The sequence below is a fragment of the Pseudoalteromonas holothuriae genome, from assembly GCF_945859825.1.
Classification (GTDB): Bacteria; Pseudomonadota; Gammaproteobacteria; order Enterobacterales; family Alteromonadaceae; genus Pseudoalteromonas; species Pseudoalteromonas holothuriae.
Genome location: NZ_CAMAPC010000026.1, coordinates 1 through 42,900, shown reverse-complemented (window position 1 = coordinate 42,900; position 42,900 = coordinate 1). Strand labels below are relative to the sequence as shown.

22 protein-coding genes, 2 tRNA genes and 1 pseudogene are annotated in these 42,900 nt (G+C 44.8%); 23 read left to right on the top strand and 2 right to left on the bottom strand.

Annotated features, from left to right (window positions below; genetic code table 11):
* The first annotated feature begins 53 nt into the window (after positions 1-53).
* Together OCI93_RS19815 and OCI93_RS19810 are read left to right on the top strand one after the other, a co-directional pair.
* Positions 54-130: transfer RNA gene (locus tag OCI93_RS19815), tRNA-Asp, on the top strand.
* 198 nt (positions 131-328) lie between these two features.
* Positions 329-405, top strand: a tRNA-Asp gene (locus OCI93_RS19810).
* Between the two features lie 185 nt (positions 406-590).
* Here the strand turns inward: OCI93_RS19810 and OCI93_RS19805 are convergent.
* A pseudogene (locus OCI93_RS19805) lies at positions 591-735 on the bottom strand (DDE-type integrase/transposase/recombinase); the annotation flags it as partial.
* Positions 736-954: 219 nt separating this feature from the next.
* Here OCI93_RS19805 and OCI93_RS19800 point away from each other — a divergent pair.
* From OCI93_RS19800 to OCI93_RS19720, 17 genes are all read left to right on the top strand, one after another.
* A complete protein-coding gene (locus tag OCI93_RS19800) occupies positions 955-10,323 on the top strand; it encodes a DUF6603 domain-containing protein (protein WP_261627126.1) in 9,369 nt (3,122 codons plus the stop codon).
* A 3-nt stretch (positions 10,324-10,326) separates the two neighbouring features.
* Positions 10,327-11,838, top strand: coding sequence for a hypothetical protein (locus OCI93_RS19795; RefSeq protein ID WP_261627125.1), 1,512 nt, complete (start codon positions 10,327-10,329; stop codon positions 11,836-11,838).
* A 3-nt stretch (positions 11,839-11,841) separates the two neighbouring features.
* The gene (locus OCI93_RS19790; protein ID WP_261594309.1) at positions 11,842-12,735 is read left to right on the top strand and encodes a hypothetical protein; all 894 of its coding nucleotides are present in this window, start codon (positions 11,842-11,844) and stop codon (positions 12,733-12,735) included.
* Positions 12,736-12,741: 6 nt separating this feature from the next.
* Positions 12,742-16,506 carry a coiled-coil domain-containing protein gene (locus tag OCI93_RS19785; protein ID WP_261627124.1) on the top strand — a complete coding sequence of 1,255 codons (3,765 nt, stop codon included), beginning with the start codon at positions 12,742-12,744 and terminating at the stop codon, positions 16,504-16,506.
* 32 nt (positions 16,507-16,538) lie between these two features.
* On the top strand, positions 16,539-17,945 hold the full coding sequence (locus tag OCI93_RS19780; RefSeq protein WP_261627122.1) for a hypothetical protein: 1,407 nt from the start codon (positions 16,539-16,541) through the stop codon (positions 17,943-17,945).
* Positions 17,936-19,231 (top strand): hypothetical protein, encoded by a 1,296-nt coding sequence (locus OCI93_RS19775; RefSeq protein ID WP_261627121.1) that lies wholly within the window; start codon positions 17,936-17,938, stop codon positions 19,229-19,231. The genes OCI93_RS19780 and OCI93_RS19775 overlap by 10 nt, the downstream gene beginning before the upstream one ends.
* Positions 19,232-19,263: 32 nt before the next feature.
* Positions 19,264-19,890: a hypothetical protein gene (locus OCI93_RS19770; RefSeq protein ID WP_261627120.1), complete on the top strand. Its 627-nt coding sequence runs from the start codon at positions 19,264-19,266 to the stop codon at positions 19,888-19,890.
* A gap of 274 nt (positions 19,891-20,164) precedes the next feature.
* Positions 20,165-20,566, top strand: coding sequence for a hypothetical protein (locus OCI93_RS19765; protein ID WP_261627119.1), 402 nt, complete (start codon positions 20,165-20,167; stop codon positions 20,564-20,566).
* A 74-nt stretch (positions 20,567-20,640) separates the two neighbouring features.
* The gene (locus OCI93_RS19760) at positions 20,641-21,411 is read left to right on the top strand and encodes a hypothetical protein (protein WP_261627118.1); all 771 of its coding nucleotides are present in this window, start codon (positions 20,641-20,643) and stop codon (positions 21,409-21,411) included.
* Positions 21,408-22,979, top strand: coding sequence for a lipase family protein (locus tag OCI93_RS19755; protein WP_261594316.1), 1,572 nt, complete (start codon positions 21,408-21,410; stop codon positions 22,977-22,979). Before OCI93_RS19760 ends, OCI93_RS19755 begins: the two co-directional genes overlap by 4 nt.
* Positions 22,980-22,982: 3 nt before the next feature.
* On the top strand, positions 22,983-23,921 hold the full coding sequence (locus OCI93_RS19750; protein WP_261594317.1) for a hypothetical protein: 939 nt from the start codon (positions 22,983-22,985) through the stop codon (positions 23,919-23,921).
* On the top strand, positions 23,918-24,754 hold the full coding sequence (locus tag OCI93_RS19745) for an aminoglycoside phosphotransferase family protein (protein ID WP_261594318.1): 837 nt from the start codon (positions 23,918-23,920) through the stop codon (positions 24,752-24,754). The genes OCI93_RS19750 and OCI93_RS19745 overlap by 4 nt, the downstream gene beginning before the upstream one ends.
* Positions 24,751-25,599 carry an aminoglycoside phosphotransferase family protein gene (locus tag OCI93_RS19740; RefSeq protein WP_261627117.1) on the top strand — a complete coding sequence of 283 codons (849 nt, stop codon included), beginning with the start codon at positions 24,751-24,753 and terminating at the stop codon, positions 25,597-25,599. Before OCI93_RS19745 ends, OCI93_RS19740 begins: the two co-directional genes overlap by 4 nt.
* A complete protein-coding gene (locus OCI93_RS19735; protein ID WP_261627115.1) occupies positions 25,596-32,510 on the top strand; it encodes a type I polyketide synthase in 6,915 nt (2,304 codons plus the stop codon). Before OCI93_RS19740 ends, OCI93_RS19735 begins: the two co-directional genes overlap by 4 nt.
* Before the next feature lie 12 nt (positions 32,511-32,522).
* Entirely contained in the window at positions 32,523-33,275 is a 753-nt protein-coding gene (locus OCI93_RS19730; RefSeq protein ID WP_261594321.1) for an aspartyl/asparaginyl beta-hydroxylase domain-containing protein, read from the top strand.
* Positions 33,276-33,540: 265 nt separating this feature from the next.
* Positions 33,541-34,137 carry an ATP-binding cassette domain-containing protein gene (locus OCI93_RS19725; protein WP_261627114.1) on the top strand — a complete coding sequence of 199 codons (597 nt, stop codon included), beginning with the start codon at positions 33,541-33,543 and terminating at the stop codon, positions 34,135-34,137.
* Positions 34,138-35,208, top strand: a complete 1,071-nt coding sequence (locus OCI93_RS19720) for a DUF6136 family protein (protein WP_261594323.1) — start codon at positions 34,138-34,140, stop codon at positions 35,206-35,208.
* 58 nt (positions 35,209-35,266) lie between these two features.
* Here OCI93_RS19720 and fadE read toward each other — a convergent pair whose 3' ends face one another.
* A complete protein-coding gene (gene fadE, locus OCI93_RS19715) occupies positions 35,267-37,720 on the bottom strand; it encodes an acyl-CoA dehydrogenase FadE (protein ID WP_261627113.1) in 2,454 nt (817 codons plus the stop codon).
* A 280-nt stretch (positions 37,721-38,000) separates the two neighbouring features.
* Between fadE and OCI93_RS19710 the strand changes: the two genes are divergently transcribed.
* From OCI93_RS19710 to OCI93_RS19695, 4 genes are all read left to right on the top strand, one after another.
* Entirely contained in the window at positions 38,001-38,303 is a 303-nt protein-coding gene (locus tag OCI93_RS19710) for a DUF6419 family natural product biosynthesis protein (protein ID WP_261627111.1), read from the top strand.
* Positions 38,304-38,396: 93 nt separating this feature from the next.
* Positions 38,397-39,530: a 4-phosphoerythronate dehydrogenase gene (locus OCI93_RS19705; RefSeq protein WP_261627110.1), complete on the top strand. Its 1,134-nt coding sequence runs from the start codon at positions 38,397-38,399 to the stop codon at positions 39,528-39,530.
* A 1-nt stretch (position 39,531) separates the two neighbouring features.
* A complete protein-coding gene (locus OCI93_RS19700; RefSeq protein ID WP_261594327.1) occupies positions 39,532-40,548 on the top strand; it encodes an aspartate-semialdehyde dehydrogenase in 1,017 nt (338 codons plus the stop codon).
* Between the two features lie 281 nt (positions 40,549-40,829).
* Positions 40,830-42,900, top strand: a 2,071-nt coding sequence (locus OCI93_RS19695) for a FimV/HubP family polar landmark protein (protein WP_315942823.1), incomplete at its 3' end; no start/stop codon positions are given.

Below are 42,900 nucleotides of genomic sequence, written 5' to 3'. Positions count from 1 at the left end.
AGTCCCGTCCACTCCGCCAAATCTTACATAGTCGAAAGGCAGTTTTCCTTTGTGGAGTGGTAGTTCAGTTGGTTAGAATACCGGCCTGTCACGCCGGGGGTCGCGGGTTCGAGTCCCGTCCACTCCGCCATTTGATATCTAATACCAAGTTTATTACAACATTAATAATTACTAGTAAGCTAAGACTCATTAACTGTGTTAATAATTGCTTATGTAGAATAACTACATACCAAAGCTTTTCTCTGGTGAATAAGCAATTTATCTTTGGCAATATCTGGTCATTTATTTTATTGGTATAAGAGGACGCTCTATAAACGCATACCACTGCGGAGTGGTAGTTCAGTTGGTTAGAATACCGGCCTGTCACGCCGGGGGTCGCGGGTTCGAGTCCCGTCCACTCCGCCATTTATTTATATCAATATTTCACCTCTTATATCTGAACGATTAAGTTGTTCAACCAAACACCTTCCTTGTGGCACATTTTGTGACCAAACCTCATATTTTTATCTAAATATAACTCCTAGTGTTAAATTGTAAGTAATGGGATGGACTCCTCCTCAACCTGACGAAGTGGCATTTGTAGACCACAATGTTAGCTTGGCATCGGGCGAGAATGACATCGCCCAGCCACCACCTTTCTCGCAAACAAATCGATTACAACTGCTAAATACGTCTTGCGGTTTCCAGTCCAAACATAGTGACATCAACGCACCACACAGTATTTGGCTCAACAACTTGTTAAATTCAACTTAGCTATCAGCCTTGTAGCGCGATAGCGCTTAACATGTAATGATTTTGTTATTATTCTGTAATGCTCTGTAATGGACTTGTGATGTAGGGGGTGCTAAAAATTTAGCGTGACGAAATCTCTTATTTCAAACATAGGAAATGGGAGGCACGAGAGTGACTGTGGTTAGTCATTTGTTTTAAACGCCAATTTAGGATATCCGGCCAATGAATATTCCCATTGATGTGTCTGAAAGGAAGTTTTCCACAGCTCCTATTACATTGGAACCCGATTCCGTTGACCATCTCCTGCTAAATATTGGTCAGATGATAGGCTTGCTTATCAACAACAACGGCAAGTATGTCCTCAACGACCAATGGTTCGCTAACCCTCTGCAACAAACAAGCGATGGTTTTAAAAACAACAGTGAACAATTACCCGCCATTTTAAGCGAGTTGATGGGGGAATTGTCTGGAACTGCACTGGGTATTCCAGTGAAAGATCCCGGATTATTGGGTAGTTGGTATCCTATTAAGAACCCATCCAATGGTGAGCTTACGGGGCTGAATATCGTGAATTATGCTCAAGGGAAAGAGCAGGTTTTTGGGTTTGGTGTCCGTCATAACTGGGTGGTTGATCTTCCCAGTGCCGACATAGGCCCAGATAAAATTGTCACGAGCGTCTATGGCCTGATACCGCTGATAAAAGTGGGTCCTAATGGTTTGGGCATCGTAATTGGTCAGGCAGGTGCTCCCATTACACTTGGAGCAATGGTGGACTCTGGTGAAAACCCCATGATTAACTTTGGGGGATTCTCACTGGACGGGTTTAAGGTTACGGCAGATATAAATTTTAATAGTTCAGACCCGTTTAATTTAGCCATTGAAGTTATTCAACTGAAGTTGCCTTCTGAATCCAAACCACAAGATCGTTCTCTTTCGGATTTGGCGCAGTTGTCTGGTCAGCAGTATTTAGAAACGGCAGTCAGTTTGTTTATGTCTGCTTTGGCTCGTATTTCCAATCAAAGCGACAAAGGCAAGTACTTGCTGGCTGTTATTGGTTTGAGTGACAGAGTGGATGGTACGGATCTAAGAGTACCAACGCTGGATTGGATTGCCATGGCAAGTGATATCAGTAAGGGGGGTACTTTGCCCAAGCCCGTTATTGACTGGTTTAATGCCTTGTTGTCAGATAAGGCTGCCTTGGAAAATTGGTTAACCTGCATCAGTGGTTTGGTGGGCAATCCCACACCTGATATAACTGGTGATGGTTCGCGAGAGAACCCCTATGCCATTTCTATTTATACGGTTGACACCATAGGAACGTTAGATTTTACCATTGGCAGCCTGGTAGAAAAGTCGGGCGTTCGGCATTTGTATCCCGGTTTGCATTTCTCTTCCATCGGCTTCAAACCTGCATCTTCTGTAGATATCGCATTGCGAATCGTGTCGGATTTGGAATTGGCTGAGTTTGTCCTGAATGAAGGTGATGTGGATTATGAGGGGCCTTCATCTTTGAGCTTTACTACTGGCATCACGCTGGCAAACGAAGATACCAGTAAGCCCATGTTGGATTTTGACGGTTATACCTTTGGTTCGTTACAAGGCGGGGTATCCTTGGCAGGCGATTTGTCTGTTATACCGGCCTTTGAGCTGGTCAATGTGGTCACACCCAATTCACAGTATGATCGCATCGTTCTGACCGATCCTAACAAGCTGGCAGATATTGCTGAGTCGGAATTATATCTGGCTATCGACAAAGCCATATCAAACCTCTTGGGGCTGGAGGATAACAACAGTTTTGGTCGTGACGTGGCGACCCTTGTTGGCTTTAAAGCCCCTGCATCATTACCAGTTGGCGTGGCATGGCCTTTCGAGCTACCACTTGAGGCTAAGAATTTAACTAGCGCAATTACTGATCCGGTTCAGGCGATTGGGCGTTACTATCAAGCTGTGCTGACCGGTGCCGCGCTTTCCAATGGCGATACCGCTTTCACTTATATTATTGAAGGTCTTGCCAAGATTCTGCAGCAGTATAAACCGCAAAGTTTGCCTAAAATTAGCGTGATCGGGCAGGGGACCCCTTCTGAACCTTGGCAAGTACAACTGGCTGATAGTTCATTGCCAGTGTCACTTCAGGTTTGGCAGGTACAAACGGCGACTAATATCAATTTATATTTTGGTTTGTCGGTACAGCCAACCATTACGCTGGGCTCAACAGAGCTAGTGCCCAATATTCAACTAACGGTCTGTTGTTTGACCTTTGCGAAATCAGGTGACTTGAGTATTGACACCCAATGGCTGCCTCAAGTGAGTTCTGGTATCGAGTTACCTAAACCTTTCGCTACGCCACCAGTCTTTGATAGTCAATTTAAAGTGGATAAAGCTGGTTTGAAAGTTATGTGCAGTAGTGCCGCTGGCTGGCAGTGGGATTTTACCGCTCAGAAACCCACAGTGGTTATTAATGGTAAGGATTATAAGTTAGCTGATTCGTTATCCATTGATAATCCTACCCAATTAAAAGATTTGGTATTAAAGCAAGCTGCCAATTTTGCACCTGCACTGCTGGGCATAATCGGTTTGGCTATATATCGCAATGGCAGTCGGATGGCATTGGCGGCGGACGGTATTGCCGGATTGCTACCTAATATTGGCTCGGCCATGCCAGAAGGTGTGAATTGGCCAAACAATATGCCGTTACTCAAGTTACCTAACTTTGATGACCCAGTTGCAGCTTTAAAAATACAGCTAGATGCGATATTTGCAATTGGAAGCAATGCGACAGCCGCTTTGGGGTTACTAGCATGGGCTATCGATAGCAAGCAAAGTAATGCTCCGGCGATCAACGGTGATGGCACTTTTTCTAGTCCATGGGTTATGCCGACTCCTACACCCCTTGACGCACTGGGTTGGTATGACAATGGTCATTTAGGGTTAGGTGCCCAGTTCTTACTGAATAAAACCGTTAGTAATATCGAGATAGATAATCGGGTCATGCTCAAAGCAAGGGCTGTTGCTTTGAGCGGCTCAACTGTTGCTGCCAATATCACTCCCACTTTTGATTTTAGTTCTCACATTAAGAACAAAAGTGGCGCGTTGATAGACAACAGCACGCTAAAACTCAGTATCGGCAGTGTGGATCTAGGTTGTGTTGTGGAATATGCCAATGGCGGACTGCAATTCACTCCAGTGTTGACCTTCAGCGATGTGAATTTCGGCGATTTAACTTCAGCCACGGTGACATGGGAAGACTTTGCTTCGGCTTCCAAATCTGAGTATGCACTGATTCTGGATGAAGGTATTAACTCCTTGTGTCAGCAGTTAAAAGGCAACGACAGCTTCAACAAGGTATATACCTTACTGACCCAAATGGGGCTGGTGCTTAAAGTGGATGCTGAGAATACCCGTTACGGTATTCAGGCTAGTGGTTGGCGAGCCCTAACGGCGAATCCATTGACCTTTGTCAGTCAGGGATTGTTGAATGTACTGGCAGACACAACAGCCAGAGATAACCTGTTTGCCCTGATGGAAGAGATTACTGGTATTACCTTACCGACTTTACCGCCTGCGGTATTAGAAACTCTGGCGGCGCTTGAGTTCCTGCAATCTAAAGATTTGGGTTATGCCATTAATATGCCAGTAGTACTGCAATTCTGTCAGGCACCAATTAGCACTTTGGAAAATCAGTGCAAGGCGTTGCTAAGTGATGCGGAACGTGTCAAACAACTGCTGAGTGAACTCAAGACGCTTAACAAGCCTGTCAGCTTTGGTCCTTTTACCATGACGCTGACTAATAATGGCAGCATCACTGTTACCATTGATAAGAATATTGCTTTAGGGCAACTGTTTGAGTTATCGGGCTCGGTAACCTTCGACCTTGCACAACAAAAACTGGTGCTGGATACCCGTTTTTACAATCAATCTATCAATCTGGCATTAACGCCTGAACTCACTTTGTCATTGCCGGTTGGAACCCAAAACTTCAGTGCCAATTTTGCTGTGCTGGTAGCTTGGGGTGACGGTTCTTTACCCAGTGCGCAGTCATTGGCCATTTACCCCTTTGATAAGAATGTTTTCATTAATCAGGTTGCCGAATTGGCGCCAGTTTATGCATTATCCAGTTTTGTTACGGGCACAATTGAAAACCAGTTGCTTGCCGATTACAGCGCCGCTCAGGTAATTCTGGGGGGCATTGGTATGGCGTATCAGGATGATTCCGGTAAGTGGCTCATGCCGGCATTGAACGGTTTGATCACCGATCCGAAAGGGTGGTTATTATCAAATAGTGTATTGGGTAAAGATGGACAGTTCGATTTAGGCACATTAGGGCGGGTGCTATCCAATATTCCGGAAGTGAAAGCCAGCAGTGGCATTGGTTTTAAGAAAATCACTGGCGGTGCGCAACTTTATGGATTGCCCTACGGTATCCATATCAATGTTACGGCAGACAGCACTCAAGCAACGTTCAGTTCGGGTATTAGCGGCTTCGCGATTGCTGGTGGTAAGGCCAATATTGAGAATCTGAACTTGGGTATTGCGCTCAATGCTAGTTATCAGCCAAGTATTACCGGAGACATTTCGGTCAGTGGTGATCAGTCATTGCCCATAAAAGTCAATGCTGGCTACAACAAACAGTTTGCACTGAGCATTGCACAAACCAGTACGAATGGGATTAGTTTGGTCCTGATGCCATTCCCAGGATGGGAACCGTTGGTAAAACAGATCGTCAATGCAACGGCACAGAAATTACTACCGCGGCTCACCGATATCTTGCTGACTAAGTTAGAAGCCAAACATACAGAGCTTAAGCCGTTTATTACTAAGCTGAGGACGGTCTCCTGCGAATTAGACGTGCAAAAGTTACTCAGTGACATTACCAATGCTATTAGTAATCCGGGTCAGCAATCAGTTGCCGATGCAGTTGCCGCAGCTGCGTTAGGGTGGTTGAAAGACCTTTTCGATGATACTAATGTGAGTCAGACTACGGATGCCATTACTGCTATTTTCACTGGTGTGATCTCCGGTGTAACCGCAGAAAAAGGGCTGATCAGCTACACACCTAAAATTGATTCTTTACCGATAACTTTACTGGTAGGGAAAAATACCCTTAGCAAAGTGGAACAATTAGGTATTTGGGTGCAAGTTCATGCTCCAACTTCCAGTTTGTTGTCATTCGGCATTTCGCCTACAGGGGTGGGTGTTGGGCTAAGTGATGGCAGTATTCAATATAATTTGGCTTTGGAAGTGAATGCGCCTATTGGGTTGGACTGCGGCCCAGCTTTGAATTTTGGTTATGAAGCTGCGCGCAAGAATCTGGTATTAAGTTTTGACCCACTTGGTGACAACAGTACCCTAAAACGCGAGCTGTATCCGCAGTTTTTCCCTCCTACGACGTCCGCTAATTTAGGCTCAGCCATTTTGGATTGGTTAGGATTGGTTGTGACTCAGGTATTGCCTCGTTATATCTCCATTGCCGTGCTGAATACTTCCGCGGTTAGCAAATGGTTATCCGATCCTCTGTTTACTGATGGCCCAAGTGCGGCAGATCTTTTGGTTGCCAGTCAGGTGTTAGTGAAAGAATCACTGGGGGTCAAAACCCAATATGTTTTGAATACTCTTTCAAACCTGCAAACGATTGAACCAGAAGCTTTCATTGCCAATTTCCTGAAAACATTGCTCGAAAAGCAGGTGAAGGTTCTGCCTATACCAGACGGTGGTGTGTTCCTTGGAAAGGTTGGAGACAAATATGGCATTCGAGCGCAAATTCCTAATATCAAATTGGGGAGTACCACAATTCAGTTGGGAGCGAAGGATGGTGGCTGGATCAAACGTGCTGGTGGGCCGGATTTGGACTCAGGTATTAGCATTTACCTTCCCATTAATGAAACGCCGGAATTCGATAAGCTTTCCGTTAACTTTGTTAATGTTGGTCTGGACTTAAATGGTAAGGGGAATGCCAACCTTATTAGCTTAAGCCGCTTTAATTTAAAGAGCATTGAACCGCGTATTTTACTTACGTTGGACTTCGGTCAAAGTTCAATTGTGACTTTTGGCGCAGGTGCGGTGGCTGAGGGCATTGCCATTTCATTGGCTCCTAATACCGAGGCAAGCGGTGATGGTGGTAATCCAGTTGCAGCTAATGTATTGGGGAGTGGAGCCAGTGCCGCTAAACCCAGTGACAGCAAAGATAATCCGTCTGTGAACCCTGCCTTCTCCGTTCGCGCAGGATATGTTTCTGAGCTGAGCGTGGAACTGCTCAATATGGACGGCGATGCTGCCGAGAAGGTCTGGGTGCCGGTGCAAAGAAGCTTCGGCCCGGTGCATGCTAACAAGATTGGCATAGGATGGGAGCAAACCGACATGTTGTTGGACGTACTGTTTGATGGCAGTATCGGATTAGCTGGCTTGTTGGTCGAACTGCAAGAATTGTCTGTGGGTATACCGGTTGAGCATCCCACAGACTACAGCCAATATCATCTGGATCTACAAGGGTTGGACATCAGCTACAACGGCGGTGCAGTGGAGATGACCGCCGGTTTGTTAAGGTCTCAGGATAAACCCACTGACCCAATTATTTACACCGGTCAGGCCAGTTTGAAGGCCAGCACTTTCAGCTTGTCTGCAATAGGTTCCTATGCCGAAGTAACGGATGCAGCAGGTAAGAGCGAGCCCTCATTGTTTGTTTTCGGACAACTACAAACACCTTTAGGTGGTGTACCAGCTTTCTTTGTGAACGGTGTGGCAGCTGGGTTTAGTTACAACCGCGATTTAACGTTGCCGGATATAACCGGCGTGCAAACTTTCCCCTTGGTGCAAGTGGGGAATTTCACCAGCAATGACCCCGGTGACGCGCTTGCCCAGTTGAATGACGTAGTTAAACCGAGAATTGGTGAATATTGGGTTGCTGCCGGGGTGCAAGCTACCTCTTTTGAGCTAATTGATACCCAGGCATTGTTGTTCGTGAAGTTTGGGCGAACCTTTGAAATTGACATTATAGGTTTGTCTACATTGGCTTTACCTAAGAGCCTGAACAAGAAGCAGAATAAAGATCTGAGTACTAAGCTGGCTTATGCAGAACTAGCAATCAAAGCATCGTTCCGTCCAGACGATGGTGTGGTGAGTGTTGAAGCGCAACTGACGCCCAACTCCTTTATTCTAGACAAAAGCTGTCGATTAACAGGCGGTTTTGCTTTCTACCTTTGGTACAAAGGAGAGCACAAAGGCCAGTTTGTGATCAGTTTAGGTGGCTATAACCTTGCCTTCCAAAAGCCTGACTTCTATCCAAAAGTGCCCCGTGTTGGATTTTCCTGGACTATTAGCAGTGAAGTATCCATTAAAGGTGGAACCTATTTTGCTATGACGCCGATAGCCATCATGGCAGGGGGAGATCTGCACGCGACTTTTTCAGCAGGGCCAATTAAAGCCTGGTTTGATGCTGGCGCTGATTTCATGATTGCTTGGGAACCATTCTACTTCCAGGCTAACATTAATGTCGTAGTCGGTGCTTCTTTCACTGTGAAGTTGGTAGGTGTGAAGGCGACGATTTCAGCTCAAATCGGAGCTGGGTTGGCGATATGGGGACCGCCCACAGGAGGCGCGGTTAAAGTGGATTGGACGGTGATTTCCTTCTCCATTCCATTTGGTTCCAAGTTGAATACAGCCAGCGATAAACCTTTAAGCTGGGGAGCCTTTGAGCAGCAGTTTTTGCCCAGTGATGGCAAGGTAGTTACCAGGAGTGACGAAAATGGCCTCGCCAGTGATAAATTGTCAGCTACGTCAGGTGAAGAGGACGCTTCGGCAGATGAAACCAATGTCATTAAGTTTAACTATGGCGAAGGTTTGGTGCCTGCGGACAGCAAAAATCCAGACGATGGAATAATTAAGCTAACTAGCGGGCGTTTTTCAATTGATTTAAATTCGGTGATCCCTTTCACCACTTTGACGGCACTTGAAGGCTCCACTTCGACGGGTAAAGCCATGGGGATTCGCCCTATGCATAACAACAAAGTAGAAAGTGAAGGAACAGTTAGTTTGTCCTTCTTCGATGGCTTGAAATATGTTCCTGTTGAGCTGTCTGAGACCACTTTAGATATTGTTGACCTGATAGATGGCGCATCTGGTGCCTTATGGTCAGATAAGGATTTTGATCCCGATCAGCTTCCCGATCCTGATAGCATGGTGATTAAGAAAGCCTTGATGGGCGTTAGTATTGTGGCCCATAGACCCAAGTATCTAAATGAAATTGGGCCATTCGATATCTTGAAAGCCTTTGATACCGAGTCTATCGGGCCTTTGAACCTACCCTTTGACAATACACCAAATTATCAACCTGGCTCGCCACCAGCTCAGAAAAATCAGTTGCAAACCATTCATGATACTTTGATGTCAGAAGCGGTGATTACTATGCGAAATCAATACCTGAATGCTTTATCTGATGCTGGATTTGTCGCTCCATCCAACCCTGATCTAACGATCATGGCAGCCTATGTGAAAGACATATTGGTTGCACCGCCAGTGTTGGCTGCTCCGGGCCAATATCTGCCTGTCAGCACAGGTTCCTTCAAAGTAGTTGCATCGGCTGCGCCAGAGTTGCTTCAGAATAAACCGTTGGAAGCGCCAATTTTGCTGGCTGCGACTAACCGTTACAAAACCGGATCAGCTTCCAATTCCTCAACTGATACCTTGGTGCGCAGAGACAGCACAACAGCCAGTCATTGTCTTCAATGTACACGCACCTTGAAGCATATGGTTCAAGTTCAAGGGGGAGCCAGAAGTGCCATATTGCATCCAGGTGGATCACAGATCTGGCGACTTGACGAGAATCATGGCAAACATGAATTGGGTGTAAAAGGGCAATCACCAGTTCGAGTGAGTTTTTACGGTAAACATCATCATTTGCTGGACCATGCAGTACATCAACCCGGAACGCTTATGACATTGCCGCAGGGAACAACCACAGTGGTTGTAAAAGCCTTGTCTTATCCTGCTTGTGACAATGCATTGGTGGGATGGTTGAGCAGTAGTAACGTTTTGAAGTTGAACCCCTATTATTACCAGTCCGGTGATGTGTTGATTCGACCTCAGTGCGCGTCACCTATCCGAGAGTTTGGTCAACGGGTCAAGCTGGGATACATCAGTGCCGCTACCGTCATGAAGGAAAACCTGATTAGAAACGAACATGATGAAGCGCAGTCTGGATGGGTGGAAACGCTGATGCCTTCTTATGTTCGCACGGTTGCTGTGTTAATGAAGGGAAGCAATCCACGCCGAGCATTGAGTTATGCTTTCAAAGTAGAGCCCGAGTCAGTGATGGAGTATACCTCTTTAGAAGCAGAAGAAAGCATATTGCTATCAGATGCTCAAGCCCTGCTTTATAACATTCCTTTGACCTGTGACAGCACGCCGTATCTCAGCATTCAAACCCAACCTGAACAGGGAACTGAGCTGTTAGGCGTATTGGGCAGCGAATTGTCTGAGCAAAACCTGAAAACCCGTTGGGACAACCAGTACCTGTTCCAGCACAGCATTGATTTGGAAGATGACTTGAGCGAAATCAAAGGCACTTGCATCACCGTTAATTCAGCAAAGGAGCAATAAGTCATGAGCGACGATAACGTGAACGAAAATGATTTGCCACCGGGAGAGATCGCCTTTTTTGGAGCTTGTTATCCGCCTCTGCAATCTGGGCAATATCAACTGGAACTAAGTCAGACGCTGAAAAATGTACCGGGGGAGTCAGCGCCTCCCAATTTTAAGCGGGCTCAGAAAATCAGTTTAACCAGTCCCAGATTCACTCTGGCAGCCAGCTCGGTACAAATGGTTTATCCGCCAGCTGATGCAGTTGGTAATTTCTTGAATACCATGCCCAACGTGGTATTGACTCGCAGAACACTGCCCTGGGAGCGACCAATTGATCCGCATCATATTGGCCTGAAAGCATCGGCGACAGTGGATGCCAGTCAAGATCATACTCCTTGGTTAGCGTTATTAACCCTGTATCAAAACGAAGCTGAAAACATCAAACCTAAGCAACGTTCGGTAGCCGAGTTGCTTGACACCGGGAATACAAAAATCAAAGGCCCAGACTTGGGTGGTCTGGTTTCCGATGCGCAAAAGCAAACCTTGTGTTTGACCATAGATATTAGTCCGACGCTGTTTCAAACCATCGCGCCCAAAGTGGATGAATTGAAATATCTGAATCATGTTCGTCAGGTCAATACCGATGGCAAAGAAGTTTTGGGTATTGATGAAGAAGGCTGGTATAGCGTGTCGGTGAGTAACCGTATCGTGAAAACCGGCGAAAAGAACACAGTTTATCTGGTGAGTCTAGAAGGGCATAAAGCCGACCTCCCTGGTGGCGGCGCAGATCTCAGTAATATTGATGCTCTGCGTTTTGCGGTACTGGCAACTTGGTCATTTACAGCCGAAAAAAGCTCGGGAGATTTTTTGGGGTTGTTGCAAGCATTGCCAGAACGCGGCGGTATTGAACTGATGCAAATGCCAAACCGAACCAAAACTGCTGGTAGCGTGCCTGACACGGTCAACAATGTCTTGGATATCGGCTACACCACCTTGCAATTGCAGTTGCAAGATGGTGAGCAGACTAATGCCTGGTATCGTGGTCCTATGGTGGCCCAGCCCACTAGCCGTGAAACGGCTATCAGTTATAGCACGGCTGATCAGGCAATTCGTTATGATCATACCAGCGGCTTGTTTGATATGTCTTATGCCGCCGCATGGCAAATTGGCCGTTTGCTGGCTTTGTCTGATGCCACCTTTGCAAAACAATACTACAACTGGCGAATCGCCAATTATACCTCCATGGATGCCACAGCCGAATCCCATGTCGTAAGTGATAAGTTGGGCAAATTGGCTCCCGATAATTTGCATCAACCCGCTCGAAAAGTGGCCGAGCAGGCGGGGGTTCAGTTGTTGGCAAAGCACATGATACTAACTGCTAAGAGTATTCCTGTCTCTCGAACTCATCAGAAGGCCCGGCCAAGTGAGACGTTACCGGGCGTAATAAGCGCAGAGCAAATGAAACAACACTTGCAACGTGGCTTGCCTCCCATATTGGCCATCAAGCCTAAGACCGCAGACCTAACGGAGTAGATCATGAAGAGTTGGATACCTCGTGGCGGAGAGTTTGCCGCCAAATTACAAAATACTGCCAAACCGATAGCAGGAACTGCACTCGCCGAGCTGATGCCGGATTATGTGAAGAATTGGTTAGCACAAGCTCGATTGCTGTACGGCGTACCTTTTGAGTATCAGGTGTGTGATGAGCACTACCTACCAGTGGAGTCGATGCGTTTCTTCTACATTGACAGAAATTGGACCGATGCGTTGATCGATGGAGCTCTTAGCATTGGCACAACCAGCCGTGATTTGCTGTTTAAGCGTACTAATATTCGAGACATTCAGCAAACATTGGATGAGTTGGAAAAGACCGTAAGAAGTGGATTGCGAGGTGTTAAACCACCCCAAGAGTTAAGTAGTGACCTGATCAGCGGCTTTTTACTGCGCTCTGCCGTGGTGAGTGGTTATCCGGGCATGGATATCAAAGGTTATGTTGATAAGGCCCGCACGCAAACCTTACCGATTCTGCGTATTGAGCGACTAGCCCCTGACATTTTGGTGTGTTTGTTTTCTGGTAAACCCGCAGATGTTGCATTACAGCAGCCTCCGGAGGGGTTGCATTTTGGTGTGCGTCAACTTGATGCCAGCAAAGATGTTTATTCAGTGATTTTACGGCAGGTCTCTGGTGATAAAGTAGGGTTGCAATTTGAACCATCTCAACAAGCTGATGTGAGCTTTCGCAAAAATGCCGATGGCGTGTTGGATATCTCTGCGTCAGTAAAAAGCATTGGCGACAAACTCCTTTCATTGCATCAACAACTCCCCAGTAATGTTCTTGATTCATCTGGCTTTGCAATTCAGATGGTGCGTGCATCGGGGTTACAGCAATTTACCACCGGCGTTTTGCCAACACAGGGTAACAGGGAGTGACACCTCATGACTAATATCACAAATACACCAGCACCTTTGTGGAATGGACCTCGATTTGAAGTGCCAGTTTCCATTGAAGCTTTGATGATAGGTGAGCCTAATCGCTTTGATGGCAATGGAAATAATGTGTTGTGGGCTGACATTGCTGTGAACTACAAAGATGTACGCAAAGGAGGTGATGGTGGCTTTCCAGCTCCTTTTGCTAGAAGATCTGAAGCGCCGGGAACAGGGGTACATTTGCATTGGACATTACCCAAATCTTTGCGCTCAGGACTACAATTACCCAGCTCAGATGTGATATTCCCGTCAGTGCCTGACCGTTGGTTAATTCTACGTTCGCTGGTGGATGAGTCGGGGGAAACTATAGAGCATACCGCATGGATACTGGAAAGTAATTTTGTAGGTTCACTTTCGGACGGTGGCACGAATGCCTTCCCAGAAGACGGTTTAGATAGTGAGGTTACCTATTTAGGTAAACGCTTCGACTTTCCCGGTTGGCAAGAGAGTGGCAATAAGGGAATTTCTTTAAAAGCGATTGCTCCAGGGGATTTGGGATTTGCAGCGGTATACGACAACGTCACCAATGTATTTGCTTTTTTTGATGATATGCAAGGCGCAGCCACCGGAAAATATAGCTACTCCGTCGTGGGCTGGTATGCCGATAGCACACAGGACATTCTTTACAATCAAATTACGGACGAGGGAAAAGAAACTCCTTGGCAGACTCAAGAGCAGTGGTCTGAATTGATGCAGGTATTGGGGTGGAAAACCTACAATCTTGATACTGCTAAATCTGATTGGGAGGCGTGGAAAACCAGCCATCATATTACCGGTTCTACGCCGTTTCCTGAGCAGGTGGTCTTGCCAGCGCAAAGCCTTTATCACGGATTAATTTTTAATGTGGATTGGCAAGGTCCGGGGCAGTCCTATGACACAGGTGTGCCAACAGGACATCCAACTATAGCCATAGGTAATTCGCCGGTAGAAAGCATTGCAGCATGGCTTGCTGACACTATGAACCAACCCGAATCGGAGCGTCTGCTCAATGCCCTGAATCTGGATTATATCTATGACTTTACCTCTAACCATGTACGCTTCGAGGAGAAGATGCATAACAATGAATTTTTCGGGTTGAGTGCAGGTAAGTTATGGCAGGTGAGCAATAAGCACGACCAAAGTAGCGGTTCTGGTGATATGAGCGTGTTGTTGAGCCGCGAAAATACCGATGCGCTTACGGTATTAAACGATGCGCAACGAGAATTAAATAGTGTGCAACAGCACAAGGCAAGTGCCGAAACAGAGTTATTTGCTTGTGGCTGGAAAATTAATCGCGTGTCCCCTTTTGATTCGGCTCTATTAGAGCAAGTTCAGGATGCTATTGACGCCTTAATGGCGACTATTAAAAGTAATGAAAAGCAGATAACCGCACTGCAAGACAAAATCAAAAAGCAATATGACGACTTGGATTCTAATCTCGCCAACGATTTGTTTTTAGAGCAGATAGAAGCCCCTCGTTTTTATCAAGCCAGCGATCCGGTTTTGATGATTGCCAATGCGGCTTCAAATCGCAAATTGTCTGGAGCTGGTAGCGCCGACAATGGGGCGACATTGATTGGGCGTTTCACTGGCCAAAACATGACTTCACTGACGGTCACAGCTCAATTGCAACAAGGTTCTAAAACGGTCGTTTTTGATCAAGCGATGCTTGCCAAATACGTGAGTTTTCCCACGACCGTAGGACTGCCAAAAGAAATGCAGGACTTATGGACTGAAAGCCTGTTAGTGAACACTAATAATGCCACGTTGTTGGCAATTTGGTTTTTTAAGGATTTGGATATTGTACCGTCCAGCGGGCAGGTACCGAAACTGGCAGAAAGTATTAAGGAACAACAATCCAAAATTTGGAATGCCTCGGTTCATGCTGCATTTGATCAAGTCGCGATGACGGCGCTAGCCAAGTTTAACGGTGTTGTACCGGAAAAGACTTCGGTACAAGAGTGGGAGCCGCCTTGGTCGCCATTGTATTTTGACTGGGAAGTGCAGTGGTATCCCGGTGCTGAGAATAGTGATGATGTGCTTGAGCATTGGAGTTACGGTGAAATCGACTTCGAGTGGCCAGCAAAGCAGGCTATTAACACCGCAAATCATATATCGTTGCAGGGACGCACGTTGATGAATGCTCAAGTCATTAATGGCTTATACGACAAATTAACAAAGTTTGTTGGAAATTCCAGTGAATTTAATCAATTGCCTATTAATCAGCAAAATGAACTCAAGGAGATGATAGAGTCCATCAAAGATTATGATGTGCTGACTCAGTCGTTAGGTGGGTTTGCGAATCAGATGATTTTGCGTAATCCGACGCTTATTAATCCGCTTTATTCTAAAACTAACCAATCTCTCAACAAGCAACTGGCTGAAATTAATCAGATGACTGATGGGCAACAACATTGGTTGCCGATGGTGGATACAGTAACTGATAACCTGCCATTTTCCCCCTTTAGAAGCGGACATTTTATTTTTAAGCGTTTTTGGGTGATTGACTCTTTTGGGCGTTATTTAAGTGCCGGTGATGCTGGGGCGTTGACGCCTATTCGCGCCGAAACGGTTGCAACCCCAGGAGGAGAGGGCAACAAAAACTATGTCCAAATTACTCCCCGCTGGAATCAACCGGCAAGACTGAATTTTAATTTGCTGGATGCCAATAATGACAACGTGATTAGTAATTCATCAGAGTTAACATCTCCCATATGTGGTTGGGTGCTCTCAAATCATTTGGATGATGCCTTGATGGTGTACAACGCCAATGGCGATTTATTGGGTCAGGTTCAGGCGGTCACCCGAGATAATGACACTGGGTTACGCTGGGATCCGGTTCCGGGTAAAAACTTTCCTTATGGTCAGCCGCCGCAAATAGAAAACGAGCACTTGCGTGATTTGATTAATGCCTTGTTGGCAAAAGGAGCTAATGATGCGGGTGTATTACATCAGTTACTAAGCGTGATCGATGCCACGCTTTGGCAAACCGACGGACTGGGAAAACGTCAACACTCTAATTTATCAGTATTAGTGGGTTACCCTCTTGCTGTCGTGCGTGCCAAAACCAGTGTGGGGTTGATGGGCAGCCCTGCTTATGACCAGAACTGGAGTCAAACCGGGAAACACAATGATGACGAGCTGTTAAAGGTCAAATTTCCTGTTCGAGTGGGGGATAGTGGCATCAAGCAAAACGGTGTTATGGGCTACTTCGCTGACAATCATTACGAGCAGTTCAACGCTGTCTATGGTTATCAGGCCGGTCATAATAGCGTGCGGATGCAAATGAAAGGTGCGCAGTTGGAAGCAAGTTTGAGTGCCAGCAATTATTTGAACACGGAGCCGCTGCTGCATCTTCCTCCTGATGGTAGCACCGACTCTCCAACCGAAGTTCTGTTGACCTTGTTGGTCGATCCAAGAGGAGAGATTCCTATTGCCAGTGCGGCTACCCCGCTAAAAGAAATCTTTTTGGCGCCAGGCCCAGTGGCACGAGCAATGGAAAACATTGTTATAACCTTCAGAACAGGGCCGATATTGGTCGAACCTGAACAGATCAGGATGCCATTGCCTGGACAGGTAGAGGGCAAATGGTCCTGGATTCACAGGACCGGTGTCACCCTTTGGCAAGAGCAGGATAAAATCTGGACCCAACAAGACACCGCCAGCTTTAACGACAACCCGCCAATATTGCAACAAGGGTGGTTAAAACTCGGTTCAGCACTAACCAAATCTTAGAGCAATCCAACAGAATAGGCAGGTTTGTCATTATGAGTACCATATTAAATTACAATCTTAGTCCATACGGTGCAGTAAAAGGTGAAAACGTTACACTCACTCTCACCATTACTAATCCGTCCAATGGCAAAAAGCAGGACAACATTAGGGTCTCTTTGCAGTTTGACTTGGATCTCACTGCCAATAGTGCTGATGTGCATCCGTCAAGCAAAGAGAAAAGCTGGAGCAATGCGGCTCAAACCACATCCAGTGGTGTGGTTTTTGTGATTCAGCCTGATGACGGTGTGTCGCTGGACCCAGGGAAATCCGTGCAATTTTCTTTTTCCAATGTGTCAATTACTGACAATAACAGCATTGGTAAGATAGCACTGATTGAGCAAGTGGATGGTGAAACACATACTAGCAACCTTAGTGTGCTAAAGCTGCAGCCCAAGTTGGACATGGTTGGTTATGCCAATCCGGTGAAAATCGGGAAAGGGCAGTCTACTACATTGTTCTTCACATCCAATGCTGCCAGTAAAATTATTATTGAACCCATCGGCAAGGAAATCAAAACCAAAGTACAAGGAAATGGGCAGACCTTCTCAACGAGTTTGAAGTGGACGCCGGAAGTACAAAGTGGGGACAACTATACATCCACTTATACCTTAACGGCATACAATGATGCCGGAGATTACTTCCCCTTCATTATCAATGTTTATACAGAGAAACCTGTCATAAGCAGTTTTACAGCTGAACCGGCAACAGATGTTAGTCTTGATGATGATAATGCCGTTACTCTGAGCTGGGAAACGCTCTACAGCAATGTAACCTACCTTCAGCCCCAGTATGGCGGGCCGATTCTCGTTGCCAATAACGGTCAACAGACTTTTAGTGGGCAACAACTTAAACGGTTTCTCAGGAATAGTCCCAATCAGTCTTCACTCGAATTTAGCTTGATTGTTGATAATGGTGATGGATATCAGCACTCATCATCTATCTCGGTTGAGTTGGCTTCTGCCAGGATTTTGTACTTCAAATTCAAGAACCCTGATCTGACTTACCCCATTTTCGCTGCTAAGAATGCTGTCGATGCAATTATGCAAGGTGGGAATGGGGATGATGTACCCAACACTTATACAATCGATGGTTCTGGCGGACCATTGGAACAGTACTTGGGTGGTAAAACGGATGTACCACAAATTATGTATTTCAGTCCAGACAAAGAAAACATTAAAGCTGGCGAGAAGATCACATTAAATTGGGTTGTACAGAACATCAGCAAAATGACCCTGATACCTGGAAATATTGATGCGCCAATTGATGAAGAGGGCAAGGGAGGTGTTGAAGTGACCGTTACTCAAGACACCAACTATGTCTTAACCAGTCAAAGCGGGTTGACGAGTACATTGGCTGTTCAGGTCACCAATAGTGATGGGCTGGAACAAGGATGTCAATAGAACAATCATTTAGTCATCAGCTGTGTGTTGGAGAATCGTTCTCTGAACGCCTGTTGCGATATGGTATTGCTCCAGATTGCGTGATGGAGAAGGTGGATACTGCTGTCTATGTAAACGGACTGCATTTGGGGCACTCATTGGCGTTTTCCGATCTGATTCCTACTGCCGTTAAAACGGTTTTCACAGTACAGGAATTAAAGCAATTGGGAGGCATACCTGACGCCAGTTTTAGTGCTGGATTAGAGGATGATTATGTGGATTATCCACCGCCCTTTAACAGTGTCAATATGCCTTCATTGGCGGAATGTCAATTCGATATTTGCCAACTTAAAAGCAAGATGACGCCAGAGCAATTGGCGCATACCTTAATGGCTTATGTGGCTTATATCAAAGGTGACTCTCACAAAGTGGCGGAATATGAGTCTCATATCAACGCCATCCACTTTCCATTGACTGTCACATTGTACGCCGCCGAGCACTTACATGTGAGCAGCGGTTCACCGTTGTATTTAAACAATCCTGAAACTCATCCGGTGTGTGTGATCACAGGTAGTCTCACAATGGACGATGAAGCGCAGTTGTGTGTGTATACCCCTGTTGTCATTGATACTGGTTTTGCTGCCATCACTAATTTGTTGTTTGTTGGAGAAGATGGGCAGCCGGGAGCCAATGCGCCCGACGGATATAACGGTGCTAATGGACGAAATGCTGTCCAGGGTTCGGTGGTAGATGAGTATCCCATGCCGGTGTGTATGGGACAAATTCAGGCAACACAGGGATTGCCCGGAAACCATGGGAATCACGGTGCATCGGGAGCTGATGGACGCATGGCCGATTTTTGCTTGCTCAAGAGCGACATTTACTCCGGCACCATCAAGGTTCGGTTTGGTTCAGCCTGTGGCGGTAATGGTGGTCTCGGTGGCAATGGCGGTAATGGTGGTATAGGCGGCAATGGTTGTGACGCAATGGGGGTGTGCGATTCCCTCAATGCTGGTAATGGCGGCAATGGTGGCAATGGTGGAAACGGCGGTAATGGAGGCAACGGTGCCAGAGGCACAGATTTAATTGTGTCTTGTCTCGATGTCCCGCCACAAATAGATTTTGCCTCAAAACAGGAATTGCCTTCTTTATTTCTGGATGGACAGCCGGGTAAGCCCGGGCTAGGTGGCAAAGGAGGAGCTGGGCTGATGTCTGGAACTGAAGGATTTAGTGGCAGTGGTGGAGAAGCTGGCAGTGCAGGTAAATTGCCAGCACTGAGTATCGTTGTCAGTTCTTTATCTAAATAATTGATAAATTTAATTTTAAAAGGAAACAACTCATGAGTAAGAAATTCTGTGATTTGACAGATAGCCAAAAAGCGGCACATGACGCCACATTGGCTAAATATACAATTGATAAAAGCGCGACGCCTGAAAGTACCAACACATCTGATCACCCTGGTGGACTTCAAGTAGGGCATGAGCATAACTACACAAAACAGGTTGCCGTGAAGGATATTGATGATCTCAATGATAAGGTCGGTTACCCCAGCGAATACTATCACAATGGGACAGCAGATGATTCCGATATTGATTATCCCGCCCCCTTTGCACAATCAAGTATCGCGAAAATGAATCCCAAGGATGCTGACTTCAAAAAGCAGCTGTCCAAAGAGGAGCATAAGGTTTTGAAGCAGGCCATGAATAGCTATTTACATGGGGATTCATCGAAATTACAGGATTACAAGGACGCCATTAATACCACGTTCTTCAGAAAGCCGCTCATGATGGCGGTATCCAGTTCGCAAGATATCACGATCACTAAAGATCACCCTTTAATAGTCAAAGGTGACCATAGTGGTCAGCCTGTGCATTTGGTTTATGGCACGGTGACCATTGAGGATGGAGGCTTTATCCAGTCTGACGTGCCTTTTATCATTTCCAGTCAAGTATTCACGGTTCTATAAACTACGGGAGGAAGATGTCATGACAGGTATTAAAATTTTAGCTTCATCTGGACAAAATGGATCAACTAACTCGAATCCACCGGGACCAGCCAACGGTGGCAAAAACGCCAAACAAGGTACATCCAGCAAACATTCGTGCTCGGGACAAAGCGCAGCGGGAGATGGCTCCACAGGCATCGCGGGGCAACCCGGCGGAGCTGCTGGTGATGGTCAATTTTTTACTTTAGCTACTTTTGACTTGGGTGAAGTCCACGGAAAGGTTCCCTTTACTTTCATGCCAGCAAATGGTGGTAATGGTGGTAACGGTCAACCCGGTGGGCCGGGAGGAAATGGCGGTGCTAGCGCAGACAAAGATGATAATTGTTCGTATTTACCAGAAGGTGCAGGGGGTAAAGGTGGCGATGGTGGAGCTGGCAGTAACGGCGGGAATGGCGGGGATGTCCCCGATATATTGATTACCTATACCGGTAACACGATTCCGGATATTGTTTACCCATCTGAGTCTGATTTGACGGATTTGTTGACAGGCGGGACAGGAGGTAGTGGTGGTTCAGGGGGAATTGGCGGTACAGGGAACCCGGCTGGCGGAAGTGGCGAAACCGGTGCTGCGGGCAGCGCTGGTAAAACAGGCAAATACAAGTCCTATTCTATTAAACAAAAGCTGCCGCTAAACTAAATAATACACGTATAAAGCGTTGGAAAAGGTGATAATTGGTTCCTTTTCCAACTTAAGAAGTGAAGGAGTTTCTTATGAGTGTACAAGCTGTAATCAGACTGCAACCGGCATCTTATAGCGGGCCAGCACAAGCAGGGCCAACAGTTAAACCACCTCCTGCGGGAGAAAATGGCACCAATGGTGGATACAAAAATCCATTATATATCTCTGACAAAGGGAAATGTACATGCTCGACATCAGGAAAAAATGGAACTAATGGTGGACCCGGACGTGATGGGCGTAATGGTAATGGTGGACTGGCTGGAATGAATATCATTTTGTCTTTGCACACCATTGAAGGTAATTCACCTTTGACGGTAACCACTAAGGCCGGGAGTGGGCAACAAGGTGGGCAAGGAGGCACGGGTGGTGATGGCGGAGCAGGAGGCAATGCAGGTCAGATGAATTTGGATGGAATGGGGAATTGTTTACAAGGCACTAAGCCAACCTGCCAGCCTGCAACAGGCGGCAACGGAGGCAATGGTGGAAAAGGAGGTAAAGGTGGTGATGGCGGTGTTGGCGGGGATTCCGGCTTTATAGTACTGGAATATACAACCAACAATGGCCCTAAACTAGATAAGAGTAACTTCCAGAGTATCGCCGGAGTGGCCGGGCTTGCAGGGGCGGCGGGTGTTGGTGGTCGAGGTGGAGCAGGAGGTAAAAACGAAGTAACGGAAGCTTCGGCCCCTATTTCCTTGGCGGAGTCAGGTTCTACAGGGGCTGATAGTGCACCAGGGAGCGCAGGTAGAGCCGGCATCGTTGCTAAAAATGCGGTTGCTATTTACCAAAATGGAGGGAGTTCATGAGCGTTCAATTAGCCTCTTCTAATCCTATGGCTTATGACTCGTCATTGGCGGCACAATTGGTTGAGTTGGCAGTGATTGCCAACCAGCCAATGAACTCCAGCATGTTGCCAAGAAACTGGCAGCTTAATTATCAGGGAAGCGTCAGTGCAGACTATGGTGCTTCCCAGTACTTTTTTGCTAGTAAACCCCTCACCATTGGAAACGATTCGGTCAAAGTCTGCGCTTTGGTGTTAGGGGCGCAATGGTCGCCTTTTTTAAGCTACTACTTGCCGTCAATCAACCAAAACCTGCAGCAGCTGCCAGGTAGTATAGCTGGCGGACGCGTTACCAATAACGCGAATGTGACTTTGGGTTTTGAGCAGCTTTATGTGGTTATTCGTAACAATATGCTAAAAGATCTGCATAAGGTGAAGAATAACATTCCCGGTTATAGTAGCAGTATGCCAGTTATTACTGTTGGCCTTGGTCCAGGTGCGCCTCTGGCACAAATGGCTGCCATGGATATTCGACCCGGTAAGGAACCCGTTCAAGGAGAAAATGATTCGCCGGTTACTGGGTTGGCGAGTTATATCTTCAGTGGTCCGGCTTTTGGAGATGAAAACTGGAAATCCCTGTTTGGAAGTTTGGTACCGAATGGCTATCGGGTTGAGGCGGCTGGGGATTTATTTCCAACAGCACCTAACTCAAGTGAAGGCTTTTATCAAGCGGGAGTTAGTCAGCAACTTGGTGTCTATATTCCGGGTTATGACTCTCCGTGGTTTGAAAGGGATGGCAATTATTATGCAGGCTTGTTAAACCATAAAAGTATTGTGGATACTACAAAAGACTCAGTCTCTACCTCCGGTGCTCTGTCGGGGTTTGACTCTGCATTGGCTTTTACTCTGGGTACGCTTCTAGCGGTGGTTTACCAACAGTATCAACACCCCGGTACTGCGCCTTCATTTAACTTTAATCCCTATGCTGTGATTAATTACTACGGCGGCAACGATGATGCATGGGTTGGTTTGTATGATGGGCCGAGTTATCTGGTTGTAGCTGCTCGTGGAGCGGTTACCTGGCAGGAAACAATGAATAATATCAGCGCTTCAGCTGCCGGTGTGATCCCATGGTTGCCTGAAAGTAGCGATGTTGACTATGGACAGTATTCTCAACCATTGATTGATATCTATAATTCTATTCGGAGCTCGCTTCGAGACGTTTTGAACAGTGCCAAGAATAAGCCGGTTTTGATTACTGGGCATTCTGACGGCGGTTCATTGGCAAACCTGATTGCGCTAGATTTACAAATCAATCCTTTAGCTGGAAAGCGAACAGTAAACGCTATTTATACATTTGGCGCATTACCGGCAGCAACACCGAGTTTTTCCAAAGCCTACGACAATCTCTTCGCCAATAACAATTACCAAATAGTTCGGCCTACGGATGTGTTACCCAAGATTGAATTTCAATTTCCCATGTTTAGTGTTGGAAACAAGGTCAACCTTGATGGTGGTGCGTTTAACTCTGGCAATGGAAGCACCAATCATGCGCTGTCTACCTATTTGGATTTATTGGATCCGGGGCAATAAAAGATGACTTTGGCTGCATCAGCTCAGGGATGGGAACAGCATCTGGCGCAGTTTAAATTGACGTCAGATGACCTCCTCCCTTTCTTAAACGTTCAGGCACTCCATCCCCGTATTTTGTTGCATTGGGATGAAAAGTTGGGTGATGCTTCACCTATAAGCAAACAGCGCAACCATATTACTGTTTATGGTTATCGTAATGTCACGATCGACAAAGGCTGTGAACTGATCATTGAGGGATTGCTCAATGAGCAAACCCACCTCTTTATTGACACCTTGACCTTGTCATCAGGCGCCTGTTTGCGTTTGCAAACAGACACATGGGTGTTTATTAATCGAATCAACGTTTTAGGAAGCGTTAACTCTGGGGCGGATATCATTCTCAAACCAGCTAAAGGACAATCTGGGAGCCATGGTGTGAACGGTGTTGAAGGAGTGTCAGCGACAACCTCTGAATGTTCGGGTAGCAATGGTGGTGATGCCACGGCTGGAACAGACGGGGCCAACGGTAATGGGTCTCGTCGTGCTTTAATACGAATAGGTTGGTTAAGTGGGTGTTTGAACCTTATTGCCAGTGCGGCAGATGGCGGAGACGGTGGCAATGGCGGTCAAGGTGGTGCGGGAGGAAATGGAGTGGATGCGATTGGTGGTACGGGTGGAAACGGTGGTCATGGCGGTCACGGCGGACATGCTTCAGGCGGAGGCGAAATGTTTATTACCATCGATGCCTTACAGGATGAAGCCAGAGTTAATCAATTTACCCCCTTCCCGGTTGGTGGAAATGGGGGCTTGGCGGGGATAGGAGGCAAACCCGGCATAGGTGAACCTTATGGTCAAACTGGATTAACTGGCACACCGGGAAACAATGGAATAGATGGGCAGCCAGCCACTATCCATTTGCGTTTCCCGCAGGGGTTTTTTGAAGATAAGCGGAGAATGGAATGATGCTTGAAAAGAATAGTAACCCCATTGCTTTTGGTAACACCTGTGAAGTTTTCTCTTTGCCGGAAGACAAAGTGATTAAGCTGTTTCACCCACAGATTAATCAACGTCATATTGACCATGAATCGCATATGGTTAAGCAGGCTTTTCAAGCAGGATTAACCCATTTGGAACCCGGCGTTGAATGCCAGATAGGTGAGCGACAGGGATTGATATACAACCAGATAAAAGGTGAAACTATGGCGGTGATGTTACGCAAAAAACCTTGGTTACTAAGGCCGTATATCAAACTATTCACACGTTGCCATATTGCACTTCACAGGCGGCAAGCTCCGCGAGGTTTTCCGCACCTGAAAGAAGAACTCAAAAAGAAAATTGAGCAATCTGACATCTTAACAGGTGAGTTACGGGCCAAACTAATGATTCGATTGCGCGAAATGGGGACGGATAGCCGAGTCTGCCATGCCGATTTTCATTTAGATAACCTGATTATTAATAAACATAAACAGGTTACGTTGATCGATTGGGCTGGTTCCATGCAGGGAGATGTCGATGCTGATGTTGCTTTATGCTGGTTGCGTATGACTAATATTTCGAACGACGTCACCACTTGTAGTAATATCGAGCGATGGATATTGCGCAAGTTCGCCCAAGGTTATTTGCGCCGGTATCTCAAGCTTAGGCCTGAATGTCGCCAAAACGTACTGCGCTGGATGCCATTAATGGCATTCTGGCTTATCAGCAAAAATCACCATCATCATTCTGATTTTTTACCTAATCTCATCGATCCGGATCAACAGCAGTACAATAAAGCTTTGATGGGGTTGTTCGCATGAATCCATCAAATGTATATCCTGATCTAAACATTCGTCCCTTTGCAACAGGGAACAGTTGTGAGGTGTACAGTTGGTCTGATAAGCAGGTGCTCAAATTATACTTACCCACGATCACTGAATCTCATATTCAGCATGAAATTCGGATGGTGGAACAGGCTAGCGACGCTGGTTTAACCCCCCTTGCAGTTAACGCATTGGTGCAAGTAGGCAGTCGCACGGGACTTGTCTTTAATCGTATTGAAGGATTGAGTGTAAAGCAGGCTGTTTTAACTAAACCATGGCGATTACGCACATATGCACGATTACTGGCAAGGCAACATGCAAAGCTTCATCAACGCGCAGCTCCGAAAAGCTTTCCCTTGCTCAATGACTATATTGAAGAACTGTTTTTAACCTGCGGTAGCCTGCCACCTAAAACCGAAACCCTTTTACTTGCATGTTTGGAGAATACTCCAGAAGCTACAAGGGTATGTCACAACAATGTGACGTTATTGAATACCTTGGTTGATGAGAGTCAATTGATATTCATTGACTGGGTGGATGCCCGGGCTGGTAATCCGGATGTTGATGTGGCCCTTTGTTGGTTGAGGCTTATAAAAGCCGCACACCTCATGGCTGGTCGAAATCGATTGCAACGATGGTTGCTTCAGGATTTCGCTTATACCTATTTAAATCAATACTTTATTCAACGTCCAGCGACACAGTTAGGGATGCAGTACGCACTCCCATTAGCGGCTTTTATTTTGGATCAGGTGAGTCAAAGTCGTCAGTTCTCTGCGCTAGCACAACTAATGGATGCAGATCTCCTTTGCAGCCATTTAAATTCAAAAAGGAAATGGATATGAATGTTCAAGAAATTACTCCCATTACTGAAAAAACCTTATCTTCTAATGAGGCCAAAAGTGGTCCGGTAATAACCGATTTGGTTCTTTGTTGTCCTAAGCACCAAGCAGCACAAACTGCGCTAACGTTTTTGGATGTCAAAGGGGAGCTTGAATGCCAATTCAGTTATCAACAGCTAGAACAACAAAGTCTTGCACATGGTGCGGCGATACAACGTCATGCAGATGTTGGGGATGTGGTATTAGTCGCTTTGGAAAATATGGTGGACTTTGTGTCGGTTTTCTTTGGTTGCATGGTGGCTGGTGTGGTGGCTGTGCCCGTGCCAACACCCAAAGGAGAACGGGACAAAAAAGGTTTATCCAGAGTTTTTAATATTGCTCAGGCAGCAGGTGCAAATTTGATAGTGTCTGACAACCTGGCTATAAAAGCGCTATCTGGCTTAGATGGATTAACCGGACAACTGTTGTCAATGGAGCAACTTAAAGTTGATGCAAAATCAGGGGAATTGAAATCGATTAGTATCGTTTCGCAGAATACGGCTTACCTTCAATTTACATCAGGTTCGACGGCTATGCCCAAAGGAGTAAAACTCAGTCATGCCAATGTTATGGCATCTGTGCGGGATATGGCTGATATCTTTACTTTACCTGACGATTTGCGCTCCTGTGGTTGGCTACCTATGCATCATGATATGGGGCTGGTCGGATTACTGCTGACCTTGTATCAGCGAGGGCAGGCTATTTTAATGCCGCCAGCGGCGTTTTTAAGTGATCCCGAGCGCTGGCTTAAGGCCATCGACGAGTATCAGGGAAATATGTGCGCCGCACCGAATTTTGCTTTCGTCCATTGCGTTAAGATACTTAAACAAACCTCCCATGACTTAAGTTCATTGACACATGTGTTTGTTGGATCGGAATTTGTTTCTGTACCCACACTCGATGCTTTTTGCGACAAGTTTGCGCCTAATGGTTTTCAGGCATCATCTTTTATTCCGGTTTACGGGTTGGCAGAAGCAACTCTGTTGGCAGCTGGAGGCGCTGAACAATATCCTCAAATGCGCCATAGTGTAATTGAGTATGCTCCCAATGATAAGGCCACCAAGCGACAATTATTGGGCTATGCGATACAGCCGCACTTTCCTATTCAAATTATCGAAGACAACAAAATTGTTGTGGCTGGCGATGCCGTAGCGAGCAGTTACTGGCCAAACAATAAAGCATATTGTCATCGTATAGATGGACGTGATTACTTTGAAACTGGCGATGTAGGGTTTATTCAAAATAATCGCCTGTATTTAACCGGAAGAGAGAAAGATACCCTGATTGTTCGGGGAGTTAATCATCACGCGGAAGATTTGGAATTTAGTATCTCGGCCCGGGTAGGTGAATATCATGGTAATTGCGCCTGTATTGCAACCACGCAAAATGAAAGGGAGCAGCTTATTGTCGTTCAGGAAGCTTCAAGGCATATTAAGTTCGAACAAGCAGAAAAGTTGAAAGCGCAAATTCAAAATGCTTTGATAGAAGAACATGGTATTACTCCGGACGATATTATTTTTATCGCCAACAATACCTTACCCAGAACCCTTAATCATAAAGTGTCTCGCGCTTCTTGTTTAGTGCAATACGAAGCAAAAAGACTTAAGCTTGTTGGCAAGAAAAAACCATTAATTCCTGCCAGTGATGAATTGTCCTTGATGCAATTACATCACGCTACAGATGAACCGATTACCATTGTTTCAATGGCTTGTCGTTTGCCGGGGGGCTGTGATAATCCGGAAGCATTCTGGGAGCTGCTATCACAAGGAAAAGATGCTGTTAGAGAAGTGCCTTCTTCCCGTTGGAATAATGACAGTTTTTACCATCCTCAACCAGCCACCCCCGGAAAAACCAACACCAGATGGGCTGGTTTTGTGGATGATATCGATATGTTTGATCCGGCATTTTTTGGTATTTCGCCCACAGAAGCCGTCGAAATCGATCCTCAGCAACGCTTGTTGCTGGAAACCAGTTGGCGTCTGTTTGAAGGAGCAGGGCTCACTCGCGAACAGTTAAAAGGGTCTGATACCGGTGTATTTATTGGTGTGTCTACGAATGACTACCTGTACATGAAAATCAAACTCATGCCAGGTATGGATAGTTTTAATGCTTATTCCGGTTTGGGCAATGCCAACAGTATTACGGCTAATCGGATTTCTTACTTGTTTGATTTAAAAGGGCCAAGTATGGCAATAGACACGGCCTGTTCATCTTCTTTAACTGCTTTGCACCTGGCGGCACAAAGTGTGAATAATGGTGAATGCCGTCAGGCTATAGCGGGTGGTGTCAATGCCCTGATTTCCCCTGGGCCAACCATTTCTCTTTCGCAATTTGGTATGATGGCACCTGACGGGCGCTGTAAAACATTTGATAGCAGTGCCGACGGATATGTGCGAGCGGAAGGTTGCGCTTTGGTGATGCTAAAAAGCAAGGCAGATGCATTGCAGGCAGGGGATAAGGTGTTGGGATATATCCGTGCCAGTGCGCTCGGGCAAGACGGACACAGTAACGGCATTACTCACCCGAATGCCGATGCTCAGGAAAGGTTGATTCGTCGAACTTTGGCTAAAGCTAAAATCGATCCTGCCACAGTGACCTATATTGAAGCCCATGGCACGGGCACGTCCGCCGGTGATCCAATTGAAGTGAACAAGTTAAGAGAAATTTATGGTAAGGGAGATGAAGCTTGTTTTATTGGCTCTGTGAAGGCCAGTATTGGGCACTTAGAGGCAGGAGCTGGAATCGCTAGTGTATTGAAAATTCTCACTATGCTGCAACATGAAAAAATTCCGCCTCAATTGCATTTGAAGACCTTAAATCCCGCCATTGAATTGGCGGATTCCCGTTTATCTATCGCCCAAAATGAGGAAGAATGGCATTGTGCCGGGCCGCGCAGAGCTGCTGTTAGTTCTTTTGGTTTTGGTGGCGCATTAGCGCATATGATCATTGAACAGGGGCCCGGTTCCAATGACGCTCCACGGGTTGTCCGGACAGTAAAAAGTGAGTTGTTTACCCTTTCAGCGGCTGACAATACTGCTTTAGTTAATCAGGCTCGGATATGGTTGGATTGGCTCAATGGTTGTCGCTCTCAATGGCAAGGGATGTCGTTGGCCTCTGTTTGTTATACTCAGGCGCAGCATAGGACTGATTTTTCAGCTCGCTTTGCAGTAACCGTCAAATCCTTTGATGGATTAGTAAAGGAGCTAGAACGATTTATTAGATTTAAGCCCATTGCCAACTCCCGTATAGATCTGCTTCAACCCCATACTCATCCAGCCTTTGTGTTCACCGGACAAGGCCAGAATTACTTTCAAATGGGCTATGCCCTTTATCAACGATTTGATGTGTTTAGACAAGCTTTCGACCGTTGCATGACTGTGTATAACCAAATTACTCATGGCCAACCGTTTCGGGAACTGGTATTTGAATGTTTGGAGCATGCCAAGGTGGATGCCAGTACTTATCAATGCCACCTTTTTTCCGTGCAATACAGCCTGGCTGAATTGTGGTTTAGTTTAGGAGTGACACCCCAAGTCTTAGTTGGGCATAGCATAGGAGAATATGCAGCAGCGGTTGTCGCAGGATGCATGACTGTTGAAGATGCGATGGAGTTATTGTATCGGCGCGGTAAGTTGATTGAAACGGTTGCCCCAGGTGAAATGGTTTCATTGAAGGCAGACAGGCAAACGGTAGAGGCATTGTTACCTAATATTGCTATTGCCGCTCAAAATAGTCCTAAAGCAACGGTTATAGCCGGGTCATCAGAGCATATAGCCTACGCCATTGATATGGCGAAAGCGAAAAATATCGAAGTGAAAAAGCTTAACACGGAACGAGCGTTTCATTCCCCTATGATGGCAGACATTGTTGATACCTTTGTGACTTATGCAGCTAAGGTGCAATACAACGAGCCGAGTATTCCCTGGGTGTCTACTGTTACCGGTAAAGTACAAAAACAGGCTCCCACAGCTGAATACTGGGGAAGGCAACTGCAACAAACGGTGCTATTCGAGCAGGCAGTGAAGGTAATCGGGGAACTATCAACCTTTATTGAAATTGGTCCTGGAGGCACAACACTGGCGATGTTGAATGAAAATTTGGTCCAACAACAGGCGTTGTTCTTGCGTTCTTGTAATCGCACCAAGGCGGATAGAGGAGAGACAGATACGCTGCTAGATAGTATTGGTAAGTTTTATCAGCAGGGGAATCAATTGCACTGGAATACAATGTATAAAAAACTGGAACGACAATTTGTGTCAGTGCCACCACAACATTTCAATTGTAAACGCTATTGGATAAAAGGGGCGAGTTGGGACAAGTTAGATGCTTTTTCTTCTTCAGCTCTTGATATTGACACTGGCACTGAAGTGCAAAGCGATACTCCGCCTTTATATCAAATAAATTGGAACCTTTCTCCTGTTAGTGCAGGACAAATGACAAACATCATCAACTGGATTGTCATTGGAGAGTCGTCAGATTTGATGCAGTCGGTCATTCAAGGGCTTAATGGTCAGGTGTATCAGGTTTCGCCTCAATCCTCAAAGCAAGCTTATCATCAGCAGTTTACTCATATTCTTAATACGCTAGCGAAGGTAGGCGACGAGCACTGGCGAGTGCTGTATGCGAACTCGATGGGCAGAGCAAGTGAAGTAACGGTTGATTCGCTGAATGTTGATCAAGATGTTCATGGCCCGGCAGATCTCACTCGGGTAGTACAAGCACTGCTGGAAACAGGCAAGGTCATGCCGCTATGGATATTGACCCAACATGCGAATTTTCTTGAAGGAGACAACCCAGAAGTTATGGGAATTATGCAATCTTCGGTATGGGGATTTGCGCGTACTTTATTTTTGGAGCAACCTCAATTGCGCGGTGGCATTATCGATATGGATTCTCCTTGCGAAGTGCTGCTTAAACAGCTGCATTTACCACAACAGGAGCGGGTAGTGGCTATTCGCAACAATCAGCGCTTTATCGCACAGTTGGAGGCATTATCGGCACCAGAGAATACTAGTCTAAAACTTAGAAAAAATGGCATTTATCTGATTACCGGGGGGTTAGGTGGTCTGGGGCTGAAATCCTGTGAATGGTTAGTGGAGCAGGGAGTAGGAGATATTTTGTTGCTCGGACGTTCCGGTTTTCCTGAACGGTCGCAATGGACATCGCTGGATAAAAAGCACAAGTGTTATCAGGCGGTTCAATCCTTAATCGCAATGCAAAAGCTAGCAGAGCAAAGTGGTGGGGTTAATATTCAGGTGAAAAGTCTGGATATACGTGATAGCAAGGCAATGACACAACTATTTGCGAGTTTAGATAAACCATTGCGTGGTGTGATTCATGCAGCCGGAGTGAATTGGTTTGGCAAAATTGCTGAGTTGGATACCCAAAAAATGCTGGACACTCTAAAAACCAATATTTCCGCAGCCTGGCTATTGCATGAGTTAACGGCAGATGCTGATTTGGACTGTTTTGTGATGTATTCCTCCGTTTCGGCCCTGTGGGGATCTGTTGAATTAGCGCATTATACGGCTGCCAATTACTTTTTGGATACTCTGGCTCATTATCGCGTTGCCAGAGGTTTACCTGCTCTGTCTATTGATTGGGGACCATGGGGTGAAGTGGGCATGAGCGCCAAAGAGTCAGAAAAAACGGTATTGAATAAACTGGGACTGAAGCTCATGTCTCCATCTTCAGCGTTAGATGCCATGAAAAGTCTGTTGTCACTTGGCACTGTCCAAGCGATGGTAGGCGGTGTCGATTGGCTGAAATTCAAAGCCTTTATTGATTTCTCTTTATCACCGTCCTTATTTGCCAAAGTGGAAAGCGGATCAAAAGAAGGTTTTGCTAGTGATGACAATGGATTGAGTGCTATTGCCAGCATGCCACGACAAGATGCACTGGCATTAATCGATGGCATTGTGAGAGACCAACTAGCTTCTGTAATGTTGATCGACTCCATTGATACGCTGGGTGAAAATCATCGTTTCAACTTTCTGGGGATGGATTCCTTGATGGCGATCTCTTTTGCAGCGCAATTAGAACAGTATTTAGGGGTGAAAATGCCCAATACTCTGGCGTACAACTATCCCACCATCAAGGACGTGAAACAATTTATCTATCAACAACTGACTGGCAAATTGCCACAAGAAAAAACTGCAACACCCGAGGTGAACCATTGGTTGTTACCCATCGATGAGCAACAGCAAGGAATGAGGCTTTACTGTTTTCCTTATGCGGGCTCCGGAGCATCAGCCTATGCAGAATGGAAGGGGCGTATTCCTGGGGCAAACATTACTGCAGTGCAATATCCTGGACGAGAAAATCACAATGTTTCGCCTATTACGAATATGTCGCACATGGTAGAAAACATTATTGAGCAGATTGATACCAGTCTACCTTTTGCCTTGATTGGTCACAGTTTGGGGGCGCTGATAGCCTATGAAGTTGCGGGAGAACTAGACAAGCGAAATCAATCACCGCAATTTGTGGTGTTGTCTGGTTGCGATTCACCTCAGGAACACAAAGGTGGGGATTTACACCGATTGGACGATGATGCGTTTCTGGATGCCATTATTCAACGCTACGACCATCAACATATTCAACAGGAACAAAAGGATGCCATGGCAGCAAATTTGGCAACTTTGCGTGCAGATATCACCTTATTGGAAACTTATCGACCTTCACTATATACCTTAGCATGCTCCACCCACATTTTGGGCAGCCAAAACGATCCGGTGACGACTTTATCCGGACTGCAAAGCTGGATTGGATTGAGTAAAGGGCGTTTTTGTCTAAGTTTACATGAGGGCAGTCACTATTTGGTAAAAGAAAACCCAACACCCATCATCGACGCGATAAAAGCGCAAATGCACTAGGAGAAATATAGCATGAATACTCAAATCAGGCCCTGGTTTAATATATTTGGTGGTAAATATACGGGCGGTGAACCCAATTTTTACGCAACAGAGCAATACCCTTGGGTGACGGTGATCGAGGAAAACTGGGAAGTGATCCGTGATGAGTTGACCGCATTGGTGGCGGAAAAGCCAGAACGTTTGCAGCCCTATTACATTAATAAATCTATGTCTTTTCCTCCGAATCATTGGAAAACCATGGGGCTCTACTTCTGGCGTATTAAAATGCATAGAAATTGCAGGCGTTGTCCCAAAACCATGGCGATCTTGGACCGTATTCCCAATTTAACAGCCGCATCGCTCAGTATTTTGGAGCCAAACTCTAATATTAATCCACACCAAGGGGATACCGACGCCGTGATCAGAGGGCATTTGGGGTTGAGTATACCAGCTGAAATTCCTGCTGCTGGTTTTCAGGTAGGCAAAGAGATAAAAAGTTGGGAAAACGGTAAAGTACTATTATTTTGTGATGCGCATTCTCACACAGCGTGGAACAATACAGAACAACGTCGCCTGGTGATGATTTTTGATGTGATGCGTGAAGAATTTGCCCATAAAAAAGATTCCGTATGTGCTCATGTCTTAGCCGATGCTGTATTACAAATGATGTACCAATCAATGCCGGTTTTACATAAGTTGTCAGGACGATTCAAGCGGGTTTGTTATAAGCTGTTAAAAGGTGCTATTCGGGTTATATTGCCGATACAGCGACGATTGCCCTATTGAATATACCTATTCCACCTCCTTTTAATAGAAGCCTCCTTTTAATAGAGGCCTCGTTTTTTAGGGGGTTACCAATATGCAGTAAATACTGCCCTGGAATATTAAGCTCTGGGTGTGGTTTTCTGACAATTACCATTGTGGTCTACAAATGCCACTTCGTTAGGTTGAGGGCGAGTCCATCCCATTGCTTACACAATATATGAGAAATGCATCGGTATTTCACTTTGTCTTAAAATGATAACATACGTCAAAAATAAGGATTTATTTGATGATTGATGTTATTAAATTACATAAGCAGTTTGCAAATAAGCGGGTGTTTCATAATTACACTAACCAATTTATGGAACCGAAATGTTGTATTTTGGGTGAGAATGGGTTGGGGAAAACAACCCTTTTCACTTTAATTGCAGGCTTAGATCCTTACTATACTGGAGATATTTTACTGGCGGGCAAGCGAGTAACTGCTTTACAAGATTATGTTGCTTTGGGCTGTGATAAAATCCCTTTTCCTGATTTTTTAACTGCGCGACAAATACTCTCCATGACAAGTAAAAGCTGGGTTTGTGATATGCCTTTAACACTTGCTAAAGCATTCGGTTTTGAACCATTTCTAGATACTCTCGTAAAAGATTTATCTTCAGGAAACAATAAAAAATTGCAATTGCTTAATGCGATTATGCGTAACACGCCTTACTTAATTTTAGATGAACCTAGTGCAGCACTTGATCAACACGGGGTTGAAGTATTATGTCATTGGTTGCAGTCATTTTCTGGACAGGTATTGATCAGTAGTCATGAGCCACAACCATTTCTTGATGTGGGCTTTGTCACCCAGCACTTATTCTCAACAGAGCCGGTGGCGTAGGTGAATTATTATCAATATCGTAAAAAAGCCTTTGAGTACGCACTAAAGGAGCTATTAAGGCAGCTCAGTCAATTTGCACTGATGATCTCAACATTGTTTTATATTTTTCTCCCAGGCTTGGTTGCAGGCTTATTTTTAGGTTTAGGCAAAGTTGTACAAAGTGACAGTGTAGAGACCGCAAACCAAATGATGGTGGCTTACTTGTTGATGCAAACTCTCCTCCTATTTGTATTAAAGCCTGTGATCTTAGATACGCCTCATAGATTGTTTCACTTTTCTTTACACAGTGGTCGATTAAAGCATTTAGTAGCTGATTTTACATTGCTGCTAGTAAGCCACATTTTGCTTTGGCTGTCCTTAGTTTTAGCTTTTGCCATGGGGTGGGACAAATTGATGAGGGCGCCACACTTTGTTGCGTTTATTGTGACTCAGTTAAGTTTGGCTGTTGTACTATTATATCGCCCTCAGGCTGTAGTATGGGCATTAGGCATTGCAGTAGTATTGTTAGTGCTTGGGTTATCGAACATAAGCTACTTGGTTGTATTTAATGCCATCGTGCTCGTTGCGTGTTGGTTTAAGCCTTTGAAGTTTGTATATGTACCTTCACAGCTAAATGTGTGGTCATTTTGGCTTGTTTATGGGCTTAATAATACATGGTCATTGATTTGGCGTATGGTGATCGGTTTACTATTTACTTTGGGAGTTGCTATCATAGGCAAAGAGCGCCCCGAGCTACTACATTGGTATGCACCTATGGTTGCGCTGATTGTGCTTCTTTTATGGGCCTCGATGTGTATAAAAACCACTAAACTAGTCCAAGAACATAGATTGTTTTGGCTCAGTTTAAAACAACAACAAGCTATTGTAGTCACGCTTCATGCCATGGTTTTTATTCTATATTTATTATCTTGGTGCTTAATTGTATTTGTGTTGGACTTTGATATATTTATGTTGCTAACTTTGTTGTTCATGCCTTTGCTACAGTGGTGTGCTGCAAGGCGGCCAAAGAGTTTGGCGGTATGCTGGGCAAGTGTAAGTGTGCTAATTTATATGATAAAAATATTAGTTTGAAGTTATGAAAAAGCCAGCTAATTAGCTGGCTTTGATTCATTTTAGAAATGCAGTAAATTTAGGCGGCACTGGCACCTTGTGTATTAGGTTTAGCACCTTGACCTGCGGTGAGTTCACTGGGATCAAAGTCATCAACATTAATGACGGCTAAACGTTTGGCTTCTACAGCGCTCAGTTTGTCTGCTTCATCTTCATTCAAAGCCCCCAAATCTAAGCCCATTTGTGCCACCTTATCTAGCTGAGTAAATGGTAGCTTTGTACCTTTAGCACGGCATACTTTGTCAAATAATGGTTCAATTTCTAAGATATCGCGCAGAGTTTGCTCTTGTTTACCTAGGATGTTTAGTGGCTCATCTTTTAGGTAAATATGTGCAGCCAACCGCTCGCGAGAGGCATTTGGCGTCTGCAGTATGTGTGCAATCTTGTGCTCAAGCTTATCAGTCGGTTTACGTACAGGGCGACCAAATGGGAAAAGCAATACTTTTAATAACCCACGAAGTACTGCAGAAGGCATATTATTAATTAAGTCAGCCAAGGCGCGTTGACAAAGGTATAAATGCTCTTGGCAACTCCACTGTACAAATGGTAAGTCTTCTTTCTTACGGCCTTCATCGTTATAGCGTTTCAGTGTTGCTGATACTAAATACAAGTAACTTAACAAGTCACCTAAGCGTGCAGATATGCGCTCTTTACGTTTTAATGAGCCACCAAAGACTGCCATACAGATATCTGACATGAGGGCTAATGATGCACTGTATCGGCTAGCATTGCGATAGAATACTGCCGTTTCGTCGTCGTATGGTACTTTTGTAAAACGTGCACCTGTTAAGGCTAACCATTTAGTTCTTACCAGATTTGAAATGGTAAAACCAATGTGGCCCATTAGTGACGTATCAAAGCTCTCTAGAGCGGCTTGCTTGTCTTCCATGCTCACTGCATTAAGCTCAGCGAGTACAAATGGATGGCATCGAATCGCCCCTTGACCGTAGATAATCATATTACGGGTTAAAATGTTTGCACCTTCAACAGTAATGGCGATAGGTGCACCTTGATAACCTCTACCCAGATAATTATTTGGGCCCAAACAAATACCCTTACCACCGTGAATATCCATGGCATGCATAGTAGATGTACGCATTTGTTCAGTTAGGTGATATTTTAAAATAGCTGAAACCACTGATGGCTTTTCGCCTGCATCAACTGCACCAGTTGACATGCTTACTGCTGCATCGGTGCTGTATGCATAACCACCAAGTTTAGCAAGTGATTCCTCAATACCTTCCATTTTACCGATTGGTAATTTGAATTGACGACGAATTCTACTATAAGCGCCACTCGCAAGAGCCAATGATTTTATACCACCAGTCGAATTTGAAGGAAGCGTGATCACTCGCCCTACAGACAAACATTCAACGAGCATCCGCCAACCTTGTCCGGCCATTGCTGGTCCACCAATAATGTAATCGATAGGAACAAAAATATCTTCGCCTTGAGTAGGACCGTTTTGAAATGGCACATTCAGTGGGAAATGGCGGCGGCCAATTTTGACGCCTGGTGTATTGGTTGGGATCAAAGCACAAGTGATACCGGGTTCTTTGTCTTCGCTTAGTAAACCATCAGGGTCGCGTAGTTTAAACGCTAAACCAAGGACTGTTGCCACAGGCGCTAACGTGATGTAACGCTTATTCCAAGTAAGGCGAATCCCCAATGTTTCTTTACCTTCCCATTCGCCTTTGCAGACAATACCAAAGTCAGGGATCGCTGATGCATCAGAACCTGCTTCAGGAGAGGTTAGTGCAAAACAGGGGATCTCTTGACCTGTGGCTAATCTAGGTAGGTAATGTTCTTTTTGATCTTCAGTACCGTAGTGCTGAAGTAACTCGCCAGGACCGAGCGAGTTTGGTACGCCAACAATAGATGATAGTAAAGTTGATTTACTGGTCAGCTTTTGCAATACACAAGATTGTGCATAGGCCGAAAACTCAAGACCGCCATATTGTTTTTTAATGATCATGGCAAAGAATTTATTATCTTTTAGGTACTGCCATACATCTTCAGGGAGGTCGGTTAGTTCATGAGTTGCTTTCCAATCGTCTAGCATGGCGCATACTTCTTCAACTGGGCCATCTAAAAATGCCTGCTCCTCAATTGTTAAGCGAGATTGTGGGTATTGGTGAAGCTTTTTCCAATCAGGGTTACCACAAAAAAGGTCGGCTTCCCACCAAGTAGTGCCAGCAGCAATAGCCGATTTCTCAGTATCTGACATGGTTGGCGTTACTTTTTTAAACGCTTTGAAAAGAGGTGCAACAATATATTGTTGACGAATATTAGTGAGTGATAGAGGCACCACAATGGCTAAAAAGAGTAACCATGAGAATGCGCCAAATGCACCAAAAAAGGTACCAATGAGTAGTGTAATTGTAGCAACACCTACTGAGGTGTTCCAGCTTGCTCTGTGATAGCTTGCAATGCTAACAAGCGCTATCAAAGTTAAAGTGAATATGAGTGTCATGTTGTTCTTCCTTATAAGAGGTCTGACCACCTTGGCTAGACTAGCCTTTACGGCGAATCATTTCAAGAGAAAAAACGCTTCATTTACTGTAGTTAATACAAGCAATATTCGCTTACTTTAAATATAAATTTGGTATAGCCCTGTCAGTACGCTTTGTAGCGACTAATTGCCAAGGTGTTTTTAAGATGTAAATTTAAAAAGTAATTAACCCGTAAAAAAGATTGATTTTTGAGCTTTCACGCCTATTGTTTTAGAAGATTAATTAAGGAAGGAACCTTAAATGATTAGTTCAATTTTTGTGGTATCAATTTCTTTATTTGCAACATGGATGTCGGTGAATCTTTATACTCCTGCCATTTTCTTCAACTTATTTTGCTGTTTAATCAGTGCTTGGTATGGTTATCACGGACACTTAAATATGGCTCTGGCACTGGCTTTTTTTAATGTTTTGGCAGTGTTAATGAGTCCCTTACTTGTGTTGCCAGAACAAAAAACCACGACTTTAATGGTTTTGTTGTTACTAATCGCTATGTTTTCGGGTATTGCGGCTGGTGTTCATAAGATAAAAACTAAGAGTGGCTAGGGGTAGAGGTATTTCATTACAATATCACGAAATTCGCATTTTACATTAGCTTGGGTATACAATATCGCTCTCGTGCACAGTTTGGAATTTTAAATGAAGATCCTCGCAGATCAAAATATGCCTTTGGTAGAAGAGTTTTTTTCTGATTTAGGTGAAGTTAAGCGTTTTGATGGTCGCAACTTACAGGCATCGTCATTGCAGGATGTGGACGCGTTACTTATTCGTTCTGTGACTAAAGTGAATGCGCCCTTGTTGTCACAGGCAAATAAGTTGCAGTTTGTTGGTACTGCAACGATTGGTATTGATCATGTTGATACGCATCTACTTGCACAACAAGACATCGCTTTTACAAATGCTCCGGGGTGTAATGCAGTTGCAGTAGCGGAATATGTTATTAGTGCTTTATATGCGTATGCCCAAGAAACTGATACCTGTTTACAAGGTAAAACCTTGGGGATTGTAGGCGTTGGAAGTATTGGTAAGTGCCTTCAGCACAAGCTCGCCGATACTGGTATCAAATTATTAATGTGTGATCCATTGCGTTTTAAGCAAGGGGATTTAGACGAGCATATAGATATTGATGCTGTTTTGGAACAAGCTGATATCGTGACATTTCATGTGCCATTGATTAAAGAGGGGGCAGATAAGACTTTTCATTTAATGGATGCGAATCGTATCAGTAAGTTAAAAGAAAATATGCTACTTATCAATGCTAGTCGCGGTGATGTGATAGATAATCAAGCTTTGCTAAAATTACTTCAAAGTGGGCAAAGGTTAGAACTTATACTAGATGTATGGGAGAATGAACCCAATATTCTTACTGCGCTTTTACCATACACTCGGTTTGCGAGTGTCCATATCGCAGGACATAGCCTTGAAGGTAAAGCGCGCGGCACACAAATGCTGTATGACGGTCTGTGCGAACGATTAGGCGTATGTGCTAACAAACAGCTTGAAGCATTTTTACCTGTCCCAGCGCTGACTAAATGTAGAACAGAAAAAACCCTAACAGAACAAGACTTAGGGCGTTTAGTACATCTAGTCTATGATATTCGCAGAGATGATGGTTTAATGCGAGCCAATTTAACAAGTCATGGTTTTGACAGTCTGCGTAAAAACTACCCCCCAAGACGTGAATTTAGTACACTCAACATTGATAACATGAGTGTGCATGGGGACGTATTAGCAACGTTAGGTTTTAATGTAATTGAAAAGAATGAGGGTTGATATGTCGCAAAAGTTTAATGTGGCGGTATTAGGGGCTACGGGCCTCGTAGGTAAACAAATTATAGACACATTAGAAGAACGCAAATTTCCGGTTGATCAGTTATTTGCATTGGCTAGTAGTCGCAGTGCTGGCGAAGAACTCGATTTTCGTGGTGAGAAAATTGAAGTACTCGATGTTGAACAGTTTGATTTTTCTCAGGCACACATAGGGTTATTTTCAGCAGGTGGTAGTGTTTCAGAAAAGTATGCTCCGATCGCTGCGGAAGCTGGATGCGTGGTAATTGATAACACATCACATTTTAGATACGATTATGACGTACCACTGGTCGTGCCTGAAGTTAACCCTGCTAGTTTGGCTGATTTTCGTAATCGTAACATCATTGCAAACCCAAACTGCTCGACAATTCAAATGCTGGTTGCGTTAAAACCAATTTATGATGCTTATGGCATTGACCGTATTAATGTTTCAACATACCAAGCTGTATCTGGAGCGGGTAAAGAGGCGGTTGATGAACTTGCTAAACAGACTGCTAATTTGATGAATGCAAGGCCAGTTGATAGTCAAGTTTTTACTAAACAAATCGCCTTTAATGTCATTCCTCAAATTGATGTATTTCAAGATAATGGCTATACCAAAGAAGAAATGAAGATGGTGTGGGAAACACATAAAATTTTAGGTGATAGTAGTGTAATGGTAAACCCTACAGCGGTGAGAGTACCTGTCTTTTTTGGGCATGCTGAAGCAATACACCTAGAAACGAGAATGCCGTACGATATTGAGCACGTAAAGCAGCTGTTAAGTGACGCGCCAGGTGTTGAACTAATAACAGATGAGCAGGATTACCCAACACCAGTGAGTGATGCAAGCGGTAATGACACTGTGTATGTTGGTCGTGTTCGACAAGATATTTCTCACCCACTTGGCCTAAACCTTTGGGTTGTTTCTGATAATACTCGAAAGGGAGCGGCAACTAATAGCGTGCAGATAGCAGAAGAGCTCGTAGCGAACTACCTATAATTATAATACATTAATAATGTGCTGCTTTATGGCAGCATATTGCCTCAACTTGCCATAACAAAAGCAATAATGTCAGACGTTTGACTTATCAATTTAGCTATAACTAAAGTTAACTCATCATAAACTATTATAAGCATGTTAATTTTCAATGCGTTGCAATGGATATTCCAAGGTAACTGGTTTATAGTTTGAACTTGGAATAGAGCTTGCAGTAGCAATCATTAGCAACATTTTGATGTTTAGCAAAAAATAATGTTGAACATAGTACTGAAAGGACCAACATGCGCGGTTTTGTCGTTTTTTGTATCTTTGTCTTCACATTGATCACATTGCCAGTCAACAGCTTAGAAGAGCCCCAAATTAAAGGGCCAAAAGGAGTTGATTATGGTCAGCAAGGTAGATCAATTGGGCCAATTAAACCCTCTGATACGCTTTGGCGTATTGCTCAAAAAATTAGACCTGATGACTCAGTGAGTATTTATCAGGTGATGAGCGCGCTTTATCGAAAAAATCCTCAAGCATTTTTAGACCAAAACCTCAATCATATGCGTGATGGCGCCTACTTGAAAATTCCTACGATGGGAGAGATTCGCAAAGAAAACCCTAACTTTGCACGACAGCGTTCTGATCAAGATGATGCTTTGTGGGAACTGAAAAAAAGCGGAATGCTTGATAATCAGACAATAGAACAGGCTCAGAAGAAAGTCACCCAAGCGCGTAAAATTGATGTTGAAGAGGCACAAGATGCATTAACTAAGCAACTAAAATCAATTCAGTTGGAGCAAGACTCGAGACTTATGGACTTACAATCACAGTTTCGCAGCTCAGTAAAAAATGTTGAAGAAATCCTAGTCGAAAATGATAAATTAAAGAAACAACTAGGTAGTATCTCAAAAGAATTGCAAAATGTGCGTGAACAGTTGGGAAAAGATAGCGAAATTCAACAACAGTTACAGTCAGTATTAAACTTGCAAACGGCCCTCATTGAGCGTCAAGAAGCGCAAAAAAAACAATCACAAAGCAGCTTTAATTTTAGCTCTGCTCTAAGTAATCCAATTGTACTGGTGTTGTTGGCAACATTGCCTGCTTTGCTGGCAATTGGTGCTGGAATTTTCTTTTTGAGAAAACGCAAGCAAACACAAGATAGTGTTGATGATGAAGACGACTTTTTACCCCAAGCACCTGCTGCAGCTAGCGACCCTCTGGATTTAGGTATGCCCACTGCAGCAGTGGATACGGAGGTTGAGGATAGCGTTCAATTAGATGACGACATCTTGCCAGAAGACGATGATATTATGTTTGATTCATTGGAAGAGGATGCCTTTGATGAGGGGAGTGGGGAGCTTGACCAAGACGAGTTAGATAGCTTGCTCAACGATGATATCGTATTTGATGATGAAACAGCTGAAACTGCTACTCCTGAAGACTTAGATGATTTCTTGCAGCAAAATTTTGATGAACAAGACACGGAAGCCGGTGATACGGTGTCATTGGATTTAGATGGAGATACAGGTGAATTACTGAGTTCTTCAGAAATAGATGACATGCTTAATGCAGAATCAGAACTCAATGAAGAGGAACTAGATGTTAGCGATGATGCACTTGCTGCATTAAGTGAAGAGTTAGCTGATGATCAGCAAGATATCGATGAGCTTGTTCAAAGTGAGAGTGGAGATGACTTTGATATCGATGATTTAATCGATGAAGCCTCCGAACAAGATTCTGATCTAGATGCAGAGCTGGACCCTGATGACATTGATAGTTTGCTCGATGGTGAGCAAAGCAAAGAGGGGGTTGAGCTTGAAGAGGAAGCCGATGATGACTTTGATATCGATGATTTAATCGATGAAGCCTCCGAACAAGATTCTGATCTAGATGCAGAGCTGGACCCCGATGATATTGATCTTGATGACATTGACAGTTTACTCGATGAAGCAGAGCAAGCGGCAGGATCAGAAGCTAGTACTATTGATGAAAATGCTTTGAATATTGAGGGTGAACAAGATTCTGATCTAGATCTTGATGACATCGACAGTTTACTTTATGAAGCAGATCAAGCACCTGAGACAGAGCAAGCGTCTGAGGCAGAGCAAGCACCTGAGACAGAGCAAGCGTCTGAGGCAGAGCAAGCACCTGAGACAGAGCAAGCACCTGAGACAGAGCAAGCGTCTGAGCCAGAACCTGAAATAGAGCCAGAGCCTGAAATAGAGCCAGAACCTGAAATAGAACCAGAATCTGAAATAGAACCAGAATCTGAAATAGAACCAGAATCTGAAATAGAACCAGAACCTGAAATAGAACCAGAATCTGAAATAGAACCAGAATCTGAAATCGAGCCAGAATCTGAAATAG

Coding starts and splice junctions, on each gene's coding strand:
- OCI93_RS19800 (WP_261627126.1), top strand. CDS start 955: ATGAATATTCCCATTGATGTGTCTGAAAGGAAGTTTTCCACAGCTCCT.
- OCI93_RS19795 (WP_261627125.1), top strand. CDS start 10,327: ATGAGCGACGATAACGTGAACGAAAATGATTTGCCACCGGGAGAGATC.
- OCI93_RS19790 (WP_261594309.1), top strand. CDS start 11,842: ATGAAGAGTTGGATACCTCGTGGCGGAGAGTTTGCCGCCAAATTACAA.
- OCI93_RS19785 (WP_261627124.1), top strand. CDS start 12,742: ATGACTAATATCACAAATACACCAGCACCTTTGTGGAATGGACCTCGA.
- OCI93_RS19780 (WP_261627122.1), top strand. CDS start 16,539: ATGAGTACCATATTAAATTACAATCTTAGTCCATACGGTGCAGTAAAA.
- OCI93_RS19775 (WP_261627121.1), top strand. CDS start 17,936: ATGTCAATAGAACAATCATTTAGTCATCAGCTGTGTGTTGGAGAATCG.
- OCI93_RS19770 (WP_261627120.1), top strand. CDS start 19,264: ATGAGTAAGAAATTCTGTGATTTGACAGATAGCCAAAAAGCGGCACAT.
- OCI93_RS19765 (WP_261627119.1), top strand. CDS start 20,165: ATGCCAGCAAATGGTGGTAATGGTGGTAACGGTCAACCCGGTGGGCCG.
- OCI93_RS19760 (WP_261627118.1), top strand. CDS start 20,641: ATGAGTGTACAAGCTGTAATCAGACTGCAACCGGCATCTTATAGCGGG.
- OCI93_RS19755 (WP_261594316.1), top strand. CDS start 21,408: ATGAGCGTTCAATTAGCCTCTTCTAATCCTATGGCTTATGACTCGTCA.
- OCI93_RS19750 (WP_261594317.1), top strand. CDS start 22,983: ATGACTTTGGCTGCATCAGCTCAGGGATGGGAACAGCATCTGGCGCAG.
- OCI93_RS19745 (WP_261594318.1), top strand. CDS start 23,918: ATGATGCTTGAAAAGAATAGTAACCCCATTGCTTTTGGTAACACCTGT.
- OCI93_RS19740 (WP_261627117.1), top strand. CDS start 24,751: ATGAATCCATCAAATGTATATCCTGATCTAAACATTCGTCCCTTTGCA.
- OCI93_RS19735 (WP_261627115.1), top strand. CDS start 25,596: ATGAATGTTCAAGAAATTACTCCCATTACTGAAAAAACCTTATCTTCT.
- OCI93_RS19730 (WP_261594321.1), top strand. CDS start 32,523: ATGAATACTCAAATCAGGCCCTGGTTTAATATATTTGGTGGTAAATAT.
- OCI93_RS19725 (WP_261627114.1), top strand. CDS start 33,541: ATGATTGATGTTATTAAATTACATAAGCAGTTTGCAAATAAGCGGGTG.
- fadE (WP_261627113.1), bottom strand. CDS start 37,720: ATGACACTCATATTCACTTTAACTTTGATAGCGCTTGTTAGCATTGCA.
- OCI93_RS19710 (WP_261627111.1), top strand. CDS start 38,001: ATGATTAGTTCAATTTTTGTGGTATCAATTTCTTTATTTGCAACATGG.
- OCI93_RS19705 (WP_261627110.1), top strand. CDS start 38,397: ATGAAGATCCTCGCAGATCAAAATATGCCTTTGGTAGAAGAGTTTTTT.
- OCI93_RS19700 (WP_261594327.1), top strand. CDS start 39,532: ATGTCGCAAAAGTTTAATGTGGCGGTATTAGGGGCTACGGGCCTCGTA.